A 40,451-nucleotide genomic window follows, 5' to 3' on the forward strand; every position below is an offset into this window, starting at 1 on the left:
GTAGACCACCAACGGCACCTCGGTATGCCGCAGGCCGATACCGCCATGCGCCCCTTCGATATCACCATCAATGGCCGGTTCCATCAGCGGAACAACGATGGGCGGCAAGAGGGGGTCAAGTGTTTTGATCTTGGGCATGGCGAGAATCCTCACGGTCGTGCGCTGTTGGCTTACCACTATCAAACGCCTGAAATCGCGGCGTGCCTACTGTCAGAATTAACAGGTAGTGCAGGATGCACCTGGATCGGTACCTGTTAATTCTGACAGTAGCCAATGCCCGGATTCAGGCGTTTGATAGCGCCAACAGCACACTTCGTAATTACGTGATTTCGACCAGTTTCACTCGGGCGGGCGCCGTAGACTTGAATGAGTGATTGCGCAGGGTGTGAACCATCATTTAAGTGTCCACCATTTGGGCAACAACTGCCGCACCCGCTGCTCCCCAAACCGATCATCAATCAACATCACCACCCCCCGATCCTGTTGGCTGCGAATCACCCTCCCCGCCGCCTGCACGACTTTTTGAATACCCGGGTACAGATACGTGTAGTCGTACCCCGCGCCAAAAATTGCGCCCATGCGCTGTTTCATCTGCTCGTTCACCGGGTTGAGCTGGGGCAGGCCCAGGGTGGCGATAAACGCGCCGATCAAGCGCGCGCCGGGCAAGTCGATGCCTTCGCCGAATGCTCCGCCCAGTACCGCAAAGCCGATGCCCTGGCTGTGTGGGGTGAACTGGTCGAGAAAGGCCTGACGCTCGGCCTCGACCATGCCCCGCGATTGCAGCCACAGCGCAATCTGTGGGTGTCGCTCAGCCAGTAGCTGCGCGACCTGTTGCAGGTAATCGAAGCTGGAGAAAAACGCCAGATAGTTACCCGGTTGCGCGGCGAACTGCTGGGCGATCAATGCCACGATGGGTTCCAGCGATGCCTGGCGATGCACGAACCGCGTGGAGATCCGCTCAACGATGCTCACCTGCAACTGCTCGGCCTTGAACGGTGATTCAACGTCGACCCAGGCGGTGTCCGCTGGCAGGCCCAGCAAATCGGCGTAATAGTGCCGTGGGCTCAAGGTCGCGGAAAACAACACACTGCTGCGCGCAGCCGTAAGCCTGGGCCGGATGAACTCGGCCGGTACCACGTTGCGCAGGCACAGGGTCGAGCTGCTGCGCTTGGCGGTGAACGAGCGCTTAGTGATATCGAAAATAAAGTGCTCGTTAAACAGCTCCGCCACTTTGGCCCATTGCAGCGCGTCGAAGTAGAAGGCTTGCAGGTCACCGGTGAGGGCATCGGGGTGATCGTTGAAGTAATCGCCCATGGCGCTGGTGCACAGGCTCAGGGCCTGGAGCAGTTTGTCGGGTTTGGCGGCGTAGGCCTGATAAGGCGCCAGTTGATCCTTGTGCAACGCGTTCCACCCACGGTTGAGGCGCTGCAAGGGTTTTTTCAGCGCCTCGGGTGCGCTGTCGCGCACGGTCTTGAGGCTGTATTGATCCAGGCTGGCGCTGTACATCGAGCGGGCTCGCTCGACCAGGTTGTGGGCTTCATCCACCAGCACCGAGACCTGCCATTGGTTGAGCTGGGTGAGGCCGAACAACATCGCGCCAAAGTCGAAGTAATAGTTGTAGTCGGCGACGATCAGGTCGCTCCAGCGCGCCATTTCCTGGCTCAAATAGTACGGGCAAACCTGATGAGCCAGCGCCACGTTGCGCAGGCTGCGTTGATCGAGCAGGCGCACCTGGGACGCGGCCTGGCGGGCGGCAGGCAGGCGGTCGTAAAAGCCCTTGGCCAACGGGCAGGAATCACCGTGGCAGGCTTTGTCCAGGTGTTCGCACGCCTTGTCCCGGGCCACCAGTTCAAGCACACGCAGTGACAGCTCGGGGCTGCTGTCGTACAACACCTGCGCAGCATCCAGGGCCAGCTTGCGCCCGGGCGTCTTGGCGGTGAGGAAGAACACCTTGTCCAGTTGCTGCGGCGCCAAGGCCTTGAGCTGCGGGAAGATAGTGCCGATGGTCTTGCCAATGCCGGTGGGCGCCTGGGCCATCAGGCACCGGCCGGTACACACCGCTTTGTAGACCGACTCGGCCAAGGTGCGCTGCCCGGTACGGAAGTCGGCATGGGGAAATGCCAGGCTCTGCGCGCCAGCGTTGCGTGCCGCGCGGTGCTGCATCTCCTGCCGGGCCCAGTCCAGGAACAGCGCGCATTGTTGCTTGAAGAACTGCTCAAGGTCTGGCGCATCGAATCGCTGGTTGAGCACGGTTTCGCCTTCGCCGACGATATCGAAGTACACCAGCGCCAGGTCGATCTCACTGAGCCCGAGCTTCTGGCACATCAGCCAGCCATACACTTTGACCTGGGCCCAGTGCAGTTGCCGATGGTTGGCGGGCTGGGCAGCGAGGTCGCCGCGGTAGGTCTTCACCTCTTCGAGGCGGTTGCTGTCCGGGTCATAGCCGTCCGCCCTGCCCCGTACTTTGAGTTGCTGGTACTCGCCTTCAAGCGCCACTTCATTCTGGTAGTGCGCATTGCGCCGTGACGCTACCGTGCGATGGCCGACGATGCCTTCCTGGGCACTGGGCGACGGCGTAAAGCGCAGGTCGAGGTCACCGACCTTGGCCGTGAACTCACACAACGCCCGCACGGCCAAGCTGTAACTCAAGCGGGTTGCTCCGCCCAGCGCACGTAACAGACGGTGACTGGCATCTGGTGCTCGCCGCAGAATTGCAGCCAACGCAACTGGTTGTCTTGCAGACGGTCGCCGGGGCCTTTGACCTCGATCATGCGATAGGTATTTTGTGCGGGCCAGAACTGGATAAGGTCCGGCATCCCGGCCCGGTTGGCACGGATATCCTGCAACAGGCGCGTAAACCAATGGCGCAAGTGTTCGGCGGGCAGGCAGGCCAGGGCTTGCTCCAGCAGTTCTTCGCTGAGAAGGTTCCAGAACACAAAAGGCGACTGAATGCCCCATTTCTCTACATAGCGTTGGCGGATGCTAGCCTTGTAGCGACCATCCTCCAGTTGTGCAAAGCATGCGGCAAACAAGGCTTCTCGGCGTTGATAAAAGTCCTCGCTGTGCAAGTCCGCCGGCCCGCGCTGGAACGGGTGGAAGAACGCCCCCGGCAGCGGGGCGAAAATCGCCTCCCAGCACAGCAAGCCGAACAGCGAATTGATCAGGCCATTCTCGACGTAATGCACGGGCGCATCCGGTTCGCTCAGGTGCGCCAGCACACAGGACTCCACCGACAGCAGCGGCTCCTGCATCAGTGCCAGGTCCAGGCGCGCCACCGCTTGGGGCTTGGCCCTGGGCAGCGCCGGCCCGCCAAGTTTGCGCCGCAGGCGCGGCACCACCCTTAGCAGCTGTTGGTGTTCGGCGGCGCTGTGTGGGGCCTGTTGTGCCTCGGTCGCCAGGGCCATGGCTTGGGCGTAATCCTCCTGGCGCTCCAGTACGCGAATCAGCCGCGCCCGGGCACCGGGGTGCGTGCAACCGCGGTAAATCTGTTCGGCCAGCGCCAGCTCGGCGCAGCGTTCGCAATACTGGCCGATCTGGAACAACAGCTTGGCGCGGCGCTTTTCCAGCCAGGGGTTGTCGGTACACAACGTGGCGACCTGAGCCAACACCGTATCCAGCGCGTCACCGGCTTCAAAGGCTTGCTGGCACTGGTGCAGGAATAGAAACCCGTGCACATCCTCACGGCTGCGTAACCCACGCGACTCGGCGCAGAACTCGACTTTTTCATAGGTGTAGATGCCCAGGTCTGCCAGCACGAATTCCGACCAGTCCTGGTGCAGATTGCCGAAGAACATCAGGCGCAGGCGATCACACAACTCCATTACCGTCAGGCTGTAGAGCGCGTCGTCCACGTCGGGGCACCACTGGGCAAAGCTGCGCGGCTCGGTAAATTGCGCGGCCAAAGGTTCAAGCCAATCGGCCTTGTTACCCTTGGGTTGATCGATCCAGGGCTTGAAGGCGCCGAGCAATTCACTCTTTTGCAGCAGCGCGAACAGGGTGGCAAACGGCAGCGGGCTTTGATCCTCCACCCATCCCAGCTCACGCAATGGCCCCGCCGCCGCATGGGGGCAACCGATTTCCAGGTAATGGAGTTTAGTGGCGCGAAAATGCACGCCCTTGCGCATCACCATGCGCACCAACAACGCCTGGGAGGCCTGGGGCAACCTGTCAAATTGCTGAATGAATTGCTGTTCGTGCGCATTGAGCAAATCGGCGTAGCGTTGCCCCAACCAAACCAGCACTTGGCGGAAGTTATGCAGGTAATACAAGGGGTCTTCGAGGGGGTTGGCCATGGTGCAATGCAATCAAATACTGGTTATGCATACAGAGTGCCGGGGCAAAGCCGTTGTTGCAATCAGTAATAGATAAATGGCGCCTGCAACTTTTTGCAAAAAAACAATCTGATGAGTGGGTTGATCGCGTAATATTTATGGCCCCGCAAGCAGACGCTGCGGGACTTTTCAGGGTTAAAGGTAAGGGTTATGAACATGAAGAATTTGGGTCTGCCACTGGTTGCACTCCTTTTTCTGGTATTGGCCGGTTGCTCCACGCAAACCGTGGTGACCTTGCAGAACGGCACGCAGTATTTGACCAAGGACACGCCCAACGCCAAGACCGCCGACGGCTTCTACGAGTTCACCGATATTGCCGGCAAGCGTATTCGTATCAAGGCCGATGATGTGGCCACGGTGCGTAAGGAAAAATGATCATCTAGCAAAACCCATCAAATGTGGGAGCTGGCTTGCCTGCGATAGCGATTTTTCAGTCACCGCATGGCTGTCTCGACCGCCGCCATCGCAGGCAAGCCAGCTCCCACACCGAATGCGTTAGCTGATGACTATCCCCTCCCCCGACAGACTGCTCACACCCACCAGCGTCACCGAATCCGTCCCAAAGCCAATGACTGTATCCCCGCCCACCACCTTGACGTGATCGCGGTAATCGGTGCTGCCCGCCACGTCGTTGAACACCAGCTTGTCCGTCGCCTGGTAGCCAATCACCCGGTCATTGCCAAACTGCCCGCTGAACAAAAACGTGTTGTGCCCGCTGCTGTCACGGATGGTGTCATTGCCCTTGCCACCTTCTATAAAGTCCGCGCCCCTGCCGCCTTTGATCAAGTCGTCGCCGTCGCTGCCGATGATGAAGGTATTGCCCTTGTGCGCCTCGGCATTGCGGTTGAGGTCTTGCACCCAGGTGGTGGCCCGTGCCGGGTCGGACAGGTTGGCGACGATCACCGTGGAGTCGCGGGTCATCTGTTCGTAGAACCCCGAGTCGAGGATACGGGTCATGCCGTCACCGTAACCGGTGGGCAAGTGCGAAACCCAAGTGGGCAGGTTGAGGATGGAAAACGGCAGCACGTTCCACAGGGATGAGGCGTAGTGATCGTTGAAACTGACAATGTTGTCAGTGCTCGATTCGTGGGCCTTGTCGTGCACGCCCAGGGACGACAGGTTGAATGACGAGCCATCCAGGGCTCGGAATACTGGATCGTTTTCATAACCGACGTTAAGCACCTTGTCGCCGGCGCTCTGGGTCGGCGATGCGTAGGCCACGTAATTGGCGTCTTTATAGAACCCCGACCAAGTACTGTCGCTCAAGTCGGCCATGCTGTTGACCGCCATGCCGCCCAGGCTGTGGCCGCTGACCACTACGTCATTGCCGCCCAGGCCCTGGGCAGTGGCGTAGTCCGCCACGTTCTTGAGCAACCCGCCAAAAGCCTCCCCCGCGTAGTTCTTGGCATAATCCTTGGGCCCGAAGGCGGCGAGCAGGTCGTTGATCACATCGCCGATGGAGTCGGTGATCACACTTTCCCGAGGCCCTGAAGTGCCGCGGAAACTGATGCCGATTTCCAGCAGCTTGCCAGCGTCATCGTACTTGCCCAGCACCTCGGCCTGCGCCGTGCCGTAGCCGAATTTTTCGCCAAAGTAGGTGCCGCGTGCATCGACCTTGCCGCTATAGCCCAGGGTACTGGCGCTGATGGGCGTCCAGCCGGCTGCTTGCACCGCCTCAAGGGCGGCTTTTTCCGAGTCGGGGTTCCAGGGGATCCCGGGGATGACCCCTTGGGCATTGCTGCCGCCAATCAGCGCGCTGACCAGGGTGGCCGGTAACCCCAGCCCGAGGCCATTGTTCTGGTAGCCGACGGCAAAGCCGTTATCCAGGTTGTGGTAGGAATACAGCGTGATCGCCATGGCATCGGCGAACAACGCCTTGGAGTCCTCGGTACCGAGGTTTTTATAGTCAAAGATACCCATTGGTAGTGCCTCTCTGTTGTTGGATTTGTAGAGAAAGCCAAAACACCTGTTATCCGTTACCACCTGTAGGAGCGAGCTTGTGTGGCGAGGGAGCTTGCTCCCGCTGGGCTGCGCAGCGGCCCCAAAAACTTGCGGGCGCTGCGCACCCGAGCGGGAGCAAGCTCCCTCGCCACAACCAACTGCACCTGGCCTTTAGAACGCCCAATCCAGGCTCAAGCCGACACCGTGCACCTTCTCCTTGCTGGCCAGCAGGCCGTTGTAATCGAAGTTCACCCGCGCATCCTTGCTCAATGCCAGGCTGACCCGTGCCCCGACCAACGCCGCATCGCGCACCATCGGCGCACTTTCCACCGTGAACGAAGGGCCGCCCGAGGCAAACGCCAGGTGCTGCTCCGAATCGGTGCTGCTCAGGTTGTGCTGCCAGCCCAGGGTGCCGGAGACTTCCAGTTGCTGATGGTCGTTGATATTGAGGGTCTTCAAGGCCCGCATACCCAGGGTGCTGAGCACCAGGTCACGGCTGTCGTCGCCACTTCTCAGCGCGGCGGCGTCGCCCTTCTCTTTGAAGCTGTCAGTTGCCAGGTGCACGTAGGCCAGGTTGGCGAACGGCTCCAGGGCCAGTGGTTGCAGGTTGATGCGGTACGCCGCTTCCGTGAACACCTGGGTACTGTGGGCATCGACCTTGGCTTTTTGCTTGCCGCTGACATCGCCGTATTGCAGGTCGCGTTTGACATCGGCGCGGTGCCAGCTGTAGGTCGCGCCGCCACTCAGGCGCCAGGCGCCGATTTCATGCCCGGCATAGGCGCCGAAATGGTAGCTGTCGACCGAGGCGCGGCTGTGGGTGCCGCTGCCCATGTTCAACGACGTGTCGCTGTAACCGGCCACCAGGCCAATGCGTGTGGCCTCATCGACGGCGCCGTCCACACCGGCGAGCATGCCGCCGATAGAGGTGGTGTAGCCCGCCGTGTCGTTGCGGCTGTCGGTCTTGCCCCATGCGCCCAATGCCTTGACCCACACGTTGCCACGGCTGTCGATGGCTTGGCTGGTAGCGCCCATCTCGCCATTGCGCAGACGCTCGCCCACCGCTTCGCGTACGTAGCGGCTGTCATTGACGAGTGCGGTTTCCAGCGCTGGGTAGACTTCCCCACTCAGTTGCTGAAACGCGCCCTGGGCCGAAGCGGCCGTAGGTGCCAGCAGCAGGCTTTCATACACACCGTTGCCCGCGCCCAATTGCTCGACGGCTGCGGCCACGGCGCGCTGGTTCGGCGTGGCGGCCACACTGGCGAAGCTGTTGGTGCGTGCCACATCCAGCTGCACGCCGTTGGCGGCATAGTTCAAGGTACCGCCGACAAACAGGTAGTTGGGAACCACTGCCGCGAAGCTGCCGGTGACGCCACCTGCCGCTTGCAGGATGTTGTATTGGCGGCCGATCAGACTTTGGGCCTGGGGCGCGCTCAACAAGGTCGGGCTGTTTTCCAGGGCCAGGGTCACGGTGCCGCCGTTGAGGGTGGCCGTGCCGCCCGCGACGATACGATCGCTGCTGGTGGGCGACAGTTCTACCGCATAGGTCGAGCCCGGTTCAAAGTTGACGTTGCCCGCCACGTTCAAGGTGCCAATGGAATTGCCCGGTGCCACAGTACCGCCGCTTTTCGCGCTCAGCGAACCGATACGCCCCGAACCACCGACCACGCCGCTCTGGCTCACAGTGACGTCGGAGGTGACCGAACCGTTGATCGCCAGCAAGCCCTGGTTGACCAGCGTCGGCCCGCTGTAGGTGTTGGCGCCGGTGAGCACCAAGGTACCGATGCCCTGCTTGGTCAGGCCGCCATGGCCCGAGATGTCGTTGCTCCACACATCCCGCCCGCAGTGCAAGTCATCGCACACACGCTGGGTGGGTTTGCCGGCATCCACCACCGCGCCGACGCCCGGCAGGTCCGCCACGAACTGGCCGCTGCCGTAGGCGCCGTCGATACGGAACTCGGCCGGGATATCCTCGGCGGTGATAAACATCCCTGGGCCGTTGACCGCCTTTCCCAGGTTGATCATGCCCCAGCCATAGAGGGAGTCGATGCCCGGCGCGCCGAGGTCGGTGGCGGTGGTCTTGAGCACGGTGGAGATCTGGTCGCCGCTCATGTACTGGAAGCGTTCCATCAGCACCGCTGCGCTGCCGGCTACGTGAGGCGCGGCCATGGATGTGCCGTTGAAGTTGGCGTAGTCGTTGGTGAGGTTGTCCAGGTTGGTGCCGTTGATGATCGAGCTGTAGATCTTGGTGCCGGGCGCCGATACGCAAAAGCTTGCCGCATAGCCACAGCGCGACGAGAAGGTGCTGATCACATAGGGGTTGGCACTTGCGGTGTCCGGGTTTTGCTGCAACGCGGCCACCGACAGCCAGTTCGGGGCAATCTCCGGCACAAAGTACGCCAGTCCGGAAATGGCATCCGGGTTGTTACGGTTGTAGTCATTACCCGCGGCGAAGATGGTCAGCACACCGCTGCGGGCCGCATCGATGGCGCCTTGATAAGCCCCCCCTGCGATTGTGCCGAGGATCGGTCGAATGGTATTGAATTGCGCCTGGGCTTCGTTGACGGTGAAATTGGGAAACGCCGGATCGCGCCCGCCCTTGGCGTACTGATCACCGATGCCAATACCCCAGCTGTTGTTGATGATGCGAGCGCCGCTGGCAACCAGCGCATCCCAACCGGCTTTGTACACCGCGCCATCGTTGCCCAGGATAATTCCGTCTTCCGGGCCCGGGTCACCGTTTTCGGCACTGATGATTTGCGCATTGAACGCCACGCCATGCATCGGCCCGCCATCGCGGTTACCCGCAGCAATCCCGCCGACATGCGTGCCGTGGTTGCCCAGCTTGCCATTGGAGCCCAGGGACGGAGTGCCGTCGTAGCGGAAAGCATCTCCGGCCTTCACCGGGATATACGGGTCGGTGTATTGGCGGATGCCCTCGGTGACAATGGTCACCACTTTGTTGGGGCTGGCGAATTCCGGATGTGGCGCATACACCGGCTGGTCGAAGATCCCCAGCTTGACGCCTTTGCCGGTATAGCCGGCCGCATAGGCGGTGTCGGCGTGCACGGCGCCCAGGCCCCAGTCGGCCTTGAACTCATTGCTGCGCCAGCTGGCGGCGTCGCCCAGTTTGCCGGTTTCCACATAGGGTGCAGCCTGGGCGGTCCCCAGGCTTGCCAGGCAACACAGCAACGCGCCGTATGGCACGCAGCTCAGCGCCTTGAGCGGATAGCCCGGGCCTGTGTGGATGGCGGTAGTTAACCCTGACTTGCGTTTTTTCACGGTGACCTTCCTTAGTTTTCTTATTGCACGTGTGTAAATCACTTTCTCCAGAACACCGCCGCTGATCGTTCCCACGCTCCGCGTGGGAATGCGGCCCCGGACGCTCTGCGTCCCAAAGCGTGACGCGGAGCGTTACAAGAGGCGTTAACGATCAGCGGAGCGTGGGAACGATCAGGTTCGCGGTGTCTTCAGAACTGCCAGTTCAGGCTCAAACCCACGCCCTGGGTTTTCGCGCGCCCACCCAATTGGCCGTTGTAATCCAGGTTGACCCGTGTCGATGCATTCAGCGCCAGGCTGGCCTGCACGCCCACCAGGACGGCATCGCGCAGCAACGGTGCACTGCGCACCGCAAATGAAGGCCCGCCGGCGACAAACGCCAGGTGCTCCTCTGACTCCACCGCCGTCAGGCTGTGTTGCCAGCCCAACGAACCGGACAGGTCCAGTTGCTGGTGGTCATTGAGGGCCAGGGTTTTCAGGGCACGCACGCCAAGGGTGCTGAGCACTGCATCACGCCGGTCGCTGCCGCGTTCCAGGGCAGCGGCGTCGCCTTTTTCGTGGAAGGACTCGCTGTTCAGATGCACATAGGCCAGGTTGGCGAACGGCTCCAGGGCCACCGCCTGCAGGCGGATGCGGTACGCGGCTTCGGTGAAGACCTGCGCCGTGGTCGCGTCCAGCTTGGTTTTTTGCTTGCCGCTGACATCACCCCATTGCAGGTCGCGCTTCACGTCGCCGCGATGCCAGCTGTAGGCACCGCCGACGCTCAGGCGCCAGTCACCCAGCTCGTGCCCGGCGTACGCGCCAAAGTGGTAGCTGTCGATGGACGCCGATGAATGGGTACCGCTGCCCATATTCAGCGAGCTGTCGCTGTAGCCGGCGACCACACCCACGCGGGTCTGCTCATCCAGCGCGCCATCCACGCCCGCCAACAGGCCACCGATGGAGGTGGTGGAACCCGCCGTTTCAGTGCGGCTGTCGGTCTTGCCCCAGGCGCCCAGCGCCTTGAACCACAGGTTGCTTTCACCGGTCACTGGCACATGGCGCAGGCGCTCGCCCACGGCATTACGCAGTTGCAGGCTGTCGTTGATCAGCATCGCACCCACGGCGGGGTAGATTTCCCCGGACAGTTGCTGCAAACCCTGCTGGGCGGTGGCGGCTGACTGCGACTGCAGCAGGCTTTCATACACCGGGTTGCCAGCGCCCAATTGCTCGGCGGCCGCCGCAACGTTGCGCTGGTTGCGGGTGGCGCCGACGCTGGCGAAGCTGGCGCCATTGCGCCCAACATTCAGTTGCACGGCATTGGCGGCGTAGTCGAGGGTGCCACCGAGGAACAGGTAGTTGGGCAGCACTTGCCCGAACTGGCCCTGGATACCGCCCGCCGCCTCGAGAATCGAGTACTGCCGGCCAATCAGGCTTTGGGCCTGGCTCTGGCTGAGCAAGGTCGGGCTGTTTTCCAGCGCCAGCGTGACCGTGCCGCCGCCCAGAACCGCCTGGCCGCCGGCAACAATGCGGTCACTGCTGGTGGGCGTCAGCTCCACTGCATAGGTAGAGCCGGCGCCGAGGTTTACGTCCCCTGCCACTTGCAAGGTGCCCACGGAATTGCCCGGGGCCACACGGCCGCCGTTGTTTACAGACAACGCGGCAATACGCCCGGAACCGCCGAGGGTGCCGCTGTCATTCACCGTCACTGCCGAAGCCAGCGAGCCATTGACGGCCAGCAGACCGCCGTTGACGAGGGTCGCGCCGCGATAGGTGCTGTCGCCGCTGAGCACCAGGCTGCCGGCACCGGCCTTGACCAGGCTGCCCTCGTACACGCGGTTGGCGGCGGCCTGGTCGCGGGCGTTGCCGATGGCGTAGTCGGTCTGGTCCTGCTGGCTGGCAGTCGCGCCGACGCCGTTTTGCCAGCCCTTGTCGATCAGGGTTTGCTGCCAGGCAGTGTGTTCGGCGCGGTCCTCGGCCTGGCGCTGAAGCAGCGCCTGGTCGGAGATGCCATTGCTCCACACATCGCCCTGCCCGGCGGCCAGGTTCACCTCCATAGGCCCGAGCAATTGCCCAGGGCCATGCATCGCCCGGCCCAGGTCAGGCACACCCCAGCCGACAATCGCATTGGGCGCCTGGGTGATCGAGCCGTCGAGCTGCGTGGCGGTGGTCAGCAGCACCTGCAAGGCTTGCTCGTTGGTCATGTAGGGATAACGTTCCATCACCAGCGCCAACGCGCCGGTGGCATGGGGCGCTGCCATCGAGGTGCCGGACTTGACCCCATAACCCCCGTCAGGAATGGTGCTGTTGATCAGCGCGCCGGGGGTAGAAATACACCAGTACTTGGCGACGCCGCATTTGTTGTATTTCTGGTTATTGGCCTTATCCAACCCGGACACGGCAAGCCAGTGGCCTTCCAGTTCCGGCTGGAAATACGGCAAGGCCGAGCGCACGCTCGCGTTGGCATAGCCGCTGTTGCCGGCGCTGAACACATTGATCACGCCAGCCTTGGCCACGTCCGCTGCCGCGTCCAGCCAGGTGCCACGGTTGTAATGCTGGGCGTACGCCGCGTGCATGTTATCCAGAGTCTGGTAACTGACGTCCTTGGGCTGGCTGCCCCAGCTGTTGTTGATGGCGCGCACGCCGGAGTCCACCAAAGCGGTGTACACGGTCTTGAAGTATTTGGGGTCAGGGGTGGGGCCGAACAGGAAGCTGTCGTTGGCGTTGGTGTTGCCCACAAAAACTTGCGCGTTGTAGGCCACGCCATGCATGCCCACGCCGTCGCGGGCGGCGCCCATGGTGCCGGTGACGTGGGTGCCGTGGGAATCATTGTTCGGGTTGAGCGCGCCCGTGGTGCTGAAGACGCTGCCATCGACATAGGTGCCCGTGGCGGTGACCGGGTGGAAACGGTCTTTGGAGGCTTCGGGGTGATTGGCATCGAACCCTGAGTCCAGCGCGCCGATTTTCACGCCTTGGCCGCTGATCCCGGCGGCGTAGGCTTCATCGGCTTTCATGCGGCCCAGGCCCCAGTCGCTCTGGTACTCGGCCGAGCGCCAACTGGCGGGGTTACCCGGCTGGCCGGTCTCGGTGTATTGCGCCTGTGCCGCAACGGACAGCAAGAGCAAGGAACCTGCGGTGAAGGGTTTGAAACGCGGTGAATCGGTGATCATGTGCACACTCCCTATTATTGTTATTCCCTGCCCTGTGGCGAGGGAGCTTGCTCCCGCTGGAGTGCGAAGCGCTCCCTAAAAAAGCCGGCTCCAGCTTCGCTGTCGAGCGGGAGCAAGCGCCCTCGCCACAAAACACGCGCTCCTACAGTTTTCCATCCGGGCCGAAGGCTTCGTCCACTTTGGCCAAGTCGGTATCGCGCAAGTTGCCCGCGTAGTAGTGCAATTTGGTCCAGGCCATCAAGTAGTCATAACGTGCCTGGGCCAGGTCGCGGCGGGTGCTGTACAACTGCTGTTCGGCGTTCAGTGCGTCGAGGTTGACGCGCTCGCCGCCGAGAATGCTTTGCTTGGTCGACACCACCAGCGCCTCCGCGGATGCCAGCGCTTTCTGATAGGCGCGCAACTTGCTCACGCCTGACAAGCACGCGCTGAACTGGCGACGCAGTTCGATCAGGGTTTCGCGGGTCTTGCCCTCCAGCTCGTACTCGGCCTGCTCCATCGCACGGCTGGCCTGGCGGGTGGAAGCCGAGATACCGCCACCGGCATACAGCGGCATGCTTACTTCGACGCCGATGGTGTTGGTGTCGTAGCGCTGGTTATAGGTGTTGCCGCTGTCGGACTCCTGTTTGCGCGAGGTGGCATACGCGGTGATTCGCGGCAAATGCCCGGCGCGGTTGCGTTCCACTTCATAGCGCGCCACTTCCAGGGACTGGCGCTGCGACGCCAGCACAGGGTTGTTGGTCAGCGCCAACTCATGCCAGGTGTCGTAGTTGGCCGGGGTCAGGGTGAACGCGGCAAAGCTCTGGTTCAGCGGTGCCAGGTCGTTGATGTTGACGCTTTGCACGCCGATCAACGCGCCCAGCTCCCGGAGCGAGGCGTCCTGCTCATCCAGGGCCTGGATCTCTTCGGCGGTGGCCAGCTCATAGCGGGACTCGGCTTCAAGGATATCGGTGCGAGTGCCCTCGCCTTGCTGGAACAGATGCCGGTTCTGCTGGAACTGTTGTTCGAACGCCTTCTTCTTGGCCCTGGCGATGTCGATCTGGTCCTGGGCAAAGAGCGCCTGGGTGTAATAGCTCAACACCCGCACCAGCAACGCCTGGCTCTTGTCGCGAAAGCTTTCATCGGCAAACAGCGCCTGGGCTACGCCCTTGCGGTAGTTGGCATAGGCTTCGTAGTCGAACAGCGGCTGTTGCAGGCTGAAGGTGGAGCCATAGCTGTTGTAGTTGCGGTCGTCGCGGTAACTGCCGCCGCGCCCGTCAGGCAGGTGCGCTTCGGAGTTGTTGCGGCCTTTGTTGTAGTTGTAGGACAGCCGCGGGAGCAAGCCGGCGCGGCCAATGGTGCGGTTTTCCAGGCCGGCGTCGCGCTCCTTGATGGCGCCGAGGAACACCGGGTCGTTGCGCAGCGCCTGCTCGTACACATCGAAGGGCCCCATAGCGGCCTGGGCACTGCCACACACCAGCAACAGCGAAATGAACACTGGCTTCATGCTCATTCCTCGGTCAACGCGGAGCCGGCGCGATCCAGCAGCGGCTTGAACAGATAGTTGAGCAGCGAACGCTCGCCAGTGCGCACGAACATCTCGGCGGGCATGCCGGGCTTGATCACCAGGCCGTTGAGTTTTTCCATCGCCGCTTCGCTGACGCTGGTGCGCAGCACGTAATACGGCGCACCGGTTTTTTCGTCGAGCATCTGGTCGGCGGAGATCAGGCTGACTTCACCCGGCACCCGTGGCGTGCGGCTTTGGTTGAAGGCGGTGAAGAGGATGTCGACCGGCAAGTGTGTGCCGACCTTGTCTACCAGATGTACAGGCAAATGCCCTTCCACTTCCAGGCGTGTACCCTGGGGCACAATCTCCAACAGGGTTTCACCGGCGCGCACCACGGCGCCTTCGGTATGCACGCTGAGGTTGACCGCAATGCCATCGGCCGGCGCGTTGATTTCGCTGTGTTGCAGATTGAAGCCGGCGGAGGTCAGTTGTTGCTCAAGGGTCAGGGCGCGCAGTTGCGCGTCGGCCAGTTGGCTGCGCACTTCCTTCTGATACTCCTCGCCGTGCTGCTGCAATTTGAGCCGCGACTCGACAATGCCCTGCTCTATCCGCCCGCTTTCCCCGGCGTTTTGCGCCAGGTCCTGCTGCACCTGGGACAACTGGCGCTGATAGTCCATCAGCCGGTTGCGCGGGATATAGCCGTTGTCGGCCAAAGGTTGCAGATTGCTCAGTTGCGCGCGCAGGGATTGGGCCTGGGCGGTCAAGTCACTGCGGGCACGGCGCATACCGCTCAACTGCGAGGTAGCCCCCTCGATGCTGGCGCGGATCCCGGCTTGTTCACGGGCAAACGCGTCGCGACGGCTGCTGAACAACTGGCGCTGACCGTCCAGAACCAGCATCAGGGCCGAATCGGGATTGGCGCTCAGCTCAGCAGGAAAGGTAATACCGGGCAGGTTGTCACGCTCGCTCTGCCAGCGCGCCACGCTGGCCCAGGCCATGCGGTACTGGGCTTGCAGCGATTGCACATCGGCCTGGTTCTGGGTCTGGTCAAGACGGAACAGCGGCTGGCCTTGCTTGACCAGTTCGCCCTCTTTTACCAGGATGCGGCTGACCACACCGGGGCTGAAGGTTTGTACCGCCTTGCGCTTGCCCGACACCACCACGGTGCCTTGTACCGGGATGCCCTGGTCCAACGGTGCAAGGCTGGCCCAGAGGAAAAACCCACCGGCACCGACAATGGTCATCACCCAGCCCATTTTTACGAAAAAGCCGGCATCGCGTTCTTTGATTTGAGGTTCAACGGTAAGGCTGCTCATGCGCCTGGATTCCTTCCGGCCTGGTACTGACGACTGAAACTGACACCGGTTTTTTCTTTCGGCGCTTCCTGCTGCCCGGACAACGCCCGCAGCACCTCTTGGCTGGGCCCGAACGCTTGCAGTTGGCCTTCGCCGAGCACTAGCAACTTATCGGCCTGGGCCAATGCCGAGGAACGATGGGTGACCAGCACCACGCTGCTGCCCTGGGCTTTCATCTGCATGATGGCGCTGGCCAATGCGGCTTCGCCGACGGTGTCGAGGTTGGAGTTGGGTTCGTCCAGCACGATTAGCCGCGGCCCGCCGTACAGGGCGCGAGCCAGGGCGACCCGCTGTTTCTGGCCGCCGGACAAGCCACCGCCGTTGTCGCCCAGCACGGTGTCGTAGCCCTGGGACAGGCGCAGGATCAGCTCATGCACACCGGCCTGTTGCGCGGCCTTGACCACCAGCTCCGGGTCGGCCTCGCGAAAGCGCGCGATGTTGTCGGCGATGCTGCCGCTGAACAGCTCGATGTCCTGGGGCAAATAGCCGATATGCGGGCCGAGGTCGTCGCGGTTCCAGCGGTGAATATCCGCGCCGTCCAAGCGCACGGTGCCGGCCAGGGTCGGCCATACGCCCACCAGCACGCGAGCCAGGGTGGACTTGCCGGAGCCCGACGCGCCCAGCACGCCCAGCACTTCACCGGCAGCCAGGTTGAAGCTGACCTGATGCAGGGTCGCCATGCGTCGCCCCGGCGGGCCGGCGCTGACCTGCTCGAAACTGACCTGGCCGTGGGGCGCAGGCAAAGCCATGTGCTCGACCTCTGGCGGGAATTCGCGCAGCAGTTCGTCGAGGCGCTGGTAGGCCAGCTTGGCCGAGCTCCATTGCTTCCACACTGCAATCAATTGGTCGATGGGGCTGAGTACGCGGCCCATCAAGATGGAGCCTGCGATCATCATCCCGGCGGTCATGTCGCCCTTGATCACCAGGTAGGCGCCCAGGCCCAGCACCAAGGATTGCAGGCACAGGCGCAGGGATTTGCTCAACGAGGTGATGATCGAACCGGTGTCGCTAGCCTTGTTCTGCAAACCCAGGAACTGAGAATGCACGCCAAACCAGCGTTGGCGCAGTGCGCCTAGCATGCCCATGGCCTGGATGGTTTCGGCGTTGTGCAAATGGCTGGTGGCCAGTTGGGTCGACTGCTGCGAAAAACCGCTGGCCTCGCCCAATGGCTTTTTGGTCAGGTATTCGTTAAGGCACGCCAGGCCAATCAACAGTACCGCGCCGGCCGTGGCCAGCACGCCGAGCCACACGTTGAACAGGAAAATCACGAACAGGTAGATCGGGAACCATGGCGCATCAAAGAATGCGAACAGCGCAGGCCCCGTGATGAATTGGCGCAAAGCGGTCAGGTCGCCCAAGGATTGCCCGGCATGCCCCTGGCCACGCTGCAAGTTGCGCTCGAAGGCGGCCTTGTACACGCGCAAGTTGAAACGTCGCTCCAACTGGCTGCCAATGCGGATCACGATGAAGCTGCGCACCACTTCCAGCAGGCCGATAAACGCAAAGAAGCCCACGACCATCAGCGTCAACATCACCAGCGTGGTTTCATTCTGGGAGGACAGCACACGGTCATACACTTGCAGCATGTAAATCGAGGGCACCAGCATTAACAGGTTAATCAATGCCGTGAAACAGCCAACGCTGATCAAAATACTCTTGTATTCACCCAGCGCCCTGAATAAGGGCGCCACCCCATGGGACTTCGCCATATTAATTGTTTTTCCTTGCAGCGAATTACGCAAAAGGGTCTCCCCTACCAAGTAGGGTACGGCCGCCTAACAAATCGAGTTATATGCTTATAACTTTTAATTAAGGTTTACGTTGCAGCGTTACAACTTCGCCAGCTTTAGTGCGGGCTTGATAGTCGCCCTCTTTCTGGCGATTCAAATGGGTGATCCCCGAGCCTTCAGCGTTAAACAGCCAAATACCATCCGGCGTGGGCGACCACGTCAGCGGCTTGTCGCCCAGCCATTGCTCGGCACAGGCGATATCGCCTTCCAAGACGTTGGCTTGCTCCACTAACTTGAGCGCGCACACCTGATCCTGCTGCTTCAGTTCCCACTGCCCGGCAAGCTGCGCGGAAGTGGGTAATACAAGACTGCTAGCCATTGCGTGGGCTCCTGCCGACACGAACAACACCTGCACAACACAGGCGATCAAATGGGAAAAACGTGGCATATCCAACTCCAGCCTGGAGCGCGGCGCCGAAGCGCCGCGCGCTTTACATCAGGCTACGATGTCACTGGCAGCCGCCTGGCCAACGGTGGTGACGAGGAAATCCGCCACGCCGTGCCCGGAGAAGTCCACCGCCAAGGTGCCCAGGTTGGTACCTGAGGCATAGGTCAGTACAGCATCGCCGGCATGCCCGGTAAATGCGTTGACGAAGGTCACGCCCGCACCCTTGGTGATACCGGACAGGTCGATCTTGTCCGAACCGGAGGTGAAGTCGAAGATCTTGTCCGCAGCCCCTGGCTTGGAGTCGGAACTGGCACCGTACACGAAAGTGTCGCTGCCAGCGCCGCCCCACAGTTGGTCCGCACCGCCGCCGCCGTAGATGAGGTCGTTGCCGGCCCCGCCCTTGATGGTGTTGGCAACCTGGTTACCAATGATCAGGTCGTTACCCGAACCGCCGAACGCGTTCTCGATGGTGACGCCCTTGGCGATGGACACGTTGCCCACCAGGCCGCCCACATCAGAGAACGAGGTGGCAGTGAGGTTGATCTTCTGGTTCTGGGTAAAACCGGAGAAGTCCAGGGTGTCGTTGCCGCCACCGTCCCATACCGAAAACACCAGCTTGTCGGCATTGGACGTGGCGCTGAGGAAATCACGCCCGGTGTTGGAGTTGAACCCGTAAGTGGTGTCCGTGGCGCGGGTGTTGAAGTTGGCACCGTAGAGCTTCTGGATCGCGGCGATATCGTCGATCAGCGGGCCGGAAGCGTAAGCCTCGACGCCGCCCTTGCTGAAGTTCTGGTTGGTGTTGCTCTCGCTCCAGTAACTCATGAGGCTATAGCCACGCGTGTCCTGTCCATAGGTTGCGTCGTTATAGGTCGGGTTGCCGTTCCCGGCGTTGTAGTCGCCAGGGTGAGCCAGGCCCAGGGTGTGGCCGATTTCGTGGGTCAGGGTCTGCCGGCCATAGTTGTTCAGGTCCGGGGTCTTGTTCGGCGTGTAGCTATTGTTGGTCAGGTACCACGAAGTGCCGTCGTAGCCTGCACCGGTACCGGGCAGGTAAGCGAAGGCCGCGGCGCCGTCCTGGCCGCTGCTGTAGTTGCCGAAGGTCATGTGGCCGTCACCGCCGGAAGCCTTTTCGGTAAAGGTCACGTTGGCAACATCCGCCCAGGATTGCATGGCCAGTGCGGCCTGTGCTTTCTGCTGGGTGTTGAATTGGCTGAACCCGGAGATGCCATGTTTGTTCATGGTGCTCTGGGTAGCCGAGGTGAGGAAGGTGTAGGTCAGATCGATCTTGCCGTTGCCATCAAAGTCCCGGTACGCAGCACCATCCCGCAGCAACTGGGTCGCTGCCTGGTCCACGGTGTAGGACGGTTTGCCATTGACCGTGAGATTACCGCCACGGTCATACAAATGGCTGAAGCTATCGATTTGCGAGTAAGCAGTGCTGGCTTGCGCGGCAGATACAATAGCCTTGTCTTTTACTTTTGACATAAACGTACTTCCTTGTTTGCAAGTGCATCAGTCTTTGTTCGATAGGAACCTCGCGGGCGAGGATAGTCCTATCACTCACCTCTTTTGAAGGCGTAAGAAAACTGACACAACTTGAAATCTTTCGTCTACATCTATTTCCATCGCACAATTGTGACGCAGGTTCAAGTTGCAGAAGTCCCACGCAGTGTTTATTGGGGGCCGTTGCGTTTATGTGGCCGAATCGGCGCACACCACTATTTAAATATTAAATACAAGTAAAGCCGCTCTAAGCGAACGGCTCACTTGATTAATGGATCCAATATATTGTCACGGTGTCATTAGCAACATTAAAGAGCCACTATTCGCACTATTAAAGTGCGCTGTCCCCCATTACCGGGACATACTCCAGCCACACTGTTGCAGGGCTGCCAAGAGGGTTTCGCCAGCCAGGCCCGGCACCTCGGCGCCGTCTTGGGTGGTCATGTCTTCACCTGCCAGAATGGCGTTGATGATCGCCTCCTCCACCGCCTCTGCCGCCGCGCTGAACAGCGGCGAAATATGGTCGTTGTTGACCATCTGCAACCCGGTGCTGAGGGGCAGGTCCTTGCGCCCATAGTCGGCTGGCGGCAAATCACGGTTGCCGGTGGCAAACGCCAGGAACAGGTCGCCGCTGGAATCCTCGGTGCCGCCACCGGTGCGCGCAATGCCGATGGACGCGCGCTGTGCCAGGCGCTGGCATTGGTGGGGCAGCAAGGGGGCGTCCGTGGCGATGATCACCACGATGGAGCCCATGCCAGGGGTGCCTCGCTCGGCAAAGGGCGAAGCAATATCCATCAAGTGACGGCCCACCGGGTAGCCATCGACCCGCAGCTCCTGGCGCTTGCCATGGTTGGCCTGCACCAGTACGCCGACGGTCCAGCCGCCCTGCTCTGCTGGCAACCGCCGTGACGCCGTGCCGATGCCGCCCTTGAACTCGTGGCAAATCATGCCAGTACCACCGCCCACCGCACCTTCCTGCACCGGGCCGCTTTCAGCCTGGTCCAAAGCCTGGCGCACATGCTCTGGGCGCACGTGCTGGCCCCAGATATCGTTGAGCAGGCCATCGTAGGTTTCCATGACCACCGGCATGCACCAGTACACCGCAGGGTCCGCCAGGCGCTCGCGCTCCAGGGCGATCAGGCTGTCGCGCACCACCCCGATACTGTGGGTGTTGGTGATGGCCATCGGCGTGGTCAACAGCCCCGCCTCGCTGATCCACTCAAGGCCCGTGGCGTCGCCATTGCCGTTGAGCACGTGATAGCCGGCAAAACACGGTTGATGCCGGGCCTCCCCGGCCCGCGGCTGGATCAGCGTGACGCCAGTGCGTACCTGCTTACCGTCGGCACAGGCCTTGATCGTCGAGTGACCGACGCGAACCCCGGGAACATCGGTGATGGCATTCAATTCGCCGGGCATGCCCAACCCCAACGTAATGCCCAATTGACGTGCACGCATACCCACTCCTTACAGTTTCTGAAACGCCGGACTCAACCGGCCACTGATGCAATACAAAATCACCGACAGGGCCAACAAGCCGATGATGATCATGATGTCGCGTACCGAGGCCTCCAGGATCAAGGTCACTAGCAGGTAACCGGCACCCAGTACCGCCAGCAATGCCGGCAGCGGCCATAAGGGCATGCGATAGGGATGTTCGCGATCACGCAGCAGCACCCGGCTCATCAGCGCGCTCAGCGCCACTACCAGGTAAACCAGCATGATCAGCAACACGCTGAACGAGGTCAGATCGGCCAGGTTCGAGCTGAAACTCAACAGCGCCGAGGGTATCGCCAGGAACAGTGTTGCCAGCCACGGCGAGTCCCAGCGCGGGTGGATACGTGTGAACAGCTTGTTGATGCTCGGCGTCCACAGCGCATCGCGACCGCTGCTGAACACCACCCGGCCAATCTGGATCACGATGGCAACGATGGCGTTGAACACTGACAGGAAAATCCCGGCACTCACCAGCCGCGACAAGGTTTCATTGCCATGACTGGTCAACAGATAGCCGATCGGGTCGGGGCTGCTGATCATTGCGCTCAGGGACGGCGCGCCGATCAACAGCGCAGTGATCGGCACCAACTCGATGACTACCACCAACCCCAACGACCATAGCACCGCCTTGTGCACGCCCTTGCCGCCGCACTTCATGTCTTCGGCCAGCAACACCGCCGGGCCGTAGCCGTTGAACGAGAACAGGCCGATGCCGACGGCGCCGATCACCAAGGCCCAGGGCGCCAGGTGCAACACGCCGTTTTCGACGATCTGCGGCTGCAACAACACACTGGCCGGTTGCACCGGGTTACCGAAGCCGATCACCACAATCACCAGCAACGCCGCTACTTCCAATAGCAGGCAGGTGCCGGTGATCCAGGCGTTGAGCTTGATGTTGAGGATGCCCAGCGCGTAGCTGCACACCACGATCACCAGGGCGACGGTTTGCGAATCGAATGTCGTGCCCAGGGCGTTATTCAGGTAAGTCGCCGCACCGGTCGCCAATACCGGCGGGATAAACAGCAACATCACCAGCACCGTCAGGAAGGTGGCGTAACCGGCCATGCCACCAAACACGCGCTTGGCATACACATACTCGCCGCCGGCACTGTTATGGGCGCGGCCGAGTTCGGCGTAACAGAAGGCGAACATCAACGCGAGCAACGCCGCCATCACAAACGCCAGGAACACGCCACTGCCCGCCTGCTGGATGGCAAACGGGGCGATCACGAAGACGGAACTGGCCGGCGTTACCGCTGAAACGGTAATCGCCACGACATCAAAGACGCTCAGGGTGGGCTTGAGCACGCCATCGGGCGCGGGGGTGGCACTCATATCGTTATCCTCTGTCGTTGTTTTTGGTGTGAGGCAGAAACGAAAAATGATTGTTCCTCGGGATATGCTTCCCGTTGGACAGTGTCGACGTTATCGGCTGGTGGGGCTGCCGGCCAATTCCCCTATTGGCGTACTCCCCTTGACGGTGCCCAGCAGAAGCCTAACCCTTGGCCGATCATTTGAGGGTGGGGATGTTGAGATGAGCCTGTTCCGGGAAATCGGTATGCACGCGGGGTTGGGCCGCACCCTGTCACAGATCGGCACCGAGCGGTTCTGGAAGCAACTGGTGCTGTTATTGCATCAGTGCCTGCCCTTCGATAATGCCCTGGCGATTTTCTACCCGCTGGATGGCCCGCCCCAGGCCCTGGAGGAGTACGACGCCCAACCCAGCAGCAAGCCGGCGTCGATGCTGGTGTACCTCAATGGCCTGTACCTGCTCGACCCGTTTTACCAGGCTTGCCGCGAAAACTATGCCAGCGGCGTATACCGCCTGGAGGAAGTGGCGCCGGACCATTTTCGCCAGAGTGAGTACTTCCTCAATTACTTCCACGACAATGTGCTGGAAGACGAAGTGCAAGTGATCCTGCAACTGCCCGGCGTGGGCACGCTGTCGCTGTCGCTGGGCATGCAGCGGCGCTTCAGCTTCGAAGAAACCGGGCTGTTGACCACGCTGTCGGCGTGGGTGTTGCCGCTCATGCACCAGCATTGGCAGCAAAGCACCCAGCGGGCACCGGCCATGGACAGCCAGATTCGCGATGCCCTGAGTCATTTCGGCAGCGGTGTGCTGTCGGACCGCGAGCTGGAAATCGCCCGGCTGGTGTTGCGTGGGTTCTCCTCCAAGGCCATGGCCGAACGCTTGAAGATCTCGCCGGACACCGTAAAAGTGCACCGCAGGCATCTGTACGCCAAGCTGGACATTTCGTCGCAGCCCGAGTTGTTTTCACTATTCATCCAGTCATTGGGGCATGACCTGGAGAACCCATAAACCTCATTCGAGCTGAAAGCGTGTTTGGCGCCTGTCAACGCCCCGTCCGTATGGTATTCCATACCCGAGTACGCACCCGGTCGATATTCAACGGCATGGCTTGCAGTGCAAACAGCTTGCCCATCATCTCCGGGCTCGGATACACCTTGGTGTCGGCCTTGATCGCCGGGTCTACCAGGCTGTCGGCCGCCGCGTTGCCGTTAGCGTAGTGCACGTAGTTGGTGACACTCGCCATCACGTCGGGGCGCAGCAGATAGTTCATGAAGGCATAGCCGGCTTTCTCATCCGGCGCGTCGGCGGGCATGGCGACCATGTCAAACCAGATCGCCGCGCCTTCCTTGGGAATGTTGTAGCCGATATTCACGCCGTTCCTGGCTTCCTTGGCGCGGCTTTCGGCCTGCAGGATGTCGCCGGAGAAACCGACGGCTACACAGATATCGCCATTGGCCAGGTCGGCGGTGTATTTCGAGGAATGAAAATACGCCACGTAAGGCCGCACTTGCATCAGCAGGGCTTCGGCCTTCTTGTAGTCCTCGGCTTTTTTGCTGTGGTGCGGCAAGCCCAGGTAATTGAGCGCGGCTGGCAGCAGTTCGGGGCCGTTGTCGAGGATGGCGACCCCGCATTTTTGCAGCTGGGCCATGTTTTCCGGCTTGAAAATCAGGTCCCAGGAGTCCACCGGGGCGTTGTCGCCGAGTACCGCCTTGACCTTGTCGATGTTATAGCCAATGCCGGTGCTGCCCCACAGGTACGGAAAGCCGTGAGCATTGCCAGGGTCATTGTTTTCCACGGCTTTGAGTAGCACGGGGTTGAGATTTTTCCAGTTGGGCAGCTGGCTCTTGTCGAGCTTTTTAAGGGCGCCGCCCTGGATCTGCCGCGCCATGAAATGGTTGGAGGGAAACACCACGTCGTAGCCCGACTTACCGGTCATCAGCTTGCCGTCGAGGGTTTCGTTGCTGTCGTACAGGTCATAGGTGAAACCGATGCCGGTGTCTTTCTGGAAATTCCTGGTGGTGTCCGGTGCGATGTAGTCCGACCAGTTATAGATCTTCACGGTCTCGGCAGCCTGGCTGATAGTAGCCAGCAACATCAAGGGCAACAGGGCAATGGCTTTCATGGTTCGATTTCCTGGCGGTTTTAGGGCTGTTTTTATGGCAGGCGATCAAGGATCAAAGCGTTACAGAATCAGGACGTAGGTCTTGCGCACGGTTTCCTGGATATCCCAGATACCGGTGCTATTGGCTGGCAACATCAGTGCGTCACCGGCTTGTATATGCAGGGTTTCCCCGTTGTCGGGCGTGAAGGTGCAGCGCCCTTGGATGAAATGGCAAAACTCCTGGGACTTGATCTGCCGACGCCAGCGCCCCGGGGTGCAGGCCCAGATGCCGGTCTCGACCCCGTCGTTGCGCTCCACGCTCAGGGTCGAGGCCACGGCGATGGGCGCGCCCAGGGGCACCGCCACCGGTGATGAATCTGGCAGAGCGGTGTTCAGCGTGTCTTTGAATTGCGTAATGCTCATGGGTTTTCCCCTGTGGGTGGAACGAGTCAGTGCATGAAGCCTTCCATGAAACCGGCAACGCCGGTTGCCAGCTTGCGGCGCCAGGGCGGGGTGTTGGGGTTGGCCAACACCTGGTCTTCATGGACAAAACTGCGAATGATCGCGTTGTAACCCAGCCAGCGGCACGGCTCCGGCTCCCAGGCCTTGAGCGCCTGGAGTCCGCCTTCGCGAATCACCCAGGGTTGTCGGGTCAACGGGGTGTCGCGGCCCAGGATCAAGTCGGCCAGGGTACGGCCGCCGAGGTTGGTGGCGCCCACGCCCTCCCCGCCATAACCGCCGGACAGTGCGATGCCAGTGGCGTGGTCACAGAGCATGTGCGGACGAAAACGGCGCGACATGCCCAGATTGCCGCCCCAGGAGTGGGTAATCCTGGCCTTTTTCAGCTGTGGGAAGAGTTCTCCAAACAGGTAGCGACGCAACTCTACTTCGCTGTCCGTCAGGTCGAAGTTGTGCCGTAACTTGCCGGCAAATTGATAGCCACCACGGGCGCCGAACACCAGGCGATTGTCGGCCGTGCGCTGGCCGTAGGTGACTTGTCGGCTGCTCTCGCCAAAAGCCTGGCCCTGGCTGAGCCCGATGCCCTCCCAGGTGCTGGCCGGCAGCGGTTCGGTGGCGACGATCAAACTCTGCACCGGTAACTGGTAGCGACCCAATGGGGGCAAGGTATTGGCGTAACCCTCGACAGCAGGCACCACCCAGGCGGAGCGCACGCTGGCCCTGGCGGTGCGCAGGCCGCCGGACTGCCAATGGGTCACGGGGCTGTTTTCGTAAATGGTCACGCCCAGGTTCTCAACCGCCCGCGCCAGGCCACGCACCAGCTTCGCTGGGTTGATCGTCGCGACGTGGGGGGCATAGATGCCGCCATAAGGCTTGGCAATGCGGACCTGCTCGGCCAATTGCTGCGGGCTGAGCCAGCGGTAGTCGTCTTCGGTGAGGCCCTGGGCGTACAGCTTGTCCAGATAGCGGCGCAGGCTGCCTTCCTGCTCGGGGTAGCGTGCGGCGCAATACAAGGCGCCGCCTTTGCGGTAGTCGCAGTCAATGCCTTCGCGGACCAGCACCTGTGCCACTTCATCAGGAATGCCATGCAAGAGGTCAAACGAAGCGCGACGCTGCTGGGGGGCAAGCTCAGCCAGCAGACGGTCTTCTCCCAAGAGGTTGCCCATCAACCAGCCACCATTGCGCCCGGATGCGCCGAAACCGGCCGTTTGCGCCTCGATGATTGCAATTTTCAGCTCAGGGGCCTGGCGCTTCAGGTAATAGGCGGTCCACAGGCCGGTATAGCCGGCGCCGATAATCGCCACATTGACGTCCAGGTCGTGCTCCAGCGACGGGCGCGCTACCAGCGGGTCGTCCAACTGGTCCATCCATAAACTGATACTGCGCCATGCCGGCATGCCAGGTTCCCCTACCTCGGTTCGATAGGGCCGATCCTAGAGTGCAGCGTCAGGGGCTGTCTTGCGCGCGTGCACGCACAGAAATTTGTTTGAGGTACGCCTTGGGCGATTGCCCGGTGTGCTGGCGAAAAGCGCTGTAGAACGCCGAGAGTGAATTGAAACCGGCGGCAAAGGCCAACTCATCGACTTTGACCGGCGCGGTGGCGTGGTCCAGCGCGGCCAGTACATGCTGGAGTCGCGCCTGGTTGACGTAGCGATAGAAGCTCTGCCCCAGCACCTGGTTCAGCAGGTAGGACATCTGGTTGCGACTGTAGCCACAGGCCTTGGCGACCCGCTGCAGGTCCAAGTCCGGGTCCAGGTACGGCTGCTGACGCTCGAAATATTGTTGCAGGTCATTGGCCATATAACCCAACTGCTGGGGCGACAAACCCAGGCGGCTGACCGTGGTACGCAGCGCCTGGGTCGGTTGCTCGTGCACCAGGGACGCATATTCATGCACCCGCCAGATCAACCCGTCGCGCACCGTAATGGCCTCACTGGTACGAAACGACACCAGGCCCTGGCCGCCACGCAAGGTAATGCGGTACTGGATAAACGCGGTATCGCCATCGGCTCGGATGCGATCAGTGTGCTCAATCGCTTCATCTGCCTCACGGGGCATGCTGGCCTGCAAGTACTCGCGCAACTCGGCATAGCCCACCACACGGTTCTGGAAGAAATCGTGGTACTGGATCTCGGGGTGGTAGTAAGCCATCACCCCGTCCAGATCGCGATGTCGCCAGCACAGGTGATGGCGCAGCACCAGCGCGCCGGTAGCGTGGGAATTGTGACACTCATCGTCTGGAGCGATGTCGGACATATCGGGCTCTACGGCGGAGAAAATGCTCGAGAATGCCGAACTTTACCCTTCCCTTCAATGGTCAGATCGAGCGTCTGACTAATGGCCTTTTGCCTATTCCTTTGTAGGACATGATCTATATCAAAACCAGGCGAAAGAACCGCCGAACGGGCCGAAAAAAGTCACCTTGCAGTTGCGAACGAATGCTATTTTTAAGCCCTTAGCTGTCATGACCAGTGAAGGTCCTGGCCCCTGCCGCGAGCTAAAGGAAGCGCTCAATGAACAAGGTGGGCAACATGAACAAAGTGACATTTCCCAACGCCTGCCAGCTGATGCGCTGGCATTTTCACCCGATGGGCTTCGAGGGCAGCATGGACGCCCCCGGCAGCATGATCGCCCGCCTGTTCGACCGGGCCAGCGGCGAGACATTGATCGCCATCGCGGGGATCCCGTGCGCTACGGTGATGAACGCGGCTGATGTGGAGCGCATCATCGAGGCCGTGGAGGATGAATTGGAGAGTTTCGTGCCGCCGGTTTCGTTGCGGGCGTGAGGCGGCAATAGCGTAATAACGCCCACTTTGACGGTAACCACGATGCGAAGCGAGCCGCTCTTGGTCTTGATCTTGATCTGCTTTTGATCTTGATCTCAGGCGCCCCGTTAAACCACGCTGGCCGAACGCAGGCTTGAATTCGTGGGTAACCCGGCAGGACGCCGGGTTAGCCGCCCCGCGCCATGGATGGCGCGTGGCGGCGGCCCACGGATTCAAGCCTGCGTTCGGGCACACCGAGCCTAGGCGAGGTGCCGAGTGGTGGGGCGAAGGCCTTTTGGTTACTTTTGGGCCTTTCCAAAAGTGACCCGCTGTAAGAGCGGAACCCTAAGTGGCCGTTACCGCAGGAATGGATATGTACACAATCCAATTGTGCTGACTGTCAGGCCGCAATCGCAGGCAAGCCAGCTCCCACATGTTCGACCCCGTGTTGTCAGGTAGAGACGCGTCGGCGTCGGGCCTTAATCGAAGGTCAGCCAGCCCCCTTCACTGCACGCTGATCATCAAAAAACACCTTCCTGCCATCCACCCGCTCAGACGCCCTGGGCACATTCACACCCTGGCCTTCCGGCTTTTCCACATACCAATAACAATGGCTGACCGCTCGAGTAATCCCCACATAGGCCAGTCGCAACACTTCGTCTCTCTGGGCATTGTCATAAGGCTCGCTGTCGCCATCCTTACCCAAGCCCGCCATGCGATACACCTGGTTCTTGTACGGCGAGCTGGTGACATGCTGACAATCGCCCAGCAAAAATACCGCGTCCGCCTGCAGCCCCTTGGCACTGTGATACGTCAGCTGTTTCAACCTGCGCGCCTGAGGCACCAAGCTAGAATCCACATTAACTACAGACTGAATATGCTCGCCAATCAATAACTTATCGCTACTTCTTCGATAAAGCATCAGGATCGAATCGCCCCGCTGATAATGCTCCAGCAACCGCTGCGCCAGTGCCGCGTCGTCACGTTCCAACACCGTGACGGGCACCAGCGCCTTGGGCTCGCCACTGGCCCTGGCCTTTTTGCCGGGGATGGCCGGCGCGCTACGGACGATATGTTCGGCAGCGTCGATGATGTGCTGGTGGCTGCGGTAGTTCTCCCCCAGCATCACGCGGGTGGTGCTGGGCGAAACGAACTCCTTGTTGAACTCCATGAAGTACTTGGGCGAACTGCCACGCCAGCCGTAGATGGATTGCCAATCGTCCCCCACGCACAGCAACGATGAGCGTTGCGCACCTCGCCCGACGTGCATGGCTGGCCCGCGGCTGCGGATTTCCCGCAGGCTGGCGCGGATCCAGGACACGATCTGCGGCGATACGTCCTGGAATTCATCGATCATCAGGTGCGACATCGGCCGCAGCAAGGGATCACTCAGCAGCTTGAGGTTCTCAGGGGTGTTTTCACCAAACAGGGAAAACATCCGGTTGTAGGTCATGATCGGCGGCGACTGCTCCAACAGGTGATCTTCCAGGGCCTTCCAGAAGATGCTCAGGGCCTCGAAGAACAGCCGGTCCGGGTCGTCCTTGGCGAAGCTCATCTGGCCAACCGCCGTAGGCACATCCAGGCCGAGGTTCTCGATAAACCCGGCCGCCATGACAAAACTGTCCAACAGGGGGGCTGAAGCGAGTTCACCTTTGACCTTGTAATCAAAGCCTGGCCCCGCCGTGGCATCGCCGCCCAGGCTGCTCAAAAGGCGCTTTGAAGATTCGTAATTATCAAGCCATATCAGTGGCTTATTGCAGAAAGCTTGAAACAAAGTGCGCTTTACCGCCCATTCCGCGCGCACCGAGAGTTTCGAGTTCGGCCGACTGATTTGAGAATTTTCGCACCCATCGAACCCGAGCACCACCCAGGCATCCAGCTCCCGGATGTAGCCGTGGCAATGAAATTGCGCGCCGTTGATTTCAAAGGTCTGGCGGCTGGGTTCGATGCCCTTGATCGGCCAGGCACCGGCGCGAAACCACAGGTCTTCGATCACATCACAGAGTTCTTCATCGCGCTTGGCCGCCAATTCAGTCACGGCCATGCGCTTTTGCACGCCCGGATGATCGCGTTCTAGCTCTTTGAGCTGGAGACCATGACGGGCCAAGGGTGCAATCAACTCGCGAAAACGCTGATGGCGACCATACAAACGGTGATAACAAGCGTTCATCTGCTGCCGCTGGGCGTCACCGATACGCAGGTCGAAGGCGTTGCTGTCGGTGTCTTCAAAACCACCGCTGAGGTTCTCAAAGGCCTGCAGCCGTTCAAAGCCCGGCAGGCTGCGCACCATGGGCAGGATGCGCGAGTGAAAGGTGCGCACCACCGCCTGGGCTTCCTTGCTGCCAAGGGGTTGGCCCCACAGGCTGAGAATTTCCATGAGTTTGTTGATGAAGTCCTTGCGCGACTCGCGGGTGAACGTCACCACCGTCATCGAACTCAGTTCAAAGCCCAGGTAATGGCTGAGCAGCAGGATGCGCAGCACCAAGGACGTCGACTTGCCGGCGCCGGCACCCGCAATCACTGAGGTCGAGGGGGTGTCGCTGAAGATCATCTTCCATTGCGCCGCGCTTGGCTGCGCATGGGCTGGCAGCAGGCGCGCGACATCGGCCTTCATGCGCTTCTTCACCTCCGCGGTGAGCGGCAATCGCCAGTCGTCGAACAGGCTGTCATCTATGCTTGGTGCGCTGTGCTCATCAGGGCGAAAGTCACGAATCAGCAGGACTTGCCGGCCTTCCTCGATGCCATCAGCTTTACCCTCGCGGTAACCGTATTCAACGCCCGCCTCATGCCCACTGCGAAAACCGTCGGCCTGGCCATGTAACCAGGAAAACCTGTGCTGCGCGCGCAAACGGGTGAGGCCATGACCGAACAGGCGTGCGGCCAGCCGTTTCAACAGCGGCATTTCAGCCAAGGGGCGCAGTTCGGGGGGCAGATCAGGCTGTTGTTGCGACACGCGGACTCCTGCGGTGAGCTTGTTTTGACCAAGGCGCCATGGTCGCCGGAAACGCCGCTCAGTTCCAGCCAATTGCTTTGCTGTCATGCAGTTAGGCGATGAAGTGAAAGTGAACACCGGGAATAACCATCGAAAAAACGGATCATAAACCAGCATTTTTTACGCTTTTTATCGATCATGCGCTGCGGGATGATGGGCTCATCAACAGGAGACGATCATGCTTGAACTTCGACCTTTCACCAGCCTGGGCGGCGCCCACCATGGCTGGCTTGACGCTCATCACCACTTTTCCTTTGCCGAATACCACGACCCCCAGCGCATGCACTGGGGCAACCTGCGGGTGTGGAACGACGACATCATCGCCCCCGGCAGCGGCTTTCCCCAGCACTCACACCGCGACATGGAAATCATCACCTACGTGCGCGAAGGCGCCATCAGCCATGCCGACAACCTGGGCAACAAAGGCCGCACCGAAGCCGGAGATGTGCAGGTAATGAGCGCGGGCACCGGCATTGCCCACAGCGAATACAACCTGGAAGCCACGCCAACCAAGATCTTTCAGATCTGGATCATCCCCAATGAAGCCGGCTTGCCTCCGTCCTGGGGCGCCAAACCGTTTCCGCAAGGCAACCGCGAGGGCTTTGTGACGCTGGCCAGCGGCAAGGCTGGCGACGCTGAAAGCTTGCGGATTCGTGCGGATGCACGCTTGGTGGCCGCGAACCTGAAAGCTGGAGAAAGCGCGGAGTACCGGCTGGACAGCGGCCGCCGGGCGTACCTGGTGCCCGCCACTGGCGTGATTGACGTCAATGGTATGCGGGCACAGGCGCGGGACGGCGTGGCGGTTGAGGATGAACAGGTACTGCGGGTGACGGCGATTGAGGACAGCGAAATCGTGCTGGTGGACCTGGCCTGATCATTTAGGAGCGAGCTTGCTCGCGAAGAACTCACCGGCACCGCGTTCACTCAGGAAGCACGCGTTATCGTTGACGTTTTTCGCGAGCAAGCTCGCTCCTACATACAGTGTCAGTTATTGGCTGATCGCGCCGTCAACCAACACCTGCGCTTCTTCCACCAGTTGCTTGAGGTGTTCTTCGCCGATAAAGCTCTCGGCGTAGATCTTGTAGATGTCCTCAGTGCCCGAAGGCCGTGCGGCAAACCAGCCGTTTTCGGTCATGACTTTCAAACCGCCAATCGCCTGGTTGTTGCCCGGCGCATGGCTGAGGATCTGTTGAATGCTCTCCCCGGCCAATTGCGTGGACGTCACCTGCTCCGGTGACAGTTTGCCCAACAGGGCTTTTTGCGCGGGAGTGGCCTTGGCATCGACGCGAATGGCGAACGGCTCACCCAGGGCATCGGTCAAGCCACGGTAGATCTGGCTTGGGTCCTGGCCTTTGCGCGAGGTCATTTCCGCGGCCAGCAAGGCCGGAATCAGGCCGTCCTTGTCGGTACTCCACACGCTGCCGTCCTTGCGCAGGAACGAGGCACCGGCGCTTTCTTCGCCGCCAAACCCCAACGAACCTTCAAACAAGCCATCGGCAAACCATTTGAAGCCCACCGGCACTTCGTACAGGCGACGGCCGATGCGCGCCGCGACGCGGTCGATCAGGCCGCTGCTGACCACGGTCTTGCCCACGGCCGCATCGGCACGCCAGTCCGGGCGGTTCTGGAAAAGATAGTCGATGGACACCGCCAGGTAGTTGTTGGGCGCCAGCAACCCACCGGAAGGCGTGACGATGCCGTGGCGGTCGTGGTCCGGGTCGCAGGCGAAGGCAACGTCGAAACGCTCCTTGAGACCGATCAGGCTTTGCATGGCATAGCTGGAGGACGGGTCCATGCGAATCTGGCCGTCCCAGTCGACGCTCATGAAGCGAAAGGTGGCGTCGACCTCGGTATTCACCACCTCCAGGTTCAAACGGTAGTGCTCGGCAATCGCCGACCAGTAGCGCACCCCTGCTCCGCCCAGCGGATCCACGCCCAAGCGCAGGTCGGCGCTGCGGATCGCGTCCATGTCGATCACATTGATCAGGTCGGCCACATAGCTGTTGAGGTAGTCATGGCGATGGGTGGTGTCGGCCTTGAGCGCCTGGGCGTGAGTGATGCGCTTGACTCCGGCCAGCTTGTTGGCAAGCAGTTCGTTGGCCTTGGCTTCGATCCACTTGGTGACGTGAGTATCGGCTGGGCCACCGTTAGGCGGGTTGTACTTGTAGCCGCCACTTTGCGGCGGGTTGTGGGACGGTGTAATCACAATACCGTCCGCCAGGCCGCTGGTACGGCCACGGTTATAGCAGATGATGGCGTGGGAAATCGCCGGCGTCGGCGTGTACTCGTCGCCCTCGGCCAGCATCACGTGCACGCCGTTGGCCGCCAGTACTTCCAAGGCGCTGGCACCGGCTGGCGTCGACAATGCATGGGTATCCAGGCCGACAAACAAGGGGCCGGTAATGCCCTGAGCTTCGCGGTACAGGCAAATGGCCTGGCTGATAGCCAGCACATGCCACTCGTTGAAACTCAGTTCGAACGAACTGCCACGGTGCCCGGAGGTACCAAAAGCTACGCGCTGAGTGGAGATCGCTGCATCAGGCTGGCCGGTGTAGTAGGCCGTGACCAGTCGCGGGATATCCACCAGCAACTGGGCTGGTGCCGGCTTGCCCGCAAAAGGACTGATAGTCATGCATAAACCTCGCAAAGAAGGATTCGGAAAAAATGACAGTTTACTGGGACTTGGACTACTGCGCGACGGTATCGATCCGACGGTCTGAAGAGAAATTTCATACGCTACATCCTGATCGGCTGTCAGGCCGCTATCGCAGGCAAGCCGGCTCACACATTGGATAGTTGTAGGAGCGAGCTTGCTCGCGAAAAACTCACAGGCGCCGCGTTTATTCAGGCAGCGCGCGTTATCGTTGACGTTTTTCGCGAGCAAGCTCGCTCCTACTCGGTCTGCGCCTGCAGGAGCGTCTGCGCCAGCGTATCCAGGGCGATGTCCAGGTTGGGATGGCCGCTGAAGGTATGGCTCAAGCGCATATGCTGGTGATGCAAACCACTGAGGCTGAACAGTTCGCCTGGGGCAATCACCACCTGCTGGGCGAGCATGCGCTGAAACACCAGGCGCATATCCACCGGCGCCGTCGACTGCAACCAAAAACTCGCCCCGGCCACGGGCATGCGGTAATGCACACACCCTTGCAGACGCACATCCAAGCGGTGACTCATGGCGTGGGCCTGCTCGTGAAGGCGCTGACGCAGCGTCTGTAGGTGCTGATCAAACCGCCCACTTTCATAAAGCCGGGCAATGGCGCGTTGACGAATGGCGGACAGTCGAAACGAACGCAGCAGGAATTGACGCTGCAATTCACTGCTCATCTGCCGCGCCAGCAGGTAACCAAAGGGGGCTTCCGGGCCCAACACCTTTTCGAACGAAGAAAACACGATCAGCCGCTCTGGGTTGACCAGGCTGCGCAAGGCCGGCCCGGGCGGCGCAAAGCTCAGGTCACCGAAGGTATCGTTCTCCAGCAACCAGCAGCCGTGCTGGTCGAGCAGTCGCGCTACGTGCAGCCGCTCGGGGTCGGTCATGGCGTTACCCGAAGGCATGCTGACCACGGATGAGAGCAGCACGAGGTGCACTGGTTCATGACGCAGCAGGTGCTCCAATGTGGTCAAGTCCGGGCGGCCGTCGGCACGCCAGGGCCATTCAATGACCCGCACGCCAGCGGCCTGTAGCAGGCGCAAGACCAGGTAATCGCACGGCGATTCAACTACCACCACCGTGCCTTTAAGGTCCAGGGCATCAACGAGAATTTCCAGAACGCCCTGAAGGTCGGCACCGATATACACCTCATCAGCTTGCCAACAATGGGTGGGCGACGCGGTATAACGTGCTGCCAATGCAGCACGCAACTCCCACACGCCACAAGGTTGCGACGGTTGCAGATGATGGGGATACCGGCGCACCAGTTGGCGCTCCAGCGCCAGCAACGCGCCATCGAGGGACCCCAACAGCGCCGGTTCATCATTGCTGAGCACAACCATCGCCGGGCGCCGGGCGGCTGTATACAAGCGCTCGAGCAAGTCCGTACCCGCCATGATGGGCATGGTTGCGGCCACGGGCCAGGCGAAGTAGCCGGACTTGGCCACCGAGTACACTCGCCCTTCTTTTTCCAACAGCGAGTAAGCGTACTGAATCGTCGAGATTGACACGTTCAACCGCGTCGCCAACTGGCGCAGGGACGGTAGCTTGACCGGTGCTTCCCGGCTGACTTCATTGATCAGGTTGATCATGTAGCGATACACCGCCTGATAGGCAAAGTCTGCCTGTCGCTCTCCCCTCAGGTTCATCGCTGATCACCAGTTTCCATAGGTGAATACACGCGACTAGCGTCCCGACATTTGAGTGATACGAGCCTTGGACCGCTTGAAACGAGGTTCACATACACGCGCACTGCGTTTGCCCGGCAGCGGGCATTTGCGGTACAGGTGCTGCAACAACGGCAGCGACAACCCGCTGATATCCATCAGCCACTGGTGCAGCATGTCCGCGACGGGCTTGCCCTGCAGGGCCTTGTGGAGCTCGGGGAGCGCTACCAGCATGCCGGGATGGCATTGACGCAAGTAACCCTCCAGACGTTCGCCATGCTGGACGAACGGCGCGAACACCAGGCAGGTCAATTGGCTTTCGTCCAGGCCAGAGAACGCCTGAGCACAAGCTGTAGACAACAGTTGGCCCTGCAGAGCACACGCTTCGGTGATCAACGCAACAGGTACCTGTCTTCGATGCAGGTAGTCCGCCGCCTGACGCAAGAACCCCTCGACGCCATGTTCGTAGGAGAGTTCGCGCAGGCACTGGGCCTGCAACCCATGCATATGCGCCATGAGTAAAGGGTTGGGGTAAGCAGGATGGCTGAAGTGGAACTCGAATGGGTCCCGCTTGTGGGCGAGGAATTGAGTGAGCAGTGGCGCTTGGGCAACGTCCACGTCGTCAAGCAGGTCGGCAATGCCGATATATGCCACATGACGGTGCCCGCCCCGGCCAGGAATCTCAGCGCCTGCGTAGTGCTCGCCATACAGGTGGCGGTAGCAACCGACACTCCATTCCTCCATGCGTGCAAACCATGCACTGAGCGACGACGGGTTAGCGGGTGCGAATGTCAGGCCGGTTGCCAAGGCGCTTTTTTTCAGCCACGCGATATATTGGCTTTGCTTGCGCACCGAGTCGCCGCTGACCAGAGCATGCACGCCGCCATTCCAGGTGGCGACCCGCTGGTAGAAATCGCCGAGGGCCAAAAAAGTGTCGTTGCACAGGGTGGCACGAATGTCGCCGGACGTCAGGTGCCCGATCATCAGCTTGTTGCGCCGGCTCACTTCACGCCCGGCACTGGCCGCAGGCCGTTGATGATTGAAGGGCAGCACTTCGTGGTTTTCCACCATCAACAGTTCCACCCGTGGGTCATCGTGGAAAAATAGCGCGCCGTAGCCGTGGTGCAGCGAATCGAGCGTGGCCTGAGTCATACCCGCGTGCCGCAACGTGGCCACACGCAAATGAAAAGTCTTGGGCGCGCGCCCAGCAATGGTCAGTTGCGCAGCGCGCAGCATCGCCAAGGTGTAGCTGCTGACTGCGCCGCCGCCGTGCCCGATCAGTACTTTGTAATTCCCCACTTGCTCCATGCCACCGGCGGCCACCACGATTCGCTGGATCAGCAATTGAAGCACCGTACGTTCAGCACGGGTAAAGTGCCCCACTAAACGTTGCAAAACTTGCTGGTAAACATAGCTCATGGCTTGTTCGTGAATAGTGCTCATCGTTCTACTACCTGAGTTGAAATATTAGTTTCGAGCAACTACCACACAGGAGCGCTCGACCTATTACACTTGTAGGCTTGTCATCCGTTGCGCAGCACGACATGGATTCAACATTAGCACTCTGCAACAAAAGTGCAGGTACAACCAAAAGAACAGTCGATGACTATCCCAGGACGTGAACCACGTAGCTGCGCGCCTTACAACGCCAAAGACCGCCAGCCTTAGGAAGGCTCTGACAACGTCCTACACTGCTTTAACTAAGAAATTAGAGAAGCATCCGACAAATATTAATCATCCACTCATCCTGGCTTCTTGCAAAACGACGGGGTGCACACTTTGTACTTTTCGAAAAAAAAATCAGACCATCGTTAGTTCCGCAAGCGCGAGATGTTAATGCCCGGCATTCAATCATGGCTCAATCCTTGAGATGACAAAGAAGGCTCAATTATCGGCACTCAAACAATGATTAACAGATACAGAACAGCGTCGAAAAGCAGTTCAGATGGCCTGCCAACCCAACTTAAATGACGCCCACACAACAGCGCCGCACTGGATTTCAGGGCGGCGTAGGGCAATAACGGTATTGTTTACGGGGCGCAGCGCCCGTGCGGCGGCTCAACCCCGGTGCGGGTTAAGCCCTGTCAAATGGCGCATTTGCCTCATCAGCTCAGGCGCCGGAGTATTCATTTGCGAATACTCCTACAGCTCAAACAGCTTCAACCTGCAACGCCACCCGTTCGCGGCAAGGGCATTCATCCATGTATCGGTGCGCTTCGACGAACTGACTGAACGGAAATACCGTGGTTTTCAGTGGGACAAGCACACGGTCGGCTGTCAGTTGGTTGATATCGCGCAACGCACGCTGCAACGCCACCTGGTCCTGGATAATGCCCAGCTCCGGCTTGCCGGTGAAGTTGCCGATACAGTGCACAAAGAACTGAATGTTCTTCTGGAACGCCGCACAGGCCGGGAACGGCGTCTGGTTGCCACCTTGCAGGCCATACAGCACCAGGCTGCCACGCGGCGCCAGGACATCACCGAGCAGCGACATCTGCGGGCCACCCAGGCCATCGAACACCACGTCGACGCCACGGTTGTCGGTGAACTTGTTGATCTGCATCAGCAGGTCCTGTTCTTCGGTAACGATGACCTTTTCCGCCCCGAGGGACAGCAGGTATTCACGTTCAGCACTGTCCTTGGTGGCGGCAATCACCCGCACACCCAGCGCCTTGCCCAACTGCACAAACGAAGGGCCTGCACAGTGGCTGGCGTCGGTCACCAGGGCAAACTGGCCCGGTTTGACCCGCGCCAGGTCCATATACGCAAAGTACGCGATGAGCAACGGCGTGTAATGCACGCTGGCTTCAATCGGGCTCAAGACATCCGGGTACCGGGTCAGGGCCGAACGGGGCAAGACGATCTGCTCGCCATACACCGGGTAATCATTGGGGCTCTCGGCCGGAAAACTGGCGACTTTATCGCCGACCGCCAAGTCATCCACGCCATCGCCCAGGGCAACCACAACCCCGGCCATCTCATGGCCCAGGCCAGAAGGCAGGCGTGCGTGGGAAGACGCCAGGTTCTGGCGCCACAGAATGTCGTACCAACTGATGCCGATCGCGTCGACACGCACCTGCACTTCGCCCGGTGCGGGCTGCGCGGCCGCATGCTCTTCGCATTTGAGCACCTCGGCCGGACCAAACTTGTGAAAACGGATCGTGCGGGACATCGCAAACCTCGTCAAAGTAACCTCTAATGCCATGAACTTTATCTGGGCTTTGGGGGTAAGACCACCGGTCACCATTAATAGTCGACATGCCTGTCATTGATTCCGCGAGCGAGGAACACACCTCAACTATCGTAGGAAAAATCAATTAGCCGGTGCAGAGTACCAGCCTTTCCCCGTAAGATTCATGCCGGTCATCCTTCTGAAGCGAACCTCAGGGGGTTGGTACGTGACCGCTCACATCAAGTTTGCTGACTCTTCCAGGACACAAGATGAACCGTAACGACCTGCGTCGTGTCGACCTTAACCTCTTGATCGTATTCGAAACCTTGATGCATGAGCGCAGTGTGACCCGCGCCGCCGAGAAATTGTTCCTCGGCCAGCCGGCCATCAGCGCAGCGTTGTCACGCCTGCGCGGGTTGTTCGATGACCCCCTGTTCGTGCGCACCGGGCGCAGCATGGAACCCTCGGCCCGCGCCGTGGAAATCTTCGCCCTGCTCTCCCCGGCCCTGGACTCGATCTCCACCGCCGTCAGCCGCGCCGCCGAATTCGACCCGGCCACCAGCACCGCCGTGTTTCGCATTGGCCTGTCCGACGACGTGGAGTTCGCCTTGCTCCCGCAGTTGCTCAAACGCCTGCGTTCCGAAGCCCCCGGCATTGTGCTGGTGGTACGCCGCGTCAATTACATCCTGATGCCCGGCCTGCTGGCCTCCGGTGAAATCTCCATTGGCGTCAGCTACACCGCCGACCTGCCCGCCAACGCCAAGCGCAAGGTACTGCGCCGCAGCCTGCCCAAACTGCTGCGCGCCGACAGCGTACCGGGCTCGCTGAGCCTGGACGACTTCTGCTCACGGCCCCACGCGCTTGTGTCCTTTGCCGGTGACTTGAGCGGGTTTATCGATGAAGAACTGGAAAAACTCGGCCGCAAGCGCCACGTAGTGCTCGCGGTGCCGCAGTTCAATGGCCTGGGCACGTTGCTGGCGGGTACGGACATTCTGGCCACCGTGCCGGATTATGCGGCGGAAGCGCTGACGTCAGCGGGTGGTTTGCGTGCCGAGGACCCGCCGTTGCCGGTGCGCTCGTTTGAGCTGCACATGGCGTGGCGGGGGTCGCAGGATAATGATCCGGGGGAGCGGTGGTTGAGGTCGCGGATTCAGATGTTTTTTGGGGACCCCGATAGCTTGTAATGGAGTTCCAGTAAATTCCATAAAGTTTTTTATAACAAGTACTTATTGGTAATTTTAGTCCACTGCCGCCTGTCTAAATCCAATGATTTCCATGACTCATGGGGGCATAATTGGGGGCAAATTTCGGTTCCTTAAAAAGGATGCCCCCACCGATGCCCCCAGATAATGCGGTTGTTTTCAAACGAAAACTCAGCGATGCCTTGATCCGCTCGCTGACCGAACCCGGCAAACACGCCGATGGCGAAGTTCCTGGCCTCTACTTGGAGGTAAGGGCGTCAAGCAAGGTCGGCAAATCCCCTTCCAAGTTCTGGCGGTTGAAGTATCGGCTGCATGGCAAGGAAAACCGCTTCTCAATCGGCGCTTACCCCGAAATTGGCCTGAAAGCAGCGCGCGACATTGCCCGCGGTGCACGCCGCGACGTGGCTAACCACACCGCTCCGCTCAAGGCCAAGACCGCCAAAATCGAGGCGCAACTCCTCAACGAGGTGCGCACCTTCGAGTATGTAGCCAAGCAATGGTTGGCATTCAAGTCTGCCGAACTGGTGACCAAATCCATCTCGGGATTTAGCGGAGCGCTGAACAACCACATCTTGCCTGCCATTGGCAAAAAACCTGTCAGCGAGATCAAGCTGGAGCACATCACCACGATCATTACCGAGCTGCGTCGCCAGCGTATTATGGCGATGGCCCGGCGCGTGCGCACCATTATCCGTGCCATCCTGGGCTTTGCCGAGGGACGTGGCTGGGTAGAGCGCAACGTGGCGCTCAGCAACATCGAGGAGTTGAAGATCCGCCACATCGTCACGAGCAACCCTGCAATCGAAAGGCCATCCGACCTGGGCAGGTTTCTTCTGCGCTTGGATGACTGCAACGACGGCAGCGTTGCCACTGCAATGCGTCTGCTGGTCATGTTGCCAGTCCGCCCTGGCGAACTGGTGCAGATGCGCTGGGAAGATGTCGACTTGGTGGGCGCCGATTGGCGTTACGTAGTGAGCAAGACCAAGCATCTGGACAAGAGCAAGCACATCGTACCGTTGCCCGAGCAAGCCTTGGTCTTGTTACGCGCGCTAAGTAAAACCCGTGTTGTGGATGAAGAAGGCAAAGGATGGGTGTTCGTCTCGCCGGTCTATCCAGGCCGCCCCATTAATCCGACCTCCATGCTCAAGTCCTTTCAGCGTATCTGGCCGGAGTACGACATCACTGCCCACGGCTTTCGCGCCACCTACCGCACCATTGCCCATGAGCACTTAGGTATCGATCCAATCGTGCTAGAACTGTCGTTATCTCACCGAATGCCAGGTGCATTGGGGGCTGTGTATGAATCGCCCCTAGTTTCGTAGACACCTCCAAGCCTTAAAATGAGGCCCATTAGGAGGTGCCATGAGCAACCAGCGATATCCCGAAGAATTCAAAATCCAGGCGGTCAAACAAGTGACCGAAAAGAA

The 40,451-nt window shown here is 60.5% G+C and carries 27 protein-coding genes; 6 read left to right on the forward strand and 21 right to left on the reverse strand.

The annotated features are described in order from the left end of the window. Window positions 1-393 precede the first annotated feature (393 nt). Both JFT58_RS29120 and JFT58_RS29125 read right to left on the reverse strand, forming a co-directional pair. The gene (locus tag JFT58_RS29120) at window positions 394-2,649 is read right to left on the reverse strand and encodes an ATP-dependent DNA helicase (protein ID WP_198834841.1); all 2,256 of its coding nucleotides are present in this window, start codon (window positions 2,647-2,649) and stop codon (window positions 394-396) included. Continuing rightward, entirely contained in the window at window positions 2,646-4,292 is a 1,647-nt protein-coding gene (locus JFT58_RS29125; protein ID WP_054898114.1) for a VRR-NUC domain-containing protein, read from the reverse strand. The genes JFT58_RS29120 and JFT58_RS29125 overlap by 4 nt, the downstream gene beginning before the upstream one ends. 189 nt (window positions 4,293-4,481) lie before the next feature. On the opposite strand from JFT58_RS29125, the gene JFT58_RS29130 reads away from it, so the two are divergent. After that, the gene (locus tag JFT58_RS29130) at window positions 4,482-4,706 is read left to right on the forward strand and encodes a YgdI/YgdR family lipoprotein (RefSeq protein WP_054898113.1); all 225 of its coding nucleotides are present in this window, start codon (window positions 4,482-4,484) and stop codon (window positions 4,704-4,706) included. A gap of 120 nt (window positions 4,707-4,826) precedes the next feature. Here the strand turns inward: JFT58_RS29130 and JFT58_RS29135 are convergent, their stop codons facing one another. The 10 genes from JFT58_RS29135 to JFT58_RS29180 form a co-directional block, all read right to left on the reverse strand. Beyond that, on the reverse strand, window positions 4,827-6,251 hold the full coding sequence (locus tag JFT58_RS29135; RefSeq protein ID WP_054898112.1) for a polyurethane esterase: 1,425 nt from the start codon (window positions 6,249-6,251) through the stop codon (window positions 4,827-4,829). A gap of 192 nt (window positions 6,252-6,443) precedes the next feature. Beyond that, window positions 6,444-9,551 carry an autotransporter serine protease gene (locus tag JFT58_RS29140; RefSeq protein WP_054898111.1) on the reverse strand — a complete coding sequence of 1,036 codons (3,108 nt, stop codon included), beginning with the start codon at window positions 9,549-9,551 and terminating at the stop codon, window positions 6,444-6,446. 188 nt (window positions 9,552-9,739) lie between these two features. Then, window positions 9,740-12,697: an autotransporter serine peptidase EprS gene (gene eprS, locus JFT58_RS29145; protein WP_054898110.1), complete on the reverse strand. Its 2,958-nt coding sequence runs from the start codon at window positions 12,695-12,697 to the stop codon at window positions 9,740-9,742. Between the two features lie 142 nt (window positions 12,698-12,839). Next, window positions 12,840-14,180, reverse strand: a complete 1,341-nt coding sequence (locus JFT58_RS29150) for a TolC family outer membrane protein (RefSeq protein WP_003191155.1) — start codon at window positions 14,178-14,180, stop codon at window positions 12,840-12,842. A 2-nt stretch (window positions 14,181-14,182) separates the two neighbouring features. Beyond that, the gene (locus JFT58_RS29155; protein ID WP_054898109.1) at window positions 14,183-15,496 is read right to left on the reverse strand and encodes an HlyD family type I secretion periplasmic adaptor subunit; all 1,314 of its coding nucleotides are present in this window, start codon (window positions 15,494-15,496) and stop codon (window positions 14,183-14,185) included. Then, entirely contained in the window at window positions 15,493-17,244 is a 1,752-nt protein-coding gene (locus tag JFT58_RS29160; RefSeq protein WP_054898108.1) for a type I secretion system permease/ATPase, read from the reverse strand. Before JFT58_RS29160 ends, JFT58_RS29155 begins: the two co-directional genes overlap by 4 nt. Before the next feature lie 100 nt (window positions 17,245-17,344). After that, entirely contained in the window at window positions 17,345-17,713 is a 369-nt protein-coding gene (locus JFT58_RS29165) for an AprI/Inh family metalloprotease inhibitor (protein ID WP_054898107.1), read from the reverse strand. A gap of 48 nt (window positions 17,714-17,761) precedes the next feature. Further along, window positions 17,762-19,195 carry a serralysin family metalloprotease gene (locus tag JFT58_RS29170; RefSeq protein WP_054898106.1) on the reverse strand — a complete coding sequence of 478 codons (1,434 nt, stop codon included), beginning with the start codon at window positions 19,193-19,195 and terminating at the stop codon, window positions 17,762-17,764. 369 nt (window positions 19,196-19,564) lie between these two features. Further along, on the reverse strand, window positions 19,565-20,668 hold the full coding sequence (locus JFT58_RS29175; protein ID WP_054898105.1) for a DmpA family aminopeptidase: 1,104 nt from the start codon (window positions 20,666-20,668) through the stop codon (window positions 19,565-19,567). 9 nt (window positions 20,669-20,677) lie between these two features. Then, window positions 20,678-22,042, reverse strand: coding sequence for an APC family permease (locus JFT58_RS29180; RefSeq protein ID WP_034127698.1), 1,365 nt, complete (start codon window positions 22,040-22,042; stop codon window positions 20,678-20,680). A gap of 199 nt (window positions 22,043-22,241) precedes the next feature. Between JFT58_RS29180 and JFT58_RS29185 the strand changes: the two genes are divergently transcribed. Beyond that, on the forward strand, window positions 22,242-23,027 hold the full coding sequence (locus tag JFT58_RS29185; RefSeq protein WP_054898104.1) for a helix-turn-helix transcriptional regulator: 786 nt from the start codon (window positions 22,242-22,244) through the stop codon (window positions 23,025-23,027). A gap of 34 nt (window positions 23,028-23,061) precedes the next feature. Here the strand turns inward: JFT58_RS29185 and JFT58_RS29190 are convergent, their stop codons facing one another. Genes JFT58_RS29190 through JFT58_RS29205 form a run of 4 tightly spaced genes read right to left on the reverse strand, consistent with a single transcriptional unit; the run spans window position 23,062 to window position 26,835 of the window. Next, window positions 23,062-24,141: a polyamine ABC transporter substrate-binding protein gene (locus JFT58_RS29190; protein ID WP_054898103.1), complete on the reverse strand. Its 1,080-nt coding sequence runs from the start codon at window positions 24,139-24,141 to the stop codon at window positions 23,062-23,064. A 60-nt stretch (window positions 24,142-24,201) separates the two neighbouring features. After that, on the reverse strand, window positions 24,202-24,543 hold the full coding sequence (locus JFT58_RS29195; protein ID WP_034127701.1) for a cupin domain-containing protein: 342 nt from the start codon (window positions 24,541-24,543) through the stop codon (window positions 24,202-24,204). Window positions 24,544-24,569: 26 nt separating this feature from the next. Beyond that, window positions 24,570-25,976 (reverse strand): NAD(P)/FAD-dependent oxidoreductase, encoded by a 1,407-nt coding sequence (locus tag JFT58_RS29200; protein ID WP_054898102.1) that lies wholly within the window; start codon window positions 25,974-25,976, stop codon window positions 24,570-24,572. 49 nt (window positions 25,977-26,025) lie between these two features. Then, the gene (locus JFT58_RS29205) at window positions 26,026-26,835 is read right to left on the reverse strand and encodes a helix-turn-helix transcriptional regulator (protein WP_034127703.1); all 810 of its coding nucleotides are present in this window, start codon (window positions 26,833-26,835) and stop codon (window positions 26,026-26,028) included. A 257-nt stretch (window positions 26,836-27,092) separates the two neighbouring features. Here JFT58_RS29205 and JFT58_RS29210 point away from each other — a divergent pair, with 257 nt between their 5' ends. Then, window positions 27,093-27,365 (forward strand): DUF1652 domain-containing protein, encoded by a 273-nt coding sequence (locus JFT58_RS29210; protein WP_014718395.1) that lies wholly within the window; start codon window positions 27,093-27,095, stop codon window positions 27,363-27,365. A gap of 469 nt (window positions 27,366-27,834) precedes the next feature. Here JFT58_RS29210 and JFT58_RS29215 read toward each other — a convergent pair whose 3' ends face one another. Then, a complete protein-coding gene (locus JFT58_RS29215; RefSeq protein ID WP_198834842.1) occupies window positions 27,835-30,297 on the reverse strand; it encodes a UvrD-helicase domain-containing protein in 2,463 nt (820 codons plus the stop codon). Between the two features lie 217 nt (window positions 30,298-30,514). Between JFT58_RS29215 and JFT58_RS29220 the strand changes: the two genes are divergently transcribed. Further along, window positions 30,515-31,210, forward strand: coding sequence for a pirin family protein (locus JFT58_RS29220; RefSeq protein ID WP_054898100.1), 696 nt, complete (start codon window positions 30,515-30,517; stop codon window positions 31,208-31,210). Between the two features lie 114 nt (window positions 31,211-31,324). Here the strand turns inward: JFT58_RS29220 and pgm are convergent, their stop codons facing one another. The 4 genes from pgm to JFT58_RS29240 form a co-directional block, all read right to left on the reverse strand. Beyond that, window positions 31,325-32,968, reverse strand: a complete 1,644-nt coding sequence (gene pgm, locus JFT58_RS29225; protein ID WP_034135596.1) for a phosphoglucomutase (alpha-D-glucose-1,6-bisphosphate-dependent) — start codon at window positions 32,966-32,968, stop codon at window positions 31,325-31,327. Window positions 32,969-33,228: 260 nt separating this feature from the next. Then, window positions 33,229-34,632, reverse strand: a complete 1,404-nt coding sequence (locus JFT58_RS29230) for an aminotransferase-like domain-containing protein (protein WP_054898099.1) — start codon at window positions 34,630-34,632, stop codon at window positions 33,229-33,231. A 36-nt stretch (window positions 34,633-34,668) separates the two neighbouring features. Further along, window positions 34,669-36,093 (reverse strand): hypothetical protein, encoded by a 1,425-nt coding sequence (locus JFT58_RS29235; RefSeq protein WP_169918923.1) that lies wholly within the window; start codon window positions 36,091-36,093, stop codon window positions 34,669-34,671. A gap of 706 nt (window positions 36,094-36,799) precedes the next feature. After that, entirely contained in the window at window positions 36,800-37,822 is a 1,023-nt protein-coding gene (locus tag JFT58_RS29240) for a zinc-dependent alcohol dehydrogenase family protein (protein WP_032891964.1), read from the reverse strand. A gap of 269 nt (window positions 37,823-38,091) precedes the next feature. On the opposite strand from JFT58_RS29240, the gene JFT58_RS29245 reads away from it, so the two are divergent. Together JFT58_RS29245 and JFT58_RS29250 are read left to right on the forward strand one after the other, a co-directional pair. Then, the gene (locus JFT58_RS29245; RefSeq protein WP_014718389.1) at window positions 38,092-39,006 is read left to right on the forward strand and encodes a LysR family transcriptional regulator; all 915 of its coding nucleotides are present in this window, start codon (window positions 38,092-38,094) and stop codon (window positions 39,004-39,006) included. Between the two features lie 152 nt (window positions 39,007-39,158). Next, complete coding sequence (locus JFT58_RS29250; RefSeq protein ID WP_233095467.1) at window positions 39,159-40,346, forward strand: tyrosine-type recombinase/integrase; 1,188 nt, start codon at window positions 39,159-39,161, stop codon at window positions 40,344-40,346. The last annotated feature ends 105 nt before the right edge of the window (window positions 40,347-40,451 follow it).

The sequence above is a fragment of the Pseudomonas sp. MF6767 genome (assembly GCF_016405475.1).
Classification (GTDB): domain Bacteria; phylum Pseudomonadota; class Gammaproteobacteria; order Pseudomonadales; family Pseudomonadaceae; genus Aquipseudomonas; species Aquipseudomonas paracarnis.

Bases quoted from the DNA above. Each gene is read 5' to 3' on its own strand.
- JFT58_RS29190 (WP_054898103.1), bottom strand. From the start codon at position 24,141: ATGAAAGCCATTGCCCTGTTGCCCTTGATGTTGCTGGCTACTATCAGC.
- JFT58_RS29135 (WP_054898112.1), bottom strand. From the start codon at position 6,251: ATGGGTATCTTTGACTATAAAAACCTCGGTACCGAGGACTCCAAGGCG.
- pgm (WP_034135596.1), bottom strand. From the start codon at position 32,968: ATGACTATCAGTCCTTTTGCGGGCAAGCCGGCACCAGCCCAGTTGCTG.
- JFT58_RS29185 (WP_054898104.1), top strand. From the start codon at position 22,242: ATGAGCCTGTTCCGGGAAATCGGTATGCACGCGGGGTTGGGCCGCACC.
- JFT58_RS29210 (WP_014718395.1), top strand. From the start codon at position 27,093: ATGAACAAGGTGGGCAACATGAACAAAGTGACATTTCCCAACGCCTGC.
- JFT58_RS29195 (WP_034127701.1), bottom strand. From the start codon at position 24,543: ATGAGCATTACGCAATTCAAAGACACGCTGAACACCGCTCTGCCAGAT.
- JFT58_RS29250 (WP_233095467.1), top strand. From the start codon at position 39,159: ATGCCCCCAGATAATGCGGTTGTTTTCAAACGAAAACTCAGCGATGCC.
- JFT58_RS29230 (WP_054898099.1), bottom strand. From the start codon at position 34,632: ATGAACCTGAGGGGAGAGCGACAGGCAGACTTTGCCTATCAGGCGGTG.
- JFT58_RS29205 (WP_034127703.1), bottom strand. From the start codon at position 26,835: ATGTCCGACATCGCTCCAGACGATGAGTGTCACAATTCCCACGCTACC.
- JFT58_RS29240 (WP_032891964.1), bottom strand. From the start codon at position 37,822: ATGTCCCGCACGATCCGTTTTCACAAGTTTGGTCCGGCCGAGGTGCTC.
- JFT58_RS29175 (WP_054898105.1), bottom strand. From the start codon at position 20,668: ATGCGTGCACGTCAATTGGGCATTACGTTGGGGTTGGGCATGCCCGGC.
- JFT58_RS29160 (WP_054898108.1), bottom strand. From the start codon at position 17,244: ATGGCGAAGTCCCATGGGGTGGCGCCCTTATTCAGGGCGCTGGGTGAA.
- JFT58_RS29235 (WP_169918923.1), bottom strand. From the start codon at position 36,093: ATGAGCACTATTCACGAACAAGCCATGAGCTATGTTTACCAGCAAGTT.
- JFT58_RS29245 (WP_014718389.1), top strand. From the start codon at position 38,092: ATGAACCGTAACGACCTGCGTCGTGTCGACCTTAACCTCTTGATCGTA.
- JFT58_RS29165 (WP_054898107.1), bottom strand. From the start codon at position 17,713: ATGCCACGTTTTTCCCATTTGATCGCCTGTGTTGTGCAGGTGTTGTTC.
- JFT58_RS29180 (WP_034127698.1), bottom strand. From the start codon at position 22,042: ATGAGTGCCACCCCCGCGCCCGATGGCGTGCTCAAGCCCACCCTGAGC.
- JFT58_RS29125 (WP_054898114.1), bottom strand. From the start codon at position 4,292: ATGGCCAACCCCCTCGAAGACCCCTTGTATTACCTGCATAACTTCCGC.
- JFT58_RS29220 (WP_054898100.1), top strand. From the start codon at position 30,515: ATGCTTGAACTTCGACCTTTCACCAGCCTGGGCGGCGCCCACCATGGC.
- JFT58_RS29155 (WP_054898109.1), bottom strand. From the start codon at position 15,496: ATGAGCAGCCTTACCGTTGAACCTCAAATCAAAGAACGCGATGCCGGC.
- JFT58_RS29150 (WP_003191155.1), bottom strand. From the start codon at position 14,180: ATGAAGCCAGTGTTCATTTCGCTGTTGCTGGTGTGTGGCAGTGCCCAG.
- JFT58_RS29170 (WP_054898106.1), bottom strand. From the start codon at position 19,195: ATGTCAAAAGTAAAAGACAAGGCTATTGTATCTGCCGCGCAAGCCAGC.
- JFT58_RS29200 (WP_054898102.1), bottom strand. From the start codon at position 25,976: ATGCCGGCATGGCGCAGTATCAGTTTATGGATGGACCAGTTGGACGAC.
- eprS (WP_054898110.1), bottom strand. From the start codon at position 12,697: ATGATCACCGATTCACCGCGTTTCAAACCCTTCACCGCAGGTTCCTTG.
- JFT58_RS29130 (WP_054898113.1), top strand. From the start codon at position 4,482: ATGAACATGAAGAATTTGGGTCTGCCACTGGTTGCACTCCTTTTTCTG.